The organism is Lysobacter sp. HA35 (assembly GCF_054061195.1).
The window spans coordinates 1,796,141-1,852,005 of the sequence record NZ_JBSSDY010000001.1; the positions used below are offsets into that span (position 1 = coordinate 1,796,141).

The 55,865-nt window shown below is 67.1% G+C and carries 59 protein-coding genes and 1 pseudogene (2 of these 60 running past the window's edge); 22 read left to right on the plus strand and 38 right to left on the minus strand.

What is annotated here, in order from left to right:
- The 5 genes in view from ACVWZN_RS08885 to ACVWZN_RS08905 are tightly spaced (at most 19 nt apart) and all read right to left on the minus strand, a layout consistent with a single transcriptional unit that may run on beyond the window.
- On the minus strand, positions 1-758 hold the 5' portion of the coding sequence (locus ACVWZN_RS08885) for a type IV pilus secretin PilQ (RefSeq protein WP_456953492.1). The gene continues 1,189 nt to the left of window position 1, outside the view; 758 of the gene's 1,947 nt are visible here — the first part of the coding sequence; the start codon lies at positions 756-758; its stop codon lies off the left edge, out of view.
- A 19-nt stretch (positions 759-777) separates the two neighbouring features.
- Complete coding sequence (locus ACVWZN_RS08890) at positions 778-1,305, minus strand: pilus assembly protein PilP (RefSeq protein ID WP_456954740.1); 528 nt, start codon at positions 1,303-1,305, stop codon at positions 778-780.
- A 10-nt stretch (positions 1,306-1,315) separates the two neighbouring features.
- Complete coding sequence (locus ACVWZN_RS08895) at positions 1,316-2,011, minus strand: type 4a pilus biogenesis protein PilO (RefSeq protein ID WP_456953493.1); 696 nt, start codon at positions 2,009-2,011, stop codon at positions 1,316-1,318.
- Positions 2,008-2,745 carry a PilN domain-containing protein gene (locus ACVWZN_RS08900; RefSeq protein WP_456953494.1) on the minus strand — a complete coding sequence of 246 codons (738 nt, stop codon included), beginning with the start codon at positions 2,743-2,745 and terminating at the stop codon, positions 2,008-2,010. Before ACVWZN_RS08900 ends, ACVWZN_RS08895 begins: the two co-directional genes overlap by 4 nt.
- A complete protein-coding gene (locus ACVWZN_RS08905; RefSeq protein WP_027082037.1) occupies positions 2,745-3,803 on the minus strand; it encodes a pilus assembly protein PilM in 1,059 nt (352 codons plus the stop codon). Before ACVWZN_RS08905 ends, ACVWZN_RS08900 begins: the two co-directional genes overlap by 1 nt.
- Before the next feature lie 241 nt (positions 3,804-4,044).
- On the opposite strand from ACVWZN_RS08905, the pseudogene ACVWZN_RS08910 reads away from it, so the two are divergent.
- Positions 4,045-6,568: pseudogene (locus ACVWZN_RS08910) on the plus strand (penicillin-binding protein 1A).
- Positions 6,569-6,685: 117 nt separating this feature from the next.
- On the plus strand, positions 6,686-7,345 hold the full coding sequence (locus tag ACVWZN_RS08915) for a hypothetical protein (RefSeq protein WP_456953495.1): 660 nt from the start codon (positions 6,686-6,688) through the stop codon (positions 7,343-7,345).
- 91 nt (positions 7,346-7,436) lie between these two features.
- Here the strand turns inward: ACVWZN_RS08915 and ACVWZN_RS08920 are convergent, their stop codons facing one another.
- The 11 genes from ACVWZN_RS08920 to ACVWZN_RS08970 all read right to left on the minus strand — a co-directional run bounded on the left by ACVWZN_RS08920 (position 7,437) and on the right by ACVWZN_RS08970 (position 17,721).
- The gene (locus tag ACVWZN_RS08920) at positions 7,437-8,738 is read right to left on the minus strand and encodes a citrate synthase (RefSeq protein WP_456953496.1); all 1,302 of its coding nucleotides are present in this window, start codon (positions 8,736-8,738) and stop codon (positions 7,437-7,439) included.
- A 247-nt stretch (positions 8,739-8,985) separates the two neighbouring features.
- Complete coding sequence (locus ACVWZN_RS08925; protein WP_027082033.1) at positions 8,986-9,231, minus strand: type B 50S ribosomal protein L31; 246 nt, start codon at positions 9,229-9,231, stop codon at positions 8,986-8,988.
- Positions 9,232-9,324: 93 nt separating this feature from the next.
- Positions 9,325-10,257: a nucleoside hydrolase gene (locus tag ACVWZN_RS08930; RefSeq protein WP_456953497.1), complete on the minus strand. Its 933-nt coding sequence runs from the start codon at positions 10,255-10,257 to the stop codon at positions 9,325-9,327.
- A 30-nt stretch (positions 10,258-10,287) separates the two neighbouring features.
- On the minus strand, positions 10,288-12,393 hold the full coding sequence (gene recG / locus ACVWZN_RS08935) for an ATP-dependent DNA helicase RecG (RefSeq protein WP_456953498.1): 2,106 nt from the start codon (positions 12,391-12,393) through the stop codon (positions 10,288-10,290).
- 3 nt (positions 12,394-12,396) lie between these two features.
- A complete protein-coding gene (locus ACVWZN_RS08940; protein WP_456953499.1) occupies positions 12,397-12,777 on the minus strand; it encodes a RidA family protein in 381 nt (126 codons plus the stop codon).
- A gap of 103 nt (positions 12,778-12,880) precedes the next feature.
- A complete protein-coding gene (locus ACVWZN_RS08945) occupies positions 12,881-13,084 on the minus strand; it encodes a hypothetical protein (RefSeq protein WP_456953500.1) in 204 nt (67 codons plus the stop codon).
- Positions 13,085-13,136: 52 nt separating this feature from the next.
- The gene (locus tag ACVWZN_RS08950; RefSeq protein ID WP_456953501.1) at positions 13,137-13,400 is read right to left on the minus strand and encodes a hypothetical protein; all 264 of its coding nucleotides are present in this window, start codon (positions 13,398-13,400) and stop codon (positions 13,137-13,139) included.
- Position 13,401: 1 nt separating this feature from the next.
- Positions 13,402-15,591, minus strand: a complete 2,190-nt coding sequence (locus ACVWZN_RS08955) for a RelA/SpoT family protein (RefSeq protein WP_456953502.1) — start codon at positions 15,589-15,591, stop codon at positions 13,402-13,404.
- A gap of 153 nt (positions 15,592-15,744) precedes the next feature.
- Positions 15,745-16,041, minus strand: coding sequence for a DNA-directed RNA polymerase subunit omega (gene rpoZ, locus ACVWZN_RS08960; RefSeq protein WP_027082026.1), 297 nt, complete (start codon positions 16,039-16,041; stop codon positions 15,745-15,747).
- A gap of 121 nt (positions 16,042-16,162) precedes the next feature.
- On the minus strand, positions 16,163-16,786 hold the full coding sequence (gmk, locus tag ACVWZN_RS08965) for a guanylate kinase (RefSeq protein ID WP_027082025.1): 624 nt from the start codon (positions 16,784-16,786) through the stop codon (positions 16,163-16,165).
- An 86-nt stretch (positions 16,787-16,872) separates the two neighbouring features.
- Positions 16,873-17,721, minus strand: coding sequence for a YicC/YloC family endoribonuclease (locus tag ACVWZN_RS08970; RefSeq protein WP_456954741.1), 849 nt, complete (start codon positions 17,719-17,721; stop codon positions 16,873-16,875).
- Positions 17,722-17,805: 84 nt separating this feature from the next.
- On the opposite strand from ACVWZN_RS08970, the gene rph reads away from it, so the two are divergent.
- The 6 genes from rph (at position 17,806) to ACVWZN_RS09000 (ending at position 23,570) form a co-directional block, all read left to right on the plus strand.
- Positions 17,806-18,543, plus strand: coding sequence for a ribonuclease PH (gene rph / locus ACVWZN_RS08975; RefSeq protein ID WP_456953503.1), 738 nt, complete (start codon positions 17,806-17,808; stop codon positions 18,541-18,543).
- A gap of 40 nt (positions 18,544-18,583) precedes the next feature.
- Positions 18,584-19,183: an RdgB/HAM1 family non-canonical purine NTP pyrophosphatase gene (gene rdgB / locus ACVWZN_RS08980; protein WP_456953504.1), complete on the plus strand. Its 600-nt coding sequence runs from the start codon at positions 18,584-18,586 to the stop codon at positions 19,181-19,183.
- Positions 19,180-19,683, plus strand: coding sequence for a hypothetical protein (locus tag ACVWZN_RS08985; protein ID WP_456953505.1), 504 nt, complete (start codon positions 19,180-19,182; stop codon positions 19,681-19,683). Before rdgB ends, ACVWZN_RS08985 begins: the two co-directional genes overlap by 4 nt.
- Positions 19,680-20,861 carry a radical SAM family heme chaperone HemW gene (gene hemW / locus ACVWZN_RS08990; RefSeq protein ID WP_456953506.1) on the plus strand — a complete coding sequence of 394 codons (1,182 nt, stop codon included), beginning with the start codon at positions 19,680-19,682 and terminating at the stop codon, positions 20,859-20,861. Before ACVWZN_RS08985 ends, hemW begins: the two co-directional genes overlap by 4 nt.
- Before the next feature lie 112 nt (positions 20,862-20,973).
- Entirely contained in the window at positions 20,974-23,214 is a 2,241-nt protein-coding gene (locus tag ACVWZN_RS08995) for a DUF1631 family protein (protein ID WP_456953507.1), read from the plus strand.
- Positions 23,211-23,570 (plus strand): PilZ domain-containing protein, encoded by a 360-nt coding sequence (locus ACVWZN_RS09000; protein WP_027082018.1) that lies wholly within the window; start codon positions 23,211-23,213, stop codon positions 23,568-23,570. Before ACVWZN_RS08995 ends, ACVWZN_RS09000 begins: the two co-directional genes overlap by 4 nt.
- On the opposite strand, the gene ACVWZN_RS09005 is transcribed toward ACVWZN_RS09000, so the two are convergent.
- Entirely contained in the window at positions 23,561-26,200 is a 2,640-nt protein-coding gene (locus ACVWZN_RS09005) for a bifunctional diguanylate cyclase/phosphodiesterase (RefSeq protein ID WP_456953508.1), read from the minus strand. The genes ACVWZN_RS09000 and ACVWZN_RS09005 overlap by 10 nt on opposite strands.
- Positions 26,201-26,225: 25 nt before the next feature.
- On the opposite strand from ACVWZN_RS09005, the gene pepQ reads away from it, so the two are divergent.
- Positions 26,226-27,554, plus strand: a complete 1,329-nt coding sequence (pepQ, locus tag ACVWZN_RS09010; protein ID WP_456953509.1) for a Xaa-Pro dipeptidase — start codon at positions 26,226-26,228, stop codon at positions 27,552-27,554.
- Here pepQ and crcB read toward each other — a convergent pair whose 3' ends face one another.
- Positions 27,555-27,935 (minus strand): fluoride efflux transporter CrcB, encoded by a 381-nt coding sequence (gene crcB / locus ACVWZN_RS09015; RefSeq protein ID WP_456953510.1) that lies wholly within the window; start codon positions 27,933-27,935, stop codon positions 27,555-27,557.
- 1 nt (position 27,936) lies between these two features.
- Positions 27,937-28,362 (minus strand): peptide-methionine (R)-S-oxide reductase MsrB, encoded by a 426-nt coding sequence (msrB, locus tag ACVWZN_RS09020; protein WP_027082014.1) that lies wholly within the window; start codon positions 28,360-28,362, stop codon positions 27,937-27,939.
- A gap of 109 nt (positions 28,363-28,471) precedes the next feature.
- Here msrB and lptD point away from each other — a divergent pair, with 109 nt between their 5' ends.
- Genes lptD through ACVWZN_RS09050 form a run of 6 tightly spaced genes read left to right on the plus strand, consistent with a single transcriptional unit; the run spans position 28,472 to position 35,551 of the window.
- Entirely contained in the window at positions 28,472-30,913 is a 2,442-nt protein-coding gene (gene lptD / locus ACVWZN_RS09025; protein WP_456953511.1) for an LPS assembly protein LptD, read from the plus strand.
- A complete protein-coding gene (locus tag ACVWZN_RS09030) occupies positions 30,910-32,310 on the plus strand; it encodes a peptidylprolyl isomerase (protein ID WP_036141029.1) in 1,401 nt (466 codons plus the stop codon). Before lptD ends, ACVWZN_RS09030 begins: the two co-directional genes overlap by 4 nt.
- Positions 32,311-33,297: a 4-hydroxythreonine-4-phosphate dehydrogenase PdxA gene (pdxA, locus tag ACVWZN_RS09035; RefSeq protein WP_456953512.1), complete on the plus strand. Its 987-nt coding sequence runs from the start codon at positions 32,311-32,313 to the stop codon at positions 33,295-33,297.
- Between the two features lie 57 nt (positions 33,298-33,354).
- The gene (rsmA, locus tag ACVWZN_RS09040) at positions 33,355-34,155 is read left to right on the plus strand and encodes a 16S rRNA (adenine(1518)-N(6)/adenine(1519)-N(6))-dimethyltransferase RsmA (RefSeq protein ID WP_456953513.1); all 801 of its coding nucleotides are present in this window, start codon (positions 33,355-33,357) and stop codon (positions 34,153-34,155) included.
- Between the two features lie 47 nt (positions 34,156-34,202).
- Entirely contained in the window at positions 34,203-34,586 is a 384-nt protein-coding gene (apaG, locus tag ACVWZN_RS09045; protein ID WP_456953514.1) for a Co2+/Mg2+ efflux protein ApaG, read from the plus strand.
- Between the two features lie 8 nt (positions 34,587-34,594).
- On the plus strand, positions 34,595-35,551 hold the full coding sequence (locus tag ACVWZN_RS09050; RefSeq protein ID WP_456953515.1) for a symmetrical bis(5'-nucleosyl)-tetraphosphatase: 957 nt from the start codon (positions 34,595-34,597) through the stop codon (positions 35,549-35,551).
- A 53-nt stretch (positions 35,552-35,604) separates the two neighbouring features.
- Here the strand turns inward: ACVWZN_RS09050 and ACVWZN_RS09055 are convergent, their stop codons facing one another.
- From ACVWZN_RS09055 to ACVWZN_RS09095, 9 genes are all read right to left on the minus strand, one after another.
- Complete coding sequence (locus tag ACVWZN_RS09055) at positions 35,605-36,099, minus strand: dihydrofolate reductase (protein WP_456953516.1); 495 nt, start codon at positions 36,097-36,099, stop codon at positions 35,605-35,607.
- Positions 36,099-36,893: a thymidylate synthase gene (locus tag ACVWZN_RS09060; RefSeq protein WP_456953517.1), complete on the minus strand. Its 795-nt coding sequence runs from the start codon at positions 36,891-36,893 to the stop codon at positions 36,099-36,101. The genes ACVWZN_RS09055 and ACVWZN_RS09060 overlap by 1 nt, the downstream gene beginning before the upstream one ends.
- Before the next feature lies 1 nt (position 36,894).
- Entirely contained in the window at positions 36,895-37,773 is an 879-nt protein-coding gene (gene lgt, locus ACVWZN_RS09065) for a prolipoprotein diacylglyceryl transferase (RefSeq protein WP_456953518.1), read from the minus strand.
- An 82-nt stretch (positions 37,774-37,855) separates the two neighbouring features.
- On the minus strand, positions 37,856-38,344 hold the full coding sequence (locus tag ACVWZN_RS09070) for a TPM domain-containing protein (RefSeq protein ID WP_456953519.1): 489 nt from the start codon (positions 38,342-38,344) through the stop codon (positions 37,856-37,858).
- The gene (locus ACVWZN_RS09075) at positions 38,344-39,249 is read right to left on the minus strand and encodes a TPM domain-containing protein (protein WP_456953520.1); all 906 of its coding nucleotides are present in this window, start codon (positions 39,247-39,249) and stop codon (positions 38,344-38,346) included. Before ACVWZN_RS09075 ends, ACVWZN_RS09070 begins: the two co-directional genes overlap by 1 nt.
- A gap of 10 nt (positions 39,250-39,259) precedes the next feature.
- Positions 39,260-39,940: a LemA family protein gene (locus ACVWZN_RS09080; protein ID WP_456953521.1), complete on the minus strand. Its 681-nt coding sequence runs from the start codon at positions 39,938-39,940 to the stop codon at positions 39,260-39,262.
- 82 nt (positions 39,941-40,022) lie between these two features.
- Positions 40,023-40,754 (minus strand): TerC family protein, encoded by a 732-nt coding sequence (locus ACVWZN_RS09085; RefSeq protein ID WP_456953522.1) that lies wholly within the window; start codon positions 40,752-40,754, stop codon positions 40,023-40,025.
- Positions 40,755-40,785: 31 nt separating this feature from the next.
- Positions 40,786-41,178, minus strand: coding sequence for a diacylglycerol kinase (locus ACVWZN_RS09090; RefSeq protein WP_456953523.1), 393 nt, complete (start codon positions 41,176-41,178; stop codon positions 40,786-40,788).
- Positions 41,179-41,325: 147 nt separating this feature from the next.
- Positions 41,326-42,345, minus strand: a complete 1,020-nt coding sequence (locus ACVWZN_RS09095; RefSeq protein WP_456953524.1) for an isoaspartyl peptidase/L-asparaginase family protein — start codon at positions 42,343-42,345, stop codon at positions 41,326-41,328.
- A gap of 371 nt (positions 42,346-42,716) precedes the next feature.
- Between ACVWZN_RS09095 and ACVWZN_RS09100 the strand changes: the two genes are divergently transcribed.
- Together ACVWZN_RS09100 and ACVWZN_RS09105 are read left to right on the plus strand one after the other, a co-directional pair.
- Entirely contained in the window at positions 42,717-42,881 is a 165-nt protein-coding gene (locus tag ACVWZN_RS09100) for a hypothetical protein (RefSeq protein WP_456953525.1), read from the plus strand.
- Between the two features lie 70 nt (positions 42,882-42,951).
- Positions 42,952-43,905, plus strand: coding sequence for a S8 family serine peptidase (locus ACVWZN_RS09105; protein WP_456953526.1), 954 nt, complete (start codon positions 42,952-42,954; stop codon positions 43,903-43,905).
- A 48-nt stretch (positions 43,906-43,953) separates the two neighbouring features.
- Here the strand turns inward: ACVWZN_RS09105 and ACVWZN_RS09110 are convergent, their stop codons facing one another.
- From ACVWZN_RS09110 to ACVWZN_RS09130, 5 genes are all read right to left on the minus strand, one after another.
- On the minus strand, positions 43,954-45,186 hold the full coding sequence (locus ACVWZN_RS09110; protein ID WP_456953527.1) for an ABC transporter permease: 1,233 nt from the start codon (positions 45,184-45,186) through the stop codon (positions 43,954-43,956).
- Positions 45,183-45,932 carry an ABC transporter ATP-binding protein gene (locus tag ACVWZN_RS09115; protein ID WP_456953528.1) on the minus strand — a complete coding sequence of 250 codons (750 nt, stop codon included), beginning with the start codon at positions 45,930-45,932 and terminating at the stop codon, positions 45,183-45,185. The genes ACVWZN_RS09110 and ACVWZN_RS09115 overlap by 4 nt, the downstream gene beginning before the upstream one ends.
- Complete coding sequence (locus tag ACVWZN_RS09120; protein WP_456953529.1) at positions 45,929-47,509, minus strand: efflux RND transporter periplasmic adaptor subunit; 1,581 nt, start codon at positions 47,507-47,509, stop codon at positions 45,929-45,931. Before ACVWZN_RS09120 ends, ACVWZN_RS09115 begins: the two co-directional genes overlap by 4 nt.
- Before the next feature lie 79 nt (positions 47,510-47,588).
- Positions 47,589-48,794, minus strand: a complete 1,206-nt coding sequence (locus ACVWZN_RS09125; RefSeq protein WP_456953530.1) for a sensor histidine kinase — start codon at positions 48,792-48,794, stop codon at positions 47,589-47,591.
- Between the two features lie 81 nt (positions 48,795-48,875).
- A complete protein-coding gene (locus ACVWZN_RS09130) occupies positions 48,876-49,586 on the minus strand; it encodes a response regulator transcription factor (RefSeq protein ID WP_027081995.1) in 711 nt (236 codons plus the stop codon).
- A 95-nt stretch (positions 49,587-49,681) separates the two neighbouring features.
- Between ACVWZN_RS09130 and ACVWZN_RS09135 the strand changes: the two genes are divergently transcribed.
- From ACVWZN_RS09135 to ACVWZN_RS09145, 3 genes are all read left to right on the plus strand, one after another.
- The gene (locus ACVWZN_RS09135; RefSeq protein WP_456953531.1) at positions 49,682-50,020 is read left to right on the plus strand and encodes a DMT family protein; all 339 of its coding nucleotides are present in this window, start codon (positions 49,682-49,684) and stop codon (positions 50,018-50,020) included.
- Positions 50,021-50,060: 40 nt separating this feature from the next.
- A complete protein-coding gene (locus ACVWZN_RS09140; protein ID WP_456953532.1) occupies positions 50,061-50,363 on the plus strand; it encodes an Mpo1-like protein in 303 nt (100 codons plus the stop codon).
- Positions 50,364-50,433: 70 nt separating this feature from the next.
- Positions 50,434-50,637 (plus strand): hypothetical protein, encoded by a 204-nt coding sequence (locus tag ACVWZN_RS09145; protein ID WP_456953533.1) that lies wholly within the window; start codon positions 50,434-50,436, stop codon positions 50,635-50,637.
- 4 nt (positions 50,638-50,641) lie between these two features.
- Here the strand turns inward: ACVWZN_RS09145 and mazG are convergent, their stop codons facing one another.
- Genes mazG through nudE form a run of 3 tightly spaced genes read right to left on the minus strand, consistent with a single transcriptional unit; the run spans position 50,642 to position 52,843 of the window.
- Positions 50,642-51,472, minus strand: coding sequence for a nucleoside triphosphate pyrophosphohydrolase (gene mazG / locus ACVWZN_RS09150; RefSeq protein ID WP_456953534.1), 831 nt, complete (start codon positions 51,470-51,472; stop codon positions 50,642-50,644).
- Entirely contained in the window at positions 51,469-52,302 is an 834-nt protein-coding gene (gene cysQ, locus ACVWZN_RS09155) for a 3'(2'),5'-bisphosphate nucleotidase CysQ (RefSeq protein WP_456953535.1), read from the minus strand. The genes mazG and cysQ overlap by 4 nt, the downstream gene beginning before the upstream one ends.
- The gene (gene nudE / locus ACVWZN_RS09160; protein WP_456953536.1) at positions 52,295-52,843 is read right to left on the minus strand and encodes an ADP compounds hydrolase NudE; all 549 of its coding nucleotides are present in this window, start codon (positions 52,841-52,843) and stop codon (positions 52,295-52,297) included. The genes cysQ and nudE overlap by 8 nt, the downstream gene beginning before the upstream one ends.
- 44 nt (positions 52,844-52,887) lie before the next feature.
- Between nudE and bioA the strand changes: the two genes are divergently transcribed.
- Positions 52,888-54,315: an adenosylmethionine--8-amino-7-oxononanoate transaminase gene (bioA, locus tag ACVWZN_RS09165; protein WP_456953537.1), complete on the plus strand. Its 1,428-nt coding sequence runs from the start codon at positions 52,888-52,890 to the stop codon at positions 54,313-54,315.
- A complete protein-coding gene (locus ACVWZN_RS09170) occupies positions 54,306-55,043 on the plus strand; it encodes a 16S rRNA (uracil(1498)-N(3))-methyltransferase (protein WP_456953538.1) in 738 nt (245 codons plus the stop codon). Before bioA ends, ACVWZN_RS09170 begins: the two co-directional genes overlap by 10 nt.
- A 63-nt stretch (positions 55,044-55,106) precedes the next feature.
- On the opposite strand, the gene ACVWZN_RS09175 is transcribed toward ACVWZN_RS09170, so the two are convergent.
- Positions 55,107-55,829 carry a chemotaxis protein CheW gene (locus ACVWZN_RS09175; RefSeq protein WP_456953539.1) on the minus strand — a complete coding sequence of 241 codons (723 nt, stop codon included), beginning with the start codon at positions 55,827-55,829 and terminating at the stop codon, positions 55,107-55,109.
- Between the two features lie 11 nt (positions 55,830-55,840).
- Positions 55,841-55,865, minus strand: partial view of a chemotaxis protein CheB gene (locus ACVWZN_RS09180; protein WP_456953540.1) — the final stretch only. Its footprint extends 1,499 nt past the window's final position; 25 of the gene's 1,524 nt are visible here — the last part of the coding sequence; the start codon falls outside the window, past its right edge — the gene reads right to left on this strand; the stop codon is at positions 55,841-55,843.

Consider the following 55,865-nt stretch of genomic DNA (forward strand, 5'->3'; position numbering starts at 1 on the left):
TTGGCCTGCAGGACGATGTCCAGCGCCTGGTCCCACGGCACGTTGACGAGGCGAAGCGTCACGTTGCCTTGGACGGTGTCGGAAGCGACGAGGTTCAGGCCCGACTCTTCCGCGATCAGCTGCAGGACCGTGCGAACCGGCACGTCCTGGAAGTTGAACGTGACTGGCTTGCCGGCGTAGCGCGCACTGGCGTTCGCGGCGGTCAGCTGGGCGGCCGCAGCGCGGACGTCCGACGTGCCACCGACAGCGCGCGAACTGGTGGCCGACTTCGGCGAGATCTCGACGATGTAGTCGCGACCCGTCTGGTAGGCCATCGAATCGAACGAGCCGCTGGTGTCGAGCACGAGCTGCGTGCCGGCGCCGCTACTGCGCGGGTCGATGCGCGTGACCGGCGTGGCGAAGTCGCTCACGTCCAGCGTCTTGCGCAGGTTGGCGGGCAGCTGCGCGTTGCCGATGTCGACGATGACGTTCGACGCGCTCTTGCGCAGGTCGGGCATGGCGCCGTCACCGCTGAAGTGCACGACGAGCCGACCAGCGCCATCTTCGCTGCGCTTGAAGTCGATGTCGGCGACCGAGACGGTGCCCGGCAGTTGCTTCGCCGGATCCAGGCTCGGCGCCGGAGCGACCGGTGCCACGGGTGCAGGCGGTGCGGCCTGGACGCTGCCGAGTGCCGCCAGCATGCCGAGGGCGAGTCCCGCCAACCGGGCCCCGATCAGGGGACGGGCCGTCCTTGCGGATTGGGCAGTATTCGAAATCATGATCCTCATCCCCTCAGCATCACTTGTTGTCGTCGAGTGCCAGCGTGGCTGGCCGTTCAAGCCAGCCACCGGCCCCGTCGGGCACCAGTTCCACCAGCTCGATGCGGTCCTCGAACACCGCGGTTACGCGGCCGTCGGACTGCCCCATGTAGTCCCCTGCCCGCACGCGATAGGTCACCTTGTCGGGTGCCATCACGAGTGCGGTAACGCCTGCGCCCTTCCCCAGCGTGCCGACCATGTCGAGGCTATCGAGCGGGAAGGCTTCGAGCGGTTGCTTGCGACGCGCCGAATCCGGGCGCGGCCCGTTGCCGCCGCCGTCGTCGGTAAAGGCGCGACTGAATGGATCGCGCAGAGACTGCGCGGAGTATTCGAATGTTTCGAACTGCTGCATCACCGGCAGCGGATCGAGCGGCGGCGCCGGACGTGCCTTGACGTCGGCCACCCACTTCTCGAGGTTCGGTGCGTCGCCCGGCCGGCTCGTGATGCCGCGCGCGCAACCCGCGAGGGCGGCGGCGAGCACGAAGCCCCGGACGATCGTGGATCGCATCGTCTGCATGTCAGCCTCCCTTCGCGCCGTTGGCCGGCTGACCGCTCGCAGGCGCCTGGCCATTGGCCGGCGTCGCCTGCTTCGCGACTTCTTCCTCGTCGAGGTAGCGGTACGTCTTGACCGTACCCGACAGCTCCAGCAGCCCGTCGTTCGCTCCGACGCCGTTGGCGGCAGGTGCGTTCTTCGGCTTCAGGGAGATGTCGTGCATGGTCATGATGACCACGCGAGGCAGAGACGCCACGCCGCTCATGAAGGCGCCGAACTGGTGGTACGTGCCGACCATGCGCAGCGCGATCGGCTTCTCCGCATAGAAGTCCTTCGGTTGCTCTTCGCCGGGCTGGAACAGCTCATTGGTGATGCCAGTCGCGAGTGCGGTCTGCGAAATGTCGACGATAAGGTCAGGCATCTCGTTCTTGCTCGGCAGCTGACGAAGCATCTGCTGCAGCTGTGCCTCCATTTGCACGAGCTGTTGCTTGAGCGCGCCCAGGTTCGCGGCTTCGCCCTGCTTCTTTTCGTAGGTCTGGCGCAGATCGGATTCGGTGTGCTCGAGGCCGGTCAATTCATCGCGCTTGTCGCTGATGAAAAGGAACCAGAACAAGAGAACGATAAGCGCACCGATGATCGCGCAGAACACGGCCTTGGCTTCGCGCGGCCATGAACCGATGTTGCTGAAATCCAGGCTCTTGATGTCGAATTTGCGGCTCACGACTTGGCTCCCGGAGTGGTCGACGCGGCGGGTGCCGGGGCGGGCGCAGCGGGGGTGGGGGCCGGCGTTGCAGCTGCCGGAGCCGGTGTCGCGGCAGGCGCCACCGTCGTCGCGGCGGGTGCGGAAGGAACCACCGCCGGAGCCGCCGGCACCGTATCCGGAATGCCGTCACCGTTGGTGTCTCGCGGCGCATTCGGGTCGGACAGCTTGACGCTCAGGCTGAACTGGTACGGCAAGCCCTTGTCTTCGCCCTTCGCCTCGATGACCGAGAGCTGCGGATCGCTCATCCAGCCCGAGCTTTCCAGGTTGCGCATGTAGGTACTCACGCGCGCGTTCGACTGCGAACGGCCTTCCAGCGTGAGCGACTGATCGTCCTGCTTGATCGACGTCAACACCACGCCGTCGGGAATCGTGCGGACCAACGAGTCGAACAGGTGGACCATCTGCGACCGACTGGCCTGCAGCTTCTCGATGACTTCCTTACGGGCGAGCAGGCGGTCCTTCGTCTTCTTGAGCTCGGCGATCTCGGCGATCTGCTTGTCGACTTCGTCGATCTGCGTCTGCACGTACGCGTTGCGCTCGTTCTGGCCGTCGATCTGCGCACCGAAGTACATGTTGATGCCCATCGCGAGCACCAGCGCGCCAATGGCGGTCGCGCCGAGCATCCAGCCGAACTCCTTCTGGCGCTGCTTTCGGCGCTCGACACGCCACGGGAGGAGATTGATGCGTGCCATCAGTCGAAGCTCCTCAGCGCGAGCCCGCAGGCGATCATCAGCGAGGGCGCGTCCTGCGCGAGGGCGTGCGGCTGCACGCGCGGCCCCAGCGTCATGTTCGCGAGCGGGTTGGCGACCATCGTCGGCACGCCGAGCTGGTCTTCGAGCATGCGGTCGATGCCGGTGATCGAAGCACCGCCGCCGGCGATGACGAGCTGGTCGACGCGGTTGAATTCGCTGCCGGCGTAGAAGAACTGAAGCAGGCGGCTGATCTGCTGGACCATCGCCTCCTTGAACGGCTCCAGCACTTCGGTCTGGTAGCCCTCGGGGAGGCCGCCCTGGCGCTTGGCCTGGCCGGCTTCCTCATAGGAAAGACCGTAGCGGCGCATCACCTCGTCGGTGAGCTGCTTGCCGCCGAAGACCTGTTCGCGGCTGTAGATGGTGCGGCCGTTGCGGAGGACGTAGAGCGTCGTCATCGTCGCGCCGGAGTCGACCATCGCGACCAGCCCGTCGCGCGGCGTCTTCAGCTGCTCGGACAGGAGCGCGAAGGCGTTCTCGATCGCGAAGCTCTCGACGTCCATCACCCGGGCCGTGAGGCCACCGAGCTCGAGCGCGGAGGCGCGGATCTCAACGTTCTCCGAGCGCGACGCCGCCAGCAGCACCTGCACGGTGTCCGGCGTGTTCGGCATCGGGCCGAGGACTTCGAAGTCGAGGTTCACTTCGTCGATCGGGTACGGCACGTAGTTCGCCGCTTCCAGTTCGACCTGCGCCTCGAGCTCGTCACCGTCGAGATCCGACGGCATCGGAATGACTTTGGTGATGACCGCCGACCCAGCGACCGCGGCAGCGGCCCCCTTGGCGCGAGTGCCCGACCGGGCCACGGCGCGCTTGATGGCTTCGCCCACCGCCTCGACCTCGACGATGTTCTTTTCCACCACGGCATTGGGCGGCAGCGGTTCCACCGCGTAATGCTCGACGCGGTAGCGGTTGCCGGCTCGGGTGAGCTGCAACAGCTTGACCGCGGTCGAACTGATATCCACGCCAACCAGGACCGGCTGGCTCTTCGTGATCACGCCCACTTCGAATCTCCCCTGCCGCAGGCGTTGGGACGCACTTCTTGCGGCACTGCCTAGATAACGGACTTTTCACCCCGTGGCAACCGGGCCATCACGATTCGTGATGCCTCCGACAAAAACCCGTCACCAAAAGGATGAACGGTTGAGCTGCCCGATCGCCGGAATTCCGACGTAGACGCCGACTTTGCCCCTCGGAGCCTCCTCTATACTCACTCTTATCGAATTCTTTACGCGACCGACCTCGATGCCCCGTTTCCGTCGTCTTCTCCGCTGGGCGCTGTTCGCGAGCGCCGGCCTGCTGGTCCTCGGCCTGATCGCGGCCGGTGCGCTCTACGCCGTCATCGCTCCCAAGCTCCCGGACGTCGAGACCCTTCGCGACGTCCAGCTTCAGGAACCGATGTACGTCTACGCCAAGGACGGCCGCTTGATGGCGCTGTTCGGCGAGACCCGCCGCTATCCGGTGGACATCGAGAAGGTCCCCGACCTCCAGAAGAAGGCGTTCATCGCCATCGAGGACTCGCGCTTCTACCAGCACCACGGCGTCGATTTCACCGGCGTCGCGGCGTGCCGTCTGGCTGCTGGCCACCACCAACGACAAGCGTGTTCCGGGCGGCTCGACCATCACCCAGCAGGTGGCGCGCCAGTTCTTCCTGAGCAACGAGTACAGCTACACGCGCAAGCTCGCCGAGATGATGCTGGCGATGCGCATGGAGCGCGAACTCAGCAAGGACGAGATCTTCGAGCTCTACCTCAACGTCAGCTTCTTCGGTAACCGCGCCTACGGCATCGCCGCGGCGGCCGAGTACTACTACGGCAAGCCGCTCGCGCAGCTTTCGCTGGACGAAATGGCGTCGCTCGCGGGCATTCCGAAGTTCCCGTCCAGCGCGAACCCGATCAGCAACCCCGAGCGCGCCAAGCTGCGCCGCGACTACATCCTCGATCGTATGGCGCAGCTGAAGTTCATCAGCGCGGCGCAGGCGGCCGAGTCGAAGGCCGTGCCGATGCACGCCACGCCGCACGAGCGCCCGGTCGAGGTGTATGCGCCGTACGTGTCGGAAATGGTCCGGCAGGAAATGCTCAACCGCTATGGCCCCGAGGCGCTGACCAAGGGCTACCACGTCTATACGACGATCGATCCGACGCTGCAGGTCGCGGCCGACGCCGCGGTGCGCGAGGGCCTGCATGTGTACGACGTACGCCACGGCTGGCGCGGTGCGGAACGTCATTTCGACCTGACCGACGCCGACGATGCGCGCGCGGCCGGGCGTCGCCTCGTGCCGTATCCGGCGCAGGGCGAGCTGATTCCGGCGGTCGTGATGTCGGCGCGTGCGGGCGAGGCCGAAGTCGCGTTGGTCGACGGCCGCACGCTCACGATCGACGGCGCCCATGCCTGGCCGGGCATGAGCCTGGCGACGTTGCATCGCGGCGACATGGTGCGCGTGCATCGCATCGTCCCCGCTGCGGATGCGAAGACGCCGGCGCCGGCCGATAGCGCCGCGACGTATCGCCTTGACCAGTTGCCGAAGGCGCAGGCCGCGCTGGTGTCGATCGACGCCATGAACGGCGCGCTGCGTGCGCTCACCGGCGGCTACAGCTTCGCCGGCAACAAGTTCAATCGCGCCGTGCAGGCCAAGCGCCAGCCGGGTTCGAGCTTCAAGCCCTTCGTGTATTCGTCGGCGTTCGAACGCGGATTCAACCCCGCGTCGATCGTTCTCGACGCACCGGTCGTGTTCAAGGATCGCGTCGGCCATCTGTGGCGTCCGCAGAACGATACCGGCGACTTCGCGGGCCCGATGCGCCTGCGCGAAGCGATGGTGCAGTCGCGCAACCTCGTATCGGTGCGTTTGCTTGATGCGATCGGCGTGGACTACGCCCGTAAGTACATCAGCCACTTCGGCTTCGATGAGAAAGAACTGCCGCCGAACCTGTCGATGTCGCTCGGCACCGCGTCGCTGACGCCGCTGTCCGTCGCGCGTGGCTATGCCGCGTTCTACAACGGTGGCTACCGCATCACGCCGTGGTTCATCGACACGGTGAAGGATCGCAACGGCGCGGTGATCTTCAAGGAAAAGCCGCTGGTGGGCTGCCACGGCTGCGCGGTCGTCGCGAACTCGGCCGGTGGCGCCATGCAGACGCAGACCGCTGTGGTCGACGGCTTCAACCTCGGCCCCGCACCTGCTGCAGGCGCGGCCGACAGCAGCGCGAAGCCGGGCGCGAACGCGACGGCGGATGCGTCCAAGTCGAAGAAGATCGACATGACGGGCATGGCGCTCGCGCCGCGCGCGATCGACGAACGCATCGGCTACCAGATCGTGTCGATCCTGCGCGACGTCGTGCAGCGCGGTACCGGCACCGCGGCGAAGGTGCTCGGCCGTGAGGACGTGGGCGGCAAGACCGGCTCGACTAACGACCACCGCGACGCCTGGTTCTCCGGCTTCGGCGGCCCGTACATCACCACCGTCTGGGTCGGCCGCGACGACTTCAAGTCGCTGGGCTACCGCGAGTACGGCGGCAAGGCGGCGTTGCCGATCTGGATCAACTACATGCGCGTCGCGCTGAAGGATCAGCCGATCCAGCCGAACGATCCACCGGATGGCATGGTCAAGGTCACCGTCGGTGCGGGCGGCCGATTGATTCCGGGCGGCACCGGCGGCATCACCGAATGGGTGAAGCAGGAAGACCTCGAGCGCATGCAGAGCGACATCGACTACGGTCCGTCGTCGCAGCAGCAGGACTCGGGTTCGGAAGAGTCGTTCGACATCTTCTGATCGGCTGAACGGATGTCGACGCCACCACACCGGGCGTCGACAACTGCGTGCTAGCGTGAAGGTGCCGGCGCGTGCCGGCGGCGGTTTCATCGCCTCAGCCTGCCACGGAGCCTCGCCATGCGCCCTGCCCGTCAGCACGCCCACCTGCACGCGCAGTCGCGACTCCGCGAACGTCGCGAACAACTCGCCGGCGAAGCGGCGCGATTGATGGCCGAGAGCGGCATCGCCGACTACCACCAGGCCAAGCTCAAGGCGGCCGAGCGCCTCGGCATTCGCGACGATGCGTCGTTGCCGCGCAATACCGAGATCGAGGCCGCGTTGCGGCAGTACCAGCGCCTGTTCGGTCGCGACAGTGCAGGCGAACTGCGGCGACGTCGCGATGCCGCACTGGAAGCGCTTCGATTCTTCCGTGTGTTCGATCCGCGCCTCGTCGGCCCCGTACTCGAAGGCACGGCCGATGCACGATCGCCGGTGACGCTGCATTTGCATGTCGACGATCCGGACGCGGTGCATCGCTTCCTCGACGATCACCACGTCCCTGCGCAATCGCGCAGCCGTCGCGTGCGCCTCGACCGTCATCGCGACGAGGAGTTTCCCGTCTGGGTGTTCAGTGCCGACGGCCTGCCGTTCGACCTGACCGTCCTGCCGCACGACGTGCTGCGTCAAGCGCCGCTCTCACCAGTCGACGAAAAGCCGATGCGGCGGGCGAACGTGGCGCTGTTGCAGCAGGTCATCGCCGAAACGGAAATCGACGATTTCGAGCGCGGACTAGGCTGACGAGTCTTTCGCTCGACAACCGCCGACGCCGGAAACGAAGAAGCCGCGGACATGCCGCGGCTTCTTTCGTGTAGCGCGTAATCGAGGCGGATCAGCGCTTCGATGCGTCCACATAGTCGCGCTGCACTGCGCCGGTGTAGATCTGGCGCGGACGACCAATCTTGTTGTCCGGATCTTCCTGCTGTTCCAGCCAGTGGCTGACCCAGCCCGCGGTGCGCGCGATCGCGAACATCACGGTGAACATCTCGACCGGAATTCCGAGCGCCTTGTAGATCAGCCCCGAGTAGAAATCGACGTTGGGGTAGAGCTTGCGCTGCACGAAGTACTCGTCCTTCAGCGCGGCTTCTTCCAGCTTCAGCGCGACTTCGAGCAGCGGATCATTGACGCCGAGTTCGCCGAGCACGTCGTGCGTCATCTTGCGCACTAGCGCCGCGCGCGGGTCGTAGTTCTTGTAGACGCGGTGGCCGAAGCCCATCAGGCGGAAGCCCGAGTTCTTGTCCTTCGCCTTCTCGACCGCGCTGCCCACGTTTTCCGGACGACCGATCTCGGCGAGCATCTTGAGCACCGCTTCGTTCGCACCGCCATGCGCCGGGCCCCACAGCGCCGCGACGCCGCCCGCGATGCACGCGTACGGATTCGCACCGGTGGAACCGATCAGGCGCACGGTCGACGTCGACGCGTTCTGCTCGTGGTCGGCGTGCAGGATGAAGAGCAGGTCCAGCGCCTTCGCGGCGACCGGATTGAGCTCCAGCGGCTCGGCCGGCACTTCCTTCATCATGTGCAGGAAGCGCGTGGTGTAGTCGAGCGAATTCTTCGGGTAACGGATCGGCCAGCCGATCGAATAGCGATGGCAAGCAGCGGCGATCGTCGGCACCTTCGCGATCAAACGGATCGCGGCGAGGCGGCGCTGCGCCGGATCCTCGAGATCGAGTTCGTTGTGATAGAAGCTCGCCATCGAGCCGAGCATGCCGACCAGCATCGCCATCGGATGCGCGTCGTGGCGGAAGCCGTAGAGGAAGGTGCGGAAGGCCTCATGCATCATCGTGTGATGCGTGACCTCGTGCTCGAAGCTGTCGAACTCCTGCTTGTTCGGCAGTTCGCCGTTCATGAGCAGGTAGGCGACTTCGAGGAAGCTCGACTTCTCGGCCAGTTGCTCGATCGGATAGCCGCGATAGAGCAGTACGCCAGCGTCGCCGTCGATGTATGTGATCGCCGACTTGCAGCTGGCGGTCGCGGTGAAACCGGGGTCGTAGGTGAAGCAGCCGGTTTCCTTCGGCAGCTTGGCGATGTCGATGCACGGCGCGCCCAGGGTCGGGTGCTGCACGGGCAGGGTTACGGTGGCATCGCCGGCGGTCAGGGTGACCTGCTGCAGGCCGGATTTGGTGTCGGACACGGAGCGCTCCTGTGGGGCATGCGCGGTGTCGCCGCGCGAAGGAGAAAGGTCGTTAGCGGTCGCTTTGCAAGCCGCGGATTATCGCACATACGCCTGCGTCGGCTGGCTGTGCCGAATGTCCAATGGCGGACACCTTAGAAGGTGTCGCGCGCCGCGCATGCAGGCGCACCATGGCGCCCAAACGCAAACGGCCGCCCTGAGGCGGCCGTCGTACTACGACATCGGTGCGGGCGAACCCGCGACCGAATTATTTCTGGGCGTAACGCTTGCGGAACTTGTCCACGCGACCGCTGGTGTCCACGATCTTGTGCTTGCCCGTATAGAACGGGTGCGAAGCCGAGGAGATATCGACTTTCACAAGCGGGTACTCGTTGCCGTCTTCCCACTTGATCGATTCCTTGGAGGGAATCGTCGAACGGGTCAGGAACGAGAAATCGGTGGTGACGTCCTGGAAGATGACGTCGCGGTACTCGGGATGGATGCCGGCTTTCATGGCATTCACCAATCTAGATTCGGGGAGCCCGGCAGTATACGGGCCGCCCCGGCGTCGTGCAAGCCATGTGATGGGCCGGGCGGCTGAACGTCGTCAGGCGCCCAGCGCTTCGCGCATGAGGCGCTCGAAACGCGCCTGGTCGTAGCGCATCAGGATGCGGCAGTTGTCGGCCGCCCCGCCCTCGCGGCGCCAGTCCACGATGGTCGCGCCCCGCGTGTGGCGCCCTTCCAGCTCGATCGCGACCGGCCGGTCCACCAGCTCCGTCGCACCGTCGGGTTCTAGCGCATACGCCATCGCCAGCGCATCGGCGGCGTGCCAGTGATCGCCGCGGCGGTCGCTCGACCACGTGCGGGTCTGCTTCGAGATCGAATCGTAGAAGCGCGCCTTCGGATGGTCGGCCTTGAGCCAGCGCTCGACTTCGTCGTGCGCGAAGCCGTGGGCGACGGTCGCCTCCCAGTCGGCGAGGTCGATGTGCGGGAACGCGTCGAACACGATCCGCGCGGCTTCCGGGTCGAACGCGATGTTGAACTCGGCCGCCGGGGTGATGTTGCCGTGCGCGGTGACTGCGCCGCCCATTACAACGAAACGGCCGATGCGCGACGGCAGTGTCGGATCGAGTTTCAGTGCGAGCGCGATATTGGTTAGTGGGCCAAGCGCGACGAGCAGCAATCGCCCCGAATATTCGTGCGACAGGCGAAGGATCGCGAGCGCCGCGTGTTCGGCTTCGGCCTGCTTCGCGGCCTTCGTGTAACCCGTGTCGCCGAAGCCGTCGCGGCCATGCACGTAGGCCGCGTCGCGTGCGGGATGCAGCAGCGGCGACGCGCAGCCGGCGAACACCGGCACGTCGACGTTCGCGACTTCGCACAGCTTGAGCGCGTTGGCGACCGTGTGGTCGAGCCCGACATTGCCGGCGGCGATCGTCAGGCCGACGACGTCGTGGCGCGTGTCGTTGAAGGCCATCAGCAGGGCCAGCGCGTCGTCCACGCCGGGGTCGGTATCGATGAGAAGCGGGATGCGTTCGTTCATCGACCGATTATGCGCAAAGCACGCGCTGTGTCACGCCGACGCGTAGCGCATGGCCCCGCCGACCCAGCGTGCGACCACCCGCGCCGCGAGTTCCGGCGAGTGTTCCGCTATGCGCTCGCCCAGTTCGTGCACGCGCGGCAGCAGGTCCGCATCGCGCGTGAGATCGGCGACGCGGAATTCGGCGAGACCGGTCTGTCGCGTACCGAGCAGTTCGCCGGGGCCGCGCAGTTCGAGATCGCGCTCGGCGATGACGAACCCGTCGTTGGTCTCGCGCATCGTCGACAGCCGCTCGCGCGCCATCTGCGACAGCGGCGGCTGGTACAGCAGCACGCAACTCGATGCGGCGCTGCCTCGCCCCACCCGCCCACGTAACTGGTGCAGCTGCGACAGGCCGAGACGCTCGGCGTTCTCGATGATCATCAGAGACGCATTCGGTACGTCGACGCCGACTTCGATTACGGTCGTCGCGACCAGTAGATCGGTCTCGCCGTTCTTGAACGCGAGCATCGCGGCCTGCTTCTCGGCGGGACGCATGCGGCCATGCACGATGCCAAGGTGTAACTCCGGCAGCTGCGCAGTGAGTTCGTCGAACGTCGTTTGTGCGGCCTTGGCGACAACCTCATCGCTTTCGTCGATCAGCGTACAGACCCAGTACGCCTGACGGCCTTCGGCACATGCACGACGGATGCGTTCGACGAGCTCGGGGCGTCGATCCGATCCGAGCACGACGGTGGTGACCGGCGTACGACCCGGCGGAAGTTCATCGATGGTCGATACATCGAGATCGGCATACGCGGCCATCGCGAGCGTTCGCGGGATCGGCGTCGCAGTCATGACGAGCTGATGCGGCACGGTGCCGTGCGCGAGCGAGCCCTTGTCGACGAGTGCGAGTCGCTGGTGCACGCCGAAGCGGTGTTGTTCGTCGACGATGGCGAGCGCGAGGTCATGGAACGCGACTCCCTCCTGCATCAGCGCATGCGTGCCGACGACGACCTGCGCTTCGCCCGATGCGACGTCCGCCAGCACCTTCGCGCGCGCCTTGCCCGTGACCTTGCCGGCCAGCCATGTCACACGCACGCCGAGCGGCTCCAGCCACCCGCGCAGATTGGTCAGGTGCTGCTCGGCGAGAAGTTCCGTTGGCGCCATCAACGCGGCCTGCTTGCGACTGCCAACTGCGAGCAGCGCTGCCATCGCGGCGACGACGGTCTTGCCGGAACCGACGTCGCCCTGCACGAGGCGCAGCATCGGCACGGGCTCGGCGAGGTCGACCGCGACTTCCGCGAACACCCGTGACTGTGCATTGGTAAGTGCGAACGGCAGCGCGTCGCGCAGGCGGTTGGCGAAGCGTGCGTCGGCAAGCGCGGGGGCACGATGGGCACGATGCGCCCGTCGCTGGCCACGCAGGCTGAGGTGGTGCGCGAGCAGTTCTTCCAGCGCGAGTCGACGCTGCGCAGGATGCCGGCCCGACAGCAGCGCGGCGATGTCGTCGTCGGCCGACGGACGATGCACGGTTACCAGCGCCTGGCGCAGCGATGGGAAGCCGAGATCGGCCCACCACGACGTCGGCAATAGTTCGAGTGCGTCGTCCGATGGAAGGCGTTCGATCGCCAGGCCGATCAGGCGACGCAGCGTCGCCGGCGCCACGCCTTCGATCTGCGGATACACCGGATCGAGCGCACTGCCGAGCACTTCGTCCGGTTCGACTACGCGATAGCTGGGATGCACGATCTCCAGCCCCTGCGAACCGAGCCTCGGCGTGCCGTAGCACCGCAGCCGCGTACCGGGCTGGAACTGCGCGACCTGCGCCGCGCGGAAGTGGAAGAACCGCAACACCAGCGTTGCATGCGATTCGTCGGAGATCGCGACGCGCAACATCGGTCGATAACGGAAGCCCTTCTCCACCGCTTCGACCACGCCTTCGACCTGCGCCGCGGCACCGGCCTGCAGGTCGCGGATCGGCACGATCTTGGTGCGATCCTCGTAACCGCGCGGCAGTTGCAGCCAGAGATCCTGCAGCGTGGCGAGGCCGCGCGATCCGAGCTTCTCGGCAAGCGCGGGCCCGCAGCCGCGCAGCGACGTCAGCGGCGCATCGCCGGCCGGCGCGAGGGCTGGCGTCGGTCGCGCCGCGCGGGGCATCGATCAGCCGAGGACGAGGATCGCGTCGACCTCGAAGTGCGCGCCCTTCGGAAGGCCCGACACCTGGATCGTGGATCGCGCCGGATACGGCGCCTGGAAGTAGTGGGCCATCACCGCGTTCACCGCGGCGAAGTCGCCGAGATCGGTGAGGTAGAGCCCGAGCCGCACCACGCCATCGAGCGAACCGCCCGCGGCCTCGCAGACCGCCCGCAGGTTGTCGAACGCGCGGCGCGCCTGCGTCGCGATGTCGCCTGTGACGAGCTCGCCGGTAGCAGGATCGAGCGGGATCTGGCCGGACAGGAACACGGTGTCGCCGGCGCGCACGGCCTGCGAGTACGGGCCGATGGCGGCGGGGGCACGGTCGGTATGGATCGGCTGGCGCATGGCGATGAGGTCCGGGGAACGTGCGCCGAATGGTACGCGGTGGCGCGGCGTCGATTGTCGTCCGCGGCGTCGCACTGCACGCGACGGCGCCGGGTTCGTCGCGCTAGACGCGCACCACCCACGGAATTGCCGTGAGCACCGCACCGACCAGCGCGAGCACAAGCGCGCTCGAAATGAAGTACGGCACGACCATCAGCGCGATGCCGCATATCAGCGGAATGCCGGCGCGCTGTTTGCGCCCGTACATGGCGTAGCCGACACCAATGGAGCTCAGCAGCACGCCCAGCAGGAGGATCGATGTGCTCATCGTTCGCGGTTTCGCAGCCGGCTGTGTCGATGCGTCGAACGTCGCGCCGCGCTCATGTGCCCTGGGCCCGCACGGCATCCATCAGTGCGACGAATGCCGGCGACACCGACACCCATGCCTCACGGTCGTCGCCGAACAGGCGCGCCAGCAGCTTCAACGACGCGATCGCGGTTTCGGGCGGCAACTGCGCGGCCTGCACCAGGCGGTCGGCGAGCTGCTCGAGTTCGTCGGTTTCCAGACTCACCAGCGACGCACTCGTCGCCCGTTGTCGCACTTCGAGCGCGGCGGCGGCCAGCAGTTGCGGAATGCTCGACACGTCAGATGCGCTGCACGCCGAGCGCGACGGTGAGTTTGCGCACCTTGCGCATCACATCGGCGAGATGCTTCCGGTCCGTCACTTCGATACCAAAACGCAGCACCGCGACATTCGCATCGCGCTCGATGTATTCGACGCGGTCGATGTTCGCCTTCGCATCCGCGATCGCTGCGGCGATTTGCGCGAGCGCGCCCGGACGGTTGTCGACCTCGATCTTGAGCGCGGCATGGAAATCGCCGCGCACTTCGCGATCCCAGCCGATCGGCACCCAGCGGTCGGGTGATTTGCGGTATTCAGCAACGTTCGGACAGTCGAGCCGATGCACGACGATGCCGCGGCCGGCCGTGTGGTAACCCATGATTTCGTCGCCCGGCACCGGCAGACAGCAGCTCGCGAACGAGATGACGCCCTTCTCGTGGCCAGTGATGAGGATGCGGTCCTGCACGCCGTCGATGAGGTCTTCGGCGCGCGGCTTCAGGTTCGCGCCACGTTCGCGCACGAGCGCCAAGGCGACCTGCGACGGCATGCGGTTGCCGAGCGCGATATCGGCCAGCAAGGCTTCGAGTCGCGGATAACGGTTCTCGCCGAGATACGCCTCGAGCCGGATCGCGGGCACGCGTTCGAGCGATGTCTCGAGTGATTCGAGCGCACGATCGAGCATGCGGTGGCCGATCTGCACCGCGTCCTCGTGCTCGAGCTGTTTGAGCTGCTGGCGGATCGCGGTGCGCGCCTTGCCGGTGACCACGAACTCGAGCCACTGCGGCTTCGGCGTCGCCGAGCGCGCGGTGATGATGTCGATGCGCTGGCCGCTCGCGAGCTTCGTGCGCAGCGGCACCAGCTTGCCGTCGACGCGCGCGGCCACCGCTGTCTTGCCGATGTCGGTGTGCACGGCGAACGCGAAATCGAGTGCGGTGGAATTGCGCGGCAGCGAGAGGATGTCGCCCTTCGGCGTGAATACGTAGACCTCGTCCGGAAACAGGTCGACCTTGACGTTCTCGAGGAACTCGAGCGACGAGCCGGCCGAACGCTGCGATTCGACGAGATTGGTAATCCAGTGGTGCGCACGGTTCTGAGCGCTGTTGTAACCGTCGCCGCCGAACTTGTACGACCAGTGCGCCGCGATGCCGCGCTCGGCGACGAGGTCCATTTCCTCGGTACGGATCTGCACTTCGACCGGCGAGCCGTACGGCCCGAACAGCACGGTGTGCAGCGACTGGTATCCGTTCGCCTTGGGAATGGCGATGAAGTCGCGGAAGCGCGAGTCCAGCGGTTTGTACACGCTGTGCGACACGCCGAGCGCGCGATAGCAGTCGCCCACGTTCCGCACGACGACGCGGAAGCCGAACACGTCCATCACCTGGCGGAAGCTCTTATGTTCGGTGCGCATCTTGGTGTAGATGCTCCACGGCGACTTCACCCGGCTCACGAGGCGGTGGATGACTTTGTCTTTCGCCAGCTTCTGCGCGAGGTTGGCTTCGATCTGCGCCAGCAGTTCGCGACGCATCACCGGCTGCGTGCGGATGCGCTTGGCGATGACCGCGTGCCGCCACGGATGCAACGCGCGGAAGCCGTGATCCTGCAGCTCGGCCTTGAACAGGTTCATGCCCAGGCGTTGCGCGATCGGCGCATAGATCTCGATCGTCTCGCGGGCGATGCGCTTGCTCGACTCCGGGCTCTGCGCGCCGAGCGTGCGCATGTTGTGCAGGCGGTCGGCGAGCTTGATCAGGATGACGCGCAGGTCGCGCGACATGGCCAGCAGCATCTTGCGGAAGCTCTCGGCCGCCGCTTCCTGGCGGTCGCGGAACTGCAGCTTGTCGAGCTTGGTGACGCCGTCGACCAGCTCGGCCACCGTCGGCCCGAACTCGCTGGTCAGCTGCTCGTGGCTCAGCTCGGTGTCTTCGAGCGTGTCGTGCAGGATGGCCGCGATCAGCGTTTCGGCGTCCAGCCCCTGCTCGGCCAGCACTTTAGCAACGGCGACCGGATGGGTGATGTAGGGCTCGCCCGACTTGCGGGTCTGGCCCGCATGGGCGGCCGCGCCGAGGCGCCATGCCTTGCGGAGCAGCGCGCGCTGGTCGTCGCCCAGGTAAGACGCCGCCTTCTCGAGTTCGAGAACGTACTCCGGCACCTCGTCGGTGGACACCGGCGGAGGCGCAACGGTCTTCGGGCTGGCGACGCGATCGAACGAACTCATTACGACCGACTATACGTCCGCGTCCCGACCACGCAACGTTTTAAGCGGCTGCGTTCGGCCGCCGGTTCACTGCGAGCAACGAAGCGTGACGAACCTCAGAAACGACAAGCCCCGCCGGAGCGGGGCCTGTTCGCAGCGGGACGATCGCGAGGATCAGTCGTCGCCCTTCGAGAGGTCGTCGTCGGCGACCACTTCCGCGGCGGCCCACTCCAGGGCCTCGCGCTCCTTGCGCTCGCGCTCGGCCTTCTCGACCGCGTCGATGTATTCGTTGTCGATGCGGCGCGCGGCGATTTCGCGCAGCGCCAGCACCGTCGGCTTGTCGTTGGCTTCGTTCTCGAGCTGGGCGTCGACGCCGGCGGCGAGCTGGCGGGCGCGCTTGGACGCCATCATGACGAGCTCGAAGCGGTTGTCGACGACCTGCAGGCAGTCTTCTACGGTGATGCGGGCCATGCGGGCTCCCGGCGGCCGGAAGGCGCGCCACGTGATTCAAAGGGGCTGGCAGTGTAGGGCCGGCCCGGCGTCGAGGCAAGCCTTTCCTTTGGAATCAGTCAGTTAGGCCGCGACCGACCGCTTACGACGGGTCGTCGACCAGCAATGCCGTGATGAGCCGCGAGTGCCGCGCGACCTGCGGGTCGCGGCGCAGGCGGCTGGCGGTGAAGATTGCGCACATCTCGGACACGGCGGTCTGGAAGTCCTCGTTGACCACGAGGTAGTCGAACTCGCCGTAGTGGCTCATCTCGTCACGGGCGGCGGCCAGGCGCTGCGCGATCACGTCCTCGCTGTCCTGCCCGCGCTTGCGCATGCGCTCGTCGAGCGCGGCGCGCGATGGCGGGAGGATGAATACGCTGATTGCGTCCGGCACCTTGGCGCGAACCTGGCGGGCGCCCTGCCAGTCGATCTCCAGCAGGACGTCGCGCCCTGAATTCAACTGAGGCTCGACCGACTGCCGCGCCGTGCCTTTCCAGTCGCCGTGCACGCGGGCGTGCTCGAAGAAGTCGCCGGCGGCGACCATCGCTTGGAAGTCGTCGGCGGTGACGAAGTGGTAGTGCTCGGCGTGTCGCTCACCCGGACGTGGCGCGCGAGAGGTGAACGAGATCGACAGCGAGATGTTCGGATCGCGGGCGAGCACCGCGTTGACGATGCTCGATTTGCCCGCGCCCGAGGGCGCCGCGACGATGAAAAGGGTTCCGCGCATGGGCCGTTCTGGTCTGCGGGTGTCGGCGGGGCCGGGCTGCCGAATCCTAACCGCTCCTGCGGCGCGGCGTTCCGGCCGGGCGGCCGTCACTCAATGTTCTGGACCTGCTCGCGGATCTGGTCGATCAGCACCTTGAGGTCGATCGCCGCCGACGAGGTGCGGCTGTCGACCGACTTGCTGCCCAGCGTGTTCGCCTCGCGGTTGAACTCCTGCAGCAGGAAGTCGAGGCGACGGCCCACCGCTTCGCGCAGCTTGAGCACGCGCCGCGCTTCGTCGAGGTGCGCGTCGAGCCGATCGAGCTCTTCGTCGACGTCGAGCTTCTGCAGCGCGAGAACGAGTTCCTGTTCGATGCGGCCGGGGTCGACCGGCGTCGGCAGGTCGGCCAAGCGCGTTTCGAGTCGCGTGCGCTGGCCTTCGCGGATCGCCGGGATGCATTCGCGCACCACGTCGCGGATCGCGGAAATGCCGTCGAGCCGCTCGGTGATCGCCTGCGCGAGCTTGGAGCCTTCGCGTTCGCGCGACGCGACGAACTCTTCCAGCACGCGATCGAGCAGCGCCAGCGCGTCGGAATGGAGCGCGGCCGGATCGATGCCCTCGCCTTTCACCACGCCGGGAATCTGCAGCAGCTGCGAGAAATCGGTGCGCAGGCCCGGGAAATCGGTTTCGAGTTCGCGCGACAGGCGGGCGAGCTCGGCGAGGCGCTCGCGATTGACCTGCAGTGCGCCGCCGCCGTCGGCCGCACGCAGGCGGAAGCTGACGTCGACCTTGCCGCGGCTGATGCGCGCGCCGATTCGCTCACGCAGGGCGGGTTCGAGCGCGCGCAGCTCGTCGGGCAGGCGCGTGGCGATCTCGAGGAAACGGTGGTTCACCGAGCGCAGTTCGCAGGCGAGCGTGCCCCAGGGCGTGATGGATTCGCCGCTCGCGAAGGCGGTCATGCTGCGGATGGACATGCGGTTCGCTGCCGGTGCTGCGGGGCGTGGATGGTACGCTCACGCGCCGTCGCCCGGATATCGCCGCCCATGAGCGCGACCGCCAGTTTCGCCCGTCCATCCGGGCGCGCGCCCGATGCATTGCGCCCCGTGCGCATCACCCGCGGCTTCACCAAACACGCGGAAGGCTCGGTGCTCATCGAATTCGGCGAGACGCGCGTGCTCTGCACCGCCACCGTCGAATCGAAGGTGCCCGGCTTCCTGCGCGGCAAGGGCGAAGGCTGGGTCACGGCCGAGTACGGAATGCTTCCGCGCTCGACCAATACCCGCAACGACCGTGAAGCCTCGCGCGGCAAGCAGGGCGGCCGCACGCTCGAAATCCAGCGACTGATCGGCCGTTCGCTGCGCGCCTGCGTCGACCGTCGTGCGCTCGGCGAACGCACGATCACGCTGGACTGCGACGTGCTGCAGGCCGATGGCGGCACGCGCACCGCGGCGATCACCGGCGCGTACGTCGCGCTGGTCGATGCGGCGCAGTGGCTGCTCGGTCGCGGCGACATCAAACGCGACTTCGTGCTCGGCGCGGTGGCGGCGGTATCCGTCGGCGTGTATCGCGGCGTGCCGGTGCTCGATCTCGATTACGCCGAAGACAGCGACTGCGATACCGACATGAACGTCGTCATGAACGACGGCGGCGGTTTCATCGAGCTGCAAGGCACAGCCGAGGGCCATGCGTTCCGGCGCGACGAATTGAACGCGCTGACCGACCTGGCGGAACGCGGAATCGCGCAGCTCGTCGCATTCCAGCGCGAGGCACTGGGTCGCTGATCCACCCGGCGTACACCCGCCGGGCGTCAGGATGATGCGCATGAAAGTCGTGGTCGCCAGCGGCAACCCGGGCAAGCTTGCCGAGTTCGAGCGCCTGCTCGCGCCGCTGGGTTTCGATTGCATCGCGCAGGGCGAGCTCGGCGTCGAGGACATCGAAGAGACTGGCCTGACGTTCGTGGAAAACGCGCTGTTCAAGGCGCGCAATGCGGCACGCGTCACCGGTCTTCCCGCATTGGCGGACGATTCGGGCCTGTGCGTCGACGCACTCGACGGTGCGCCCGGCCTGTACTCCGCGCGCTATGCCGGCGAGCCGGCGAACCCGGCCGCGAATATCGACAAGCTGCTCGGTGAGTTGCGCGGACGCGGCGACGCGGAACGCGGCGCGTATTTCCATGCAGCCATCGTGCTGCTGCGGCATGCGGCCGATCCACGACCGGTGGTCGCCGAAGGCAGCTGGCACGGGCGCATTCTCGAAGCACCGCGCGGCGCCGGCGGATTCGGTTACGACCCTGTGTTCCTCGACGTCGAGCGCGGCATGTCCGCGGCCGAGCTCGACGCGGACACCAAGGCGCGCATCAGCCATCGCGGTCGCGCGGTGGATGTATTGCGGTCGCGACTCGCGGAGTGGAGGTCGACATGAGCACGCTTCGGGAAGACCTCGACGTCGGTTGGCAGTCGCGGATCGCCGTGGCCGTGTCGGCAGGCGTGGCGACGGTTGTCGCGTCGATCGTGGCGGGTGTCGTGCTGGGTCCAATGGTCGCGGTTGTCGTCGTGCTGGCGATGACGCTGGCAGTGATGTCGCGCGTGCAGTGGGCGGCGGTCGATGGCCCGGCATTGCAATTGCGCGATGCGACCACCGGTTATGCGTACCGCTTGCTTCCCGCACGGCAAGTCGCGCGCCTGCGCTATCGACGCACGCGTCTGCCATGGTGCCGGCTGCGGGTCGAAGCCGATCGCTTCGGCGTCGTGCTGGTGCTTAGCGCGCCATCGTCGTCGCACGCAACGGCTCGCGCGATCACGATGTGGCTGATCGTGCACGGCCGTCGTCGCACGCGCATCGACGCCCCACTGCTCGACGCACTGGCCGGCATGCCCGAGCATGGGCCCGCCCGCCAGCCGCACGACGCCTCACCCGCATGAGCCTCACCACCCCGCCGCTCTCGCTCTACGTGCATGTGCCGTGGTGCGTAAAGAAGTGCCCGTACTGCGATTTCAATTCACACCAGGGGCGCGGCGAACTTCCGCTCGCGCAGTACGTCGATGCGCTGATCGCCGATCTCGACTTCGACCTTCCGCTGGTCTGGGGCCGCACGATCCGCACCGTGTTCTTCGGTGGCGGCACGCCGAGCCTGATGCCGGCCGATCTCATTGACCGCTTCCTGCAGACGGCGAGTTCGCGGCTGCGCTTCGCGCCGGACTGCGAGATCACGCTCGAGACCAACCCCGGTACCTCGGAGTTCGGCAAGCTCGCCGACTACCGCGCCGCGGGCGTCAACCGGCTCAGCTTCGGCGTGCAGAGCTTCGACGACGGCTGCCTCGAACGCCTCGGTCGCATACACGATTCCGCGCAGGCCGCGAACGCGATCCGCCAGGCGCAGGACGCCGGCTTCGAGGAACTCAACCTCGACCTCATGTATGCGCTGCCCGGCCAGAGCCTCGCGATGGCGGAACTCGACGTCGAACGTGCGATCGAACTCGCACCGACGCACATCTCGCACTACCAGCTCACGCTCGAGCCCAACACGGTCTTCGCCGCGCGCCCGCCGAAGAACATCCCCGACGACGATCTCGCCTGGGACATGCAGGAGCATTGCCAGGCGCTGCTCGCGCGGGCCGGCTATGAGCACTACGAGACCAGCGCCTACGCGCGGCCCGGGCATCGATCGGCGCATAACCTCAATTACTGGCGGTTCGGCGACTACGTCGGCATCGGTGCCGGTGCGCACGGCAAGATCACGATGGGCGCCGAGCAGACCATCCTGCGTCGCTGGAAGCACAAGCATCCGACCAAGTATCTGGAAACCGCCGGAACGGCCGCGGCTATCGGCGGCGACGAGCGCATCGAGCCGGCGCGTCGGCCCTTCGAATTCATGCTCAATGCGCTGCGCCTGCACGAAGGCTTCGCGTGGTCGCAGTTCGAATCGCGCACCGGCCTGCCTCGGGAAGCGATCGACGGCCCCATTGCGGAAGCCTTTGAACGGGGCTGGCTGGCGCAGGACGCGGAGCGCGTGTGGCCCACTGAGATGGGCCGTCGGTTCACCAACGACGTGCTGGAATTATTCCTCGATGCGCCGGTCGAAGCTGACATCGGCGCTTGACCGTGTTTAGATCGTCTCAGTTGGCGGGGAGAACCAGGTGTCTGTCCCATTTCCACCCCATAGGCGGATTCCGTCCGCGGACGCGATTGCGTCCGCGGCGTTACCGCGTCGGGTGCGGGACGCAGTGGACGCCGTGTACACCACGGCGTACGAGCTTGTCGTCGACCCGTTCGACCGCGCGCTCACGCAGATCGCCGGCCGCCTGACCAACCCGCGCGACACCGGTACGATCTTCGCGCTCGGCAGCGTTCAGGCCGAACAGTCGCAACTCCTGCTGCGGCGTCAGCGCGACCTTATCGACAGATTCGCGCGTGCGCTCGACACCGAGCTGGCGACGCTTCGCGCCACGCCGCAGCCGTCGCGCGCGAATTCTTCCGCAGCATTCGCGATGCCCTCGTTCGACGAACTACGCTTGGTCGATGACGACGAGCAGGACATCGAAACCGAATTGAAGACGGTAACCCTCCGCGTCGAAGCGCGCGCGCCGTTGCCCATCCACCTGTTGTGCCAGCGCTTCGGCGTGCTGGCCGAACGCCCCGCATTCGAGCCGCTGACGCTGCCTGTGGGGCCGCGTCGCCTGTGCGAAATGGTGGTGGCCGCCGCGGAGTCGTGCGGCCTGCACTTGCCGATGCGTGTGATGCTTCTTCGGGAATTCGACCGCTCGGTACTGGTGGACTATCCGGTCGCTGCCGAAGCGATCAACGAAGCACTGGTGCGCCAGCGCATCATGCCCGGGCTGTCATTCGTCCCGTTGCGTCCGCGCGCACGCGTGGCGAACGCGACGGTCGAGGGAAGCGCCGTCGCCGAACGCGAGCGTCCGCATACAGGCTGGACCGGCGCGGCGCCCAGCGAAGGTGACACCCCGACGTTCGAACTGCTGCAGGAATTGCTCGCCTCAAAACGTTCGATGGCTGACCGCTTCCGCGGCAGCTTCGGCGGCGCGAACGCGGGCGCGAGCTTCGGCGGAAGTTCTGGCTTTGGTGGCGAGCAAAACAACGGGGACGCGGGCCGCAGCACAGGCTCCATCAGCACGAGTGCGCTCGCGGCTGCGAGCGCGCGTCCCGAACTTCCGACCGCCGTCGCGCTGCAGTTGTTGGCGTCCGCGGGCGACGACGTCAACAGTCTCGACATCGACGGCATCCGTCAGTGGCTTCTCCTGCACGCGCGGCAGCGCCAGGGCGAGGCGGTCGCGTTGTCGCGCGAGGATGCCGACATCTTCGAGTTGCTGTCGCTGATGTACGCGCATCTCGAACGCGAGATCCGCAGCGATGCGCCGGCGAAAACGATGCTGGATCGCCTGCGGCTGCCGCTGCTGCGCCTCGCGCTCGCCGATCCCGGCTTCTTCCTGCGCGCCGCGCACCCCGCGCGCGAAGTGCTCAACGCGGTCGCCGAATCCGGCGCGCGCTGGTACGCAGCAGACGACATCGACCCGCAACTTCTGCTGCACCTCGAGCGCATCGTCGACGCGATCGCACGCGCGCCGGATGATCCGGCCGCGGCGTTCCGCACGGGCGTAACCGCGCTCGACCAGCAACTGCAAGCGGTCGCGCGTCGCTCCGAAATTTCGGAGCGACGCAACGTCGAAGCAGCGCGCGGCAAGGACAAGCTCGCCGTTGCGCGTCGGCGCGCCGCGGACGTCATCGATGCCGCACTGCAGTCGATCAAGCTGCCCGCATTCCACCGGGGCATGCTGCGCCACGCCTGGGCCGACGTGCTCACCCTCGCGCATCTGCGCCACGGCGAGGACAGCACGGAATGGGCGGGACTCGTCGAGGCGACCGACGAACTCGTCTGCGCCGCGGCGGGTCAGGCGAATGCGGGGTCGGATCTCGTGCTACTCGTCGACCAGTGGCTGTCGACGGTGGGCTACCACGCTGACGACGCATCGCGCATCGCACGCATCCTCACGGGCACCGAAGACGACAGCGGCGATGACACCTCGACGCGCACCGAACTTGCCATGCGCCTGAAGTCGCGTGCACGTCTTGGCGAGGACACCGATGCCGACAGCGATGGCGGCGAGCGGCTCGACGCTGAAGCGCAGCTGCAGGCCAATCGCATCCGCGAGCTGCCGCCCGGCACATGGTTCGACCTGCGCGACGAAGGCGGCGCAACGATGCGACGCCGCCTGTCGTGGTTCAGCACCGTGACGGGGCAGACGCTGTTCGTGAATCCTCGCGGCCAGCGCGTCGCGGACGGCACCGTCGACGGACTCGCCCGCGATCTCGCGGCGGGACGTGCGCAGGTCGTCACCGCAGGCGAAGGACGCATCGTCGATCGCGCATGGCGCGCTGCGCTGCAATCGCTCGGCGCCGGATCTACACCGGGCCGTCGACCGGAGCGGACCGCATGAACACGCTTGCCGACGAAGCGCGTCGCAGCCGGCGTCGCCGCGTCGATGACCGTGTGGAAGTCATCGACGAGATGACGGGCCAGGCGGTCGGCCAGCTCGGCAACATCTCCGAAAGCGGCATGCTCCTGCTCGCGAGTGGGCCGCTGCACGAGGACTGCCTCTACCAGCTCCGTTTCATGCTCGCCGACCGCGCCGGCAATCGCCATGCATTCGAAGTCGGCGCGCATCTGCTCTGGCAGAACGCGGCGGCAGCGCCCGGCCAGGCCTGGACGGGCTTTCGCTTCCTCTCGCTCGACGACGGCCAGATCGACCGCCTGCGCGACTGGATCGACGCGCCGGGCGCGACCTACGTCTGATCGCGACGGTGGATCTGCGCCGGCTCGGGCCGGTGCAATGCGAAACCCTGCGCATGGTCGACGCCGATTTCGGTGAGCGAGCGGATGATCGCGTCGCTGTCCACCCATTCGGCTACCACCTGCATGCCGCGCTGATGGCCGATGTCGGTGACGGCGCGCACGATGGCGTGGCTCATCGGATCACTGATCAGGTCCTGCACGAAGCTGCCGTCGATCTTGATCATGTCGACCGGCAGGTTCTTGAGATAACCGAACGACGACATGCCGACGCCGAAGTCGTCCAGCGAAATGCGGCAGCCGGCCTTGCGCAGCTGGTTCATGAAACGCGACACCTGCGCGAGATTGCGCACCGCGAGCGTCTCGGTGATCTCGAAGCACAGGCGTCGCGGATCGATGTCGTGCTGCGCGATGAGTTCGAGGATGCGCGCGACGAAGGATTCGTCCTCGATCGTCGCGCCTGAAAGATTGACCGCCACCATCGACAGGCCGCGCCCTTCCGGATGCAGGTTGTCGATGTTCGCGAGCGCGGTCTCGACCACCCAGCGATCGATCGCGGGCATCAGGCCGTAACGCTCGGCCGCCGGGATGAACGCGCCCGGCGGCACGATGCGGTCGTCCTCGTCGAGAAGCCGCAGCAGCAACTCGAGACGTGTGCCGCCGGCGAGGCTCTTCAGCGGATGCACTTCCTGGAAATACAGGCGGAAACGGTCGGCTTCCAGCGCCCATCGCAGGCGGTGCGCCCATTCCATCTCGGTGCGACGCTGCGCCATCGCGTTGTCGCCGACGGAGAAGAAGTGCACACGGTTTCGACCTGCTTCCTTCGCCATGTAACAGGCGCTGTCGGCCTGCGCGAAAAGCTCCTTCAACGAACTCGTCGCATCGAGCAGCACGCCACCGATGCTCGCGGTGATGCCGTAGCTCGACTGGTCCCACACGAACGTGTAGCCGTCGATGTGCTGCCGCAGGCGTTCCGCGACAAGGCGCGCCGCGGCTTCGTCCTGCACGTCGCAGGCGAGCACGCCGAACTCGTCGCCGCCGAGGCGCGCCAGCACGTCGCCGGATCGCAACTGTTCGCGCATCACCTGCGCGAGTTGCGACAACAGCTGGTCGCCCGCGGCATGGCCGGAGGTGTCGTTGATCAGCTTGAACTGATCCAGATCGACGTAGAGCAGTGCGTAATGCGTGAGGCTCTGCGCGGAGTGCGCGAGCGTGCGTTCGACGTGGCGCTCGAACTCACGACGGTTGTAGAGCTCCGTCAGCGCGTCGTGCGAGGCCTGGTAGCTCAGCAACTCGGTGAGCTGGCGCTGCTGCGAGATGTCGGACGCGACGACGAGCCGCTTCCACAGACCGTTGATGCGCACGCGCGACATCGACACGCTGGCCCAGAAGCGGTCGCCGTTCGTGCTGCGCAACATGGCCTCGACGCTTTCCCAGCCCGGATCCTCGGCCTGCATCACTTCGGCACGGCGATGCGCGTCTTCGAACAACGCATCGAGCGGCGTGCCGTCGACGTTCTCGCCCAAGCGGATGCGCGCGGCTTCGTTCGCGTACATCACGCGTCCGTCGTCCTCGCGCGCCAGCAGCACGAGCGCGGGCAGCAATTCGTTGACGACGCGGAAGCGCTCCTCACTCTCGCGATAGCGACGGCTCATCGCCTCGCCGACCGCCAGCGCACGGCGTCGCGCACCCGCCAGCGCCGCGATCCACAACGCGAACAGCACGCTTCCGGCGATGCCCGCGACAACGAGCGGCAGGCTCTGGCGCATGTCGATGCGGCCATCGAGCGCGTCGTGCATGTCGACGCGCCAGTGGCGGCCTGCGAACGCGATGATGTGCGTGGCCTTCCAGCCGTTCGCGCTGGCCGCGTGGCCGGGACTGGAATCGAATACGACCGCACCCGACGGCGCATCGAGGTCGACCACGCGGAGGTGCAGCGAGTGACGCCATTCGGGACGAAACGCATCCGCCGCGAGCCGTGAGATGCGGAACGACATCGCCACGGACCCGACGAAACGCGCGCGGCGATCGTCCAGCGTCACCGGCGGCTCGCCGGGGCTGTAGACGGGCAGCCGTAGCAGCAGGCCGTCGGGCGCGTGGTCGGCCGGATCCTGGATCAGTCGGAACGGCGCCGACAGCACCGCCCGGTTGGTGTCGCGCGACTGCTGCAGCGCGACGAGGTTCGCCGGCTGTGCGCGCACGTCGAGACCCAGCACGCGTTCGTTGCCCACGCGGGGCGCGACGTACAGCGTCGGATAGTGCAACCCGTCCGCGCGCGCCTGCGGCACCGAATAGACGACTGCCTGCAGGCCGGGCAGGCGTCGATGCAGGTCGAGCGCGCGATACAGGCGATCGAAGCTTTCGAAATCGATGTCGTGGCTGAGGAAGCCGGTCTGCAACGCACGCAGCGCCAGGTCGTAGTCACGCAGTTGTTCCTGCAGTGCGCCGATCTCGCCGTCGGCCAGCGCCCGCAGATGCTGCGCCCGCTCCAGGCGCGCGCGATGCAGCTGCTCACCCACTAGCGCCGCCGTCAGCAGCAGTCCCACGCCGAGCGCGACGAGGCTTGCAGCCCATGCGCGTCGCGGCCGCCGCCGCACGCCGGGCGACTTGCCTGCGGATCGGTCAGAATCCACGTCGTCGCCCTCCGATGCTGTCGACATGACCGATCCTTCGCTTTCGTCCCTGTACGCCCGCCACATCGAAGTGCTGCAGGCCCGCACCGCCATCGCGCTGGAGCGCGGCGGTTTCGACCACCTCGTCGTTCCCAGCGGCACCCTGCACTATCAGGCGTTCGACGACGATCGTGACTATCCGTATGCGGTGAACCCGCAATTCAAGGCGTGGTTGCCGCTCGTGCGCAACCCGGGAAGCTGGCTCGTCGCCACGCCGGGTCAGCGTCCCAAATTGATTTACCTGCAGCCGCGTGATTACTGGCACGTGGTCCCCGAGGCGCCGCGTGGTTGGTGGGTCGAGCATTTCGACGTCGTGGTGATACGCACGATCGAAGAAGCCGCCAGCCACCTGCCCCCTCCTGGCAGGTGCGCGATCGTCGGCGAACCGCAGAGCGCGCTTGGCGATTATGCGCCGAACAATCCGGCCGCGGTCATCGCATACCTTGAATACCACCGCGCTTTCAAGACGCCGTACGAGATCGCGATGATGCGCGCGGCCTCGCGTATCGGTACGCGTGCGCATCGTGCCGCCGAGGCCGCGTTCCGCGACGGCCGTTCCGAATTCGACATCCACCTCGCCTACTGCGCGGCTGCGCGGCAGGACGCCAACGACCTGCCCTACGGCAACATCGTCGCGCTCAACGAGCACGGCGCGGTGCTGCATTACACCGAACTCGATCGCGATGCGCCCGCCGACATCCGCAGTTTCCTGATCGACGCCGGCGCGTCCTACGGTGGCTACGCCTGCGACATCACGCGCACCTACGCGCGCGATGCGGACAGCGAATTCCAGTCGCTGATCAACGCCGTCGACGCCGCACAGCAGCGTATGTGCGCGCAGGTGCGTTCGGGCGTCGACTACCGTCAGTTGCACCTCGATGCGCACCTCGCACTCGCCGGCGTGCTGCGCGACCACGGCGTGCTGCGCGTGTCGCCGGAAGCCGCGGTGGCGACGGGCGTCAGCGCGACCTTCTTCCCGCACGGTCTCGGCCACGGCATCGGCCTGCAGGTGCACGACGTCGCAGGCTTCGCGTCGGACGACGCGGGCGGGCCGTCGCTGCCGAAACCCGAAGGCCATCCCTACCTGCGCCTGACGCGCACGCTGGCGCCGGGCATGGCGGTGACGATCGAGCCCGGCCTGTACTTCATCGACATGCTGCTCGAAGACCTGCGCGCGGGGCCGCATGCGGACAGCGTCGACTGGTCGCGCGTCGATGCGTTCCGCCCCTACGGCGGCATCCGCATCGAGGACGACGTGGTCTGCACGGACGGCGATCCGCTCAACCTCACGCGCGACGCGTTCGCCGCGACCTGATCAGCGCGCGAACGCCACGACCTTCATGCCGATCCACACGGCCACAAGGCCGAACAGCACGCTAGCGACGACGTAGCCCGTCGCGAGCAGCGCATCGCCGCGACGCAGCATCAGCATCGTCTCCAGGCCAAACGCCGAGAACGTGGTGTAGCCGCCGAGCACGCCGGTCACGAGCAACAGGCGCGCCGGGCCGTTGAGCCCCGGCATCTGCTCGGCGAGCGCCGCGAAGACACCGATCAGCAGACAGCCCGAGACGTTGACAGCGAGCGTGCCCACCGGGAACCGCCACGCGGTCGACGTAGCGAGCATCGCAGTACCGATCAGGTGACGCGCCATCGCGCCGAGCGCGCCGCCGGCGCCCACCAGCAACACGTCTCGCATGTCAGCCCGTGGGCTCGGATTCGAAGTCGAGCGCGGCGGAATTGATGCAGTAGCGCAGGCCGGTCGGCGGCGGGCCGTCGGGGAACACGTGGCCCAAGTGCGAATCGCAGTGCGCGCATTTGACCTCGACGCGCCGCATGCCGTGGCTTTCGTCCGCATGCTCGACCACCGCTTCCGGCGTGGCCGGCCGCACGAAGCTCGGCCATCCGCTGCCGGAGTCGTATTTATCCACCGAAAGAAACAGCCGGGAACCGCAGGCGACGCAGGTGTAGGTGCCCGCGACCTTGTGGTTCCAGTACTTGCCGGTGAACGCGCGCTCGGTGGCCGAGCACCGGCACACCGCGTACTGCTCCGGAGTGAGCTTCGCGCGCCATTCGTCGTCTGTCGGCGTCTGCGCGATGTCGTTCCGCGTGTCGTCTGAACTCATGCCGCCTCCACTTCGCTGGCCCGATCCTGCCGCGTTGCCGCCCCGTCGGGGATACGGCAAGCTACCCGCCCGATGGCCGGAACGCCATTCATATCCACGGATGCCCCGCGTGCGACCGACTCTCCGCCTGCTCCCGTTATCGCTGTGCATCGCCATCGCCCTACCCGCGATGGCAGCGGAGGAGCAGGAGGATTGGAGCCTGTGCCCGCTGCGTGACGCGGTCCCCGCGTTCGAGGGTGTCGGTACGCCGACCGCCGGCGACACCAGCACCCGCCTGAAGCAGCCCACCGACATCGAGGGCGACACGCTGCAGGGCTCGGAGTCGGCCGACACGCTGGTGCAGGGCAACGTGCAGCTGCGTCGCGGTGACCAGTTCCTCGGCACCGACCGCCTCACCTACAACCAGACCTCCGGCGACTACCGCGCGGACGGCAGCGTGCGGTACCAGGATTCGGGCATGCGCATCGTCGCCAAGAGCGCCGAAGGCAACCAGGAATCCGACACGCACACGATCAACGATCTGCAGTACCAGCTGATGCGCCGCCGCGGCAACGGCTCCGCGGAGAAGATCACGCTGAAGGACCAGGACGGCGCACTGTTCGGCGGCACCTATTCGACCTGCGACCCAGGCCAGCGCGCCTGGGAACTGCGTGCGCGCGAGATCGACATCGACCTCGCCAAGGGTCGCGGCGTCGCGCACAACGCCACGCTGCGCGTCGGCAAGGTGCCGATCCTGTACGTGCCGTGGTTCCAGTTCCCGACCGACGATCGTCGCCAGACCGGCCTGCTGTATCCGTCGATCTCGAGCTCGAACCGCAATGGCTTCGACTGGCGCCAGCCGATCTACCTGAACCTCGCGCCGAACTACGACGCCACGTTGTACCCGCGCTACATGAGCAAGCGCGGCGTCAATCTCGGCGCGGAGTTCCGCTGGCTGTACGAACAGGGCAGCGGCACGGTGTTCGGTTCGTGGATGCCAAAGGACGACCTGCCCAGCCGTCGCCCCGAGCGCTATCTCGAAGACCTCAACGGCAATCCGATTCCCGGGGCGACACTGCCCGACACCAATCGCGGCCAGTTCGGCCTGACCGCCATCCACAATCTGGACTCGACCTGGTACGCGAGCGCGAACCTGGGCTGGGTCAGCGACACGCATTACCTCGAAGACTTCAGCAACAGCCTTTACGGCGTCTCGAGCTACTTCGTGCACAGCGAGACCGGCGTGTTCGGTCGCGGCCGTTACTGGAACGCCGGCCTCACAGCCGACCACTACCAGCTCGCCGACTACACGCTGAGTGACGCCAACCTTCCGTACGACCGCCTGCCGCGCATGTACGGCCACTGGGCGCAGCCGTTCGGGCGCTGGCTCGAAGCCGGCGTCGATGGTGAACTCGTGCGCTTCCAGCACGCGACCTACGACAACCAGCTCGGTCAGTTCGACGGCTCGCGCCTGGACGTCAAACCATATGTCGCCGCGAACTTCGACGGCGCGAGCTGGTTCATCCATCCGAAGCTGGCATGGCGGTACACCGACTGGCAGCTCGACAACGACTGGCAGACGCGCTCGCCGGCGCACCTGACCGACCTGTCACCGTCGCGCAGCCTGCCGATCTCGTCGGTCGACGCCGGCATGTACTTCGACCGTGACACCACGGTGTTCGGCACGCGCTACCTGCAGACGTTCGAGCCGCGCCTGTTCTATCTCAATGTTCCGTACCGCGACCAGAACGGCATCCCGCTGTTCGACACCGCGCCGATGACCTTCAGCTGGGGCCAGCTGTTCCGCGACAACCGCTACACCGGTCCTGACCGCCAGACCGACGCGAACCAGCTCACGATCGCGGCGACCACGCGCTTCATCAGCGAGAACGACGGCCGCGAGCGCCTCTCCGTCAGCCTCGGCCAGATCCGCTACTTCGAAGACAGCCAGGTGTTCATCCCCGGCGCCGAGACGCCCGTGTCGCAGGGCAAGTCGGCATGGGTGGTCGAGTCCAGCTTCGCGCCGAGCGATCGCTGGCTGATCAACGGCGCCTACCAGTGGGATCCGAAGATCCGCGGCCAGGATCTCGCCAGTCTGCGCGCGCGCTACCTCGTCGGCGACCGCGGCATCATCAATTTCGGTTATCGCTATCGCCGCAATACGACCGTCGACCCGACCGCGCCCGGCGCCCAGCCGGACCTCGTACGCCAGGCGGACGTCTCGTTCCTGTATCCGATCACGGACAACTGGAGCGTGGTCGGCCGCTACTACTACTCGTTGCTGGACAAGAAGCCGCTCGAGGAAATCGCCGGCGTCCAGTGGGAAAGCTGCTGCCTCGCCGTCCGGGCGGTGGCGCGCCGCTACCTGCGCGACCGCACCGGCGACCTGAACAACTCAATCCAACTGGAAGTTGAACTGAAGGGTCTGGGCTCGGCCGGACAGAAGACGGAGCGCGTATTGCGCCGTGCTATTCTCGGTTACGACCGCGACGACCTGTACCTCGTCCCGCCGCAGACGGTGAGTCCGCCCGTCAACAACGGCACCTCCTCGACTTCCGACCCGACCCCATGAAGACATCCTCCCGCCCAGTGAAGACGCTGCTTGCGTGCCTGCTGTCGGCCACGCTGCTTGCACCCGCGTTCGCCCCGCTGACCGCCGCCGCGCAGCAGCAGGCGCAGACGCTCGATCGCATCGCCGCCGTCGTGAACGAGGACGTCGTCCTGCGTAGCGAGCTCGATCGCGCCATCGCGAACATCCGTTCGCAGTACGCCGGCAAGGAAAGCCAGCTGCCGCCGCAGGACGTGCTGGAGCGCCAGGTGCTCGAGCGCCTGATCCTGAGCAAGCTGCAGGTCGCGCGCGCCGAGGAAACCGGCATCCGCGTCAACGACGAGGAAGTCGACCAGGCCATCGCCGCGGTCGCGCAGCAGAACAACGTCAGCGTCGACCAGCTGCGCCAGCGCGTCACGGCGGACGGCTCGTCGGTCGCCGACTTCCGCGCATCGATCCGCGAAGAACTGATGATGCAGCGCCTGCGCCAGCGTTTCGCGCAGAGCCGCGTCAACGTCAGCGAGGCGGAGATCCAGTCGGCCATGGCCGCAAGCGCGCAGACCGGCAAGCAGTACCACCTCGCGCACATCCTCGTGTCGCTGCCCGAGGGCGCGACCCCGGAGCAGATCCAGACCGCGCAGAAGAAGGTCGAAGGCATCAAGGGCCTGCTCGATCGCCACGAGATCGATTTCCCGGCCGCGGCGGTGCGTTATTCCGACAGCCCGAACGCGCTGGAAGGCGGCGACCTCGGCTGGCGCTCGGCGGACGAGATCCCGACCGCGTTCGCGCAGATGGTCAACAACCTGCAGCCGGGCGGCATCACCGATCCGATCCGCGGCCCCAGCGGCTTCCAGCTGCTGCGCCTGGTGGAGGTGCGCGACGCTTCGCAGGCGCCGGCGCAGATGGTCACCCAGTACCACGGCCGCCACATCCTGATCCGCGTGGGTGACGGCAAGACCGACGACCAGGCGCGCGCCGAAGCCGAAACGCTGGCCGCACGTCTCGCCGGTGGTGCCGACTTCGCCGAACTGGCGAAGGCGAACTCGCAGGACCAGAACTCGGCCGGGCGCGGTGGCGACCTCGGCTGGTTCACGGCCGACGAGTTCGGCCCTGAATTCCGCAGCCAGGTGAACCTGCTGAGCGACAACCAGGTCTCCAAGCCGTTCCGCACCCAGGCCGGCTGGCACGTGCTGCAGCGCCTCGGCTCGCGCGAAGCGAACGTCGGCGATCAGAACCGCCGTGCGCAGGTCGCCGAGACGCTCGGTCGCCGCAAGCTCGAAGAGCAGTGGAACCAGTATCTGCGCGAACTGCGTGGCGAGGCGTTTGTCGACGTCCGCGGCGCTCAGGCCGCAGCGGCTCCGGCCGCGACTCCCGCGCCGGCAGCTGCACCCGTCACGCCTGCCCCGGCTTCCGGCGGCTGAGTGACCTCACCGCGGCTCGCGCTGGTCCCGGGTGAGCCGGCCGGCGTCGGGCCAGAGTTGTGCGTCGCCCTCGCCGGGCGACCGCGGGACCATGCACTGATCGCTTACGCCGACCCCGGCGTTCTCGAGGCCGCAGCGCGACGCGCCGGCCAATCGCTCCGACTGGTCGATCCCGACGACGCCGACGCCTCTCGTGCCGGCGCGCTCGGGATCGTTCCGTTTCCGGTCGCGCAAACGGTCGAAGCTGGCCATCTGGAAGTCGCTAACGCCCCTTCGGTGATCGACGCGATGACCGCGGCCGCGCAAGCCTGTCTCGACGGCAGGCTCGATGGCCTGGTCACCGGTCCGGTGCACAAGGCAGTCGTCAACGACGCCGGCATCCCCTACTCCGGCACCACCGAACTGCTCGCCATGCAGGCCGGTTGCGAGGTGGTGATGATGCTCGGCCACGACACGTTGCGCGTGGCGCTGGCGACCACGCATCTCCCGCTGCGCGACGTGCCCGACGCGATCACGCGTGATCGGTTGGAACGCACGCTGCGCATCATCGACGCCGCGCTGCGTCGCGACTTCGGTATTGCATCTCCGTGCATCGCGGTGCTCGGGCTCAACCCGCATGCGGGCGAGGACGGGCATCTCGGGCGCGAGGAGATCGACGTCATCGAGCCGGTGATCGAACGCCTGCGCGCGGACGGCCTCTGGCTCGCCGGCCCACTGCCTGCCGACACCGCCTTCCTGCCGCAGAAGCTCGCAGGCTTCGATGCGGTGCTGGCGATGTATCACGACCAAGGCCTGCCGGTGCTCAAGTTCAGCGGCTTCGAGCGCGCGGTGAACATCACGCTGGGGCTGCCTTATCCGCGCGTTGCCGTTGACCACGGCACGGCGCTCGACCTCGCGGGTCGCGGTCGTGCCGATCCATCGAGCCTGTTCGCGGCGGCGGATCTGTGCGCGCGACTGGCGAAGCAGCGGCGTTCGATCCGGGCCTGACCATCGCGCACCGATCCCAGCGCGCTTTGCTTACCCGCGCTACGGGATAATCCCCGCATGACGACGAGCCACTTCACCGAGCCGCCGAAGAAGCGCCTCGGCCAGCACTTCCTGCACGAGCGCGGGATCATTTCCAAGATCGTGCAGGCGGTGGATCCGCAGCCCGGCGACCGCCTCGTCGAGATCGGCCCCGGCCAGGGCGCGATCACCTTCCCGCTGCTCGAGCGCCATCACGAACTCACCGTCATCGAGTTCGATCGCGACCTCATCGCGCCGCTTACCGAAGCCGCGCAGAGCCTGGGCACGCTGCACATCATCCATTCCGACGTGCTGAAGGTCGACTTCACCGCGCTCGCCGACGGCGGCACGATCCGCCTGGTCGGCAACCTGCCGTACAACCTGTCGTCGCCGATCCTGTTCCATGCGCTGGACCACGCGCCGGTCGTGCGCGACATGCATTTCATGCTGCAGAAGGAAGTCGTCGACCGCATGGCCGCCGGCCCGGGCAGCAAGGTGTACGGACGTCTGGGCGTCATGCTGCAGGCCTATTGCCGCGTCACGCCGCTCTTCGACGTGCCACCGGATGCGTTCCGTCCGCCGCCGAAGGTCGACTCTGCAGTGGTGCGGCTCGTGCCTAAGCCTGCCAGCGAAGTCGCGGTGGCCGATCGCGAGCTCTATTCGCGCGTGGTGCGCGATGCGTTCAACCAGCGACGCAAGACGCTGCGCAATGCGCTGTCGAAGATATGCGATGCCGATGCGATCGTCGCCGCGGGCCTGGATCCGCAGCATCGCGCCGAACAGGTGCCGGTCGATGGCTTCATCGCGCTGGCCAATTCGCTTGCACGCGCGGGTGCGTGAAGCCCGCGCGGTTCCGTCGCCCTGCGCGTACACGTAAACTCGGGCGGATGAACGACGGTAATTCCCACGCGATCGGCGTCGAAGTGCAGGCGCATTACGTCGAAAGCGAATCCTCGCCCGATCACGATCGCTACGTGTTCGCCTACACCGTGCGTGTGCAGAACCAGGGCACCGTGGCCGCGCAGCTGCTCGGCCGGCACTGGGTCATCACCGATGCGCATGGCCAGGTTCGCGAGGTCGAGGGTGAAGGCGTGGTCGGCCATCAGCCCCATCTCGAGCCGGGCCAAGCGTTCGAATACACATCGGGCGCGGTGCTGGAAACGGACCTCGGCACGATGCGCGGCAGCTACCGCATGCAGGCCGAAGACGGGACGCGCTTCGAAGCGCCGATTCCCGCCTTCACCCTGACTGTGCCGCGCACGCTGCACTGAGCTCCGCCATGACGGTCTGGGCCATCGGCGATCTGCAGGGCTGCTACGACGCGACGCAGCGCCTGCTCGAACGCATCGCTTTCGATCCCGCGAAGGATCGCCTGTGGTTCTGCGGCGATCTCGTCAATCGTGGTGGGCAATCGCTCGAGACGTTGCGCCTCGTGCATTCGTTGCGCGAGCAGAGCGTCGTGGTGCTCGGCAATCACGATCTTTCGCTGCTCGCCATCGGCGAGCGTCGCGAGGAAGAACAGCGCAAGGTCAATCCGGACCTGCTGCGCATCGTTACCGCACCTGATCGCGACGAACTACTCGCGTGGCTCCGCAAGCAGAAGCTGATGCACGTCGACCGCGAACTCGGCTGGTCGATGCTGCATGCGGGCATCGCGCCGAAGTGGACGATTTCGATGGCGGAGCGCCATGCGCGCGAAGTCGAGAAGGTGCTGCACGGCGACCAGTACGGGCGCCTGCTCAAGCACATCTACGGCGACGCACCGGCGTGGAATCCGCGGCTCGCGGGCATCGACCGCTGGCGCGCGATCATCAACATCTTCACCCGCATGCGCTTCTGCAGCCCGCGCGGGCGCATCAGTTTCGACGACAAGGGCCCGCCCGGCACGCAGCCGGTCGGCCTGTACCCGTGGTACTCGGTGCCGGGCCACGCGCCGCGCGACATGAAGATCGTCTGCGGCCACTGGTCGGCACTGAATCTTTTTATCGGCCACGGCGTGCACATGATCGACACCGGGGCGGTCTGGGGCGGCAAGCTGACCGCGCTGCGTCTCGATACCGACGAGCCGCAGCTAACGCAGGTGGCGGGACGCGATGTTCCCGCGCAGCCGCCGAAGCCGCGCCCGCAGGGGCGCGATGGTCGACGCGATCGCAATGGCGGTCAGCGTGATCGCGGACAGCAGCAACAGCAGCAACAGCGTCCGCCGCGCAACGATCAGAAGCCGCAGAACGGCTGAGCGCGAATCAGTTCATCGAGGCGATGCGACCAACAACGTCGCCACGCGAACGATCAGGCGCGGTCGAGATCCACGAAATCGAACGCAAATGCATGTTTCGCGTCGGCCGGATGATGTTCGCGAGCGATCTCGCGCCACTGCGCAGAATCAAACTCCGGGAAGTACGCATCCGCGCGCGGCACTGCCGTGTCGACCAGCGTGAGGTGCAGCGTCGTCGCGATCGGCAGCGTCGCCCCGAACACGCCGCGTCCGCCAATCACCGCGAGTTCGGTTGCGCCGTCCGCACGCGCGAGCTCCAGTGCCGCGTCAATGCTCGCGACCGCGTGCATACCATCGAACGGCGCACGCCCGCTGCGCGTCAGCACGATGTTGCGGCGCCCCGGCAGCGCACGGCCGAGCGATTGGGCCGTCAGCCGCCCCATCAGGATGGGCTTGCCGATCGTCAGCGCCTTGAAGCGCTTCAGGTCATCCGGCAGGTGCCACGGCAACTGGTTGTCGACACCGATCGCGCGATTACGGTCATAGGCGACGACGAGCGAGATGCGCATCAGACGGCGACCGGCGCCTTGATCGCCGGATGCGGGTCGTAGCCTTCGATCGCGATGTCGTCGAACGTGAAGTCGAACAGGTCGGTGACGTCCGGATTCAGCACGAGTTTCGGCAACGCGCGTGGCGTGCGGGTGAGTTGCTCGCGTGCCTGGTCGACGTGGTTTGAATAGAGATGCGCATCACCAAGCGTGTGCACGAAATCACCGACGCCCAAGCCGCAGACCTGCGCGACCATGTGCGTGAGCAACGCATAGCTCGCGATGTTGAACGGCACGCCGAGGAAGATGTCGCCGCTGCGCTGGTAGAGCTGGCAGCTGAGCTTTCCGTCGGCCACGTAGAACTGGAACATCGTGTGGCAGGGCATCAGCGCCATGTGCGGCAGGTCGGCCACGTTCCATGCGCTGACGATCAGGCGGCGCGAATCGGGATTGCGGCGGATCTCGTCGACGACCCATTTGATCTGGTCGATCTCGCTGCCATCGCTACCGGTCCAGCGTCGCCACTGCTTGCCGTAGACCGGGCCGAGTTCGCCGTCGGCGTCGGCCCATTCGTCCCAGATGCTGACCTTGTTGTCGCGCAGGTAGGCGACATTGGTCTCGCCTTTCAGGAACCACAGCAGCTCGTGGATGATCGAGCGCAGGTGCAGCTTCTTAGTCGTGACGAGTGGAAAACCCTGCGCGAGATCGAAGCGCATCTGCCAGCCGAACACGCTGCGCGTGCCGGTGCCGGTGCGATCGCTCTTGACCGTGCCATGGTCCAGAACGTGGCGCAGCAGGTCGAGATAGGCCTGCACGTCAGCTCGCCTGCGGTGCGGGTTCCAGCGTCGGCTGGCGGCGCGACCACCACAGCCAGAACAGGCCGAGTGCGATCAGCGGCAGGCTCAGCACCTGACCCATCGTCAGCCAGCCCCATGCGAGGTAACCGATCTGCTCGTCGGGCATGCGTACGAACTCGACGAGGAAGCGGAACAGACCGTACAGCAGCGCGAACATGCCGCCGACGGCGTAGCGCGGACGCGGGCGGCTCGAATACCACCAGAGGATGGCCGCCATGACGATGCCCTCGAGCACCGCCTGGTAGAGCTGGGACGGATGACGCGCGAATGCGTCGAGCGCACCACTCGCATGCAGCCTGCGCAGCTGTTCCATCGACGCGTGTGCGTACGGAGTGTCCGTAAGGCTGCGCGGGAAGATCACGCCCCAGCCGCCGCCGGTGGGCTTGCCCCACAGCTCGCCGCCGATCCAGTTGCCGATACGCCCAAAGCCGAGGCCCAGCGGCACCAGCGGCGCGACGAAATCCATCGCGTCCATGAAATGCATGCGGCGACGGCGACACCAGAACCACACGCCGGCCATGACGCCGAGCAGGCCGCCGTGAAAGCTCATGCCGCCTTCCCAGATGCGGAAGATCAGCAGTGGGTTCTTGAGGAACTCGCCGAACGAGTAGAACAGAATGTAGCCGATGCGTCCGCCGAGCACGACGCCGAGCATCCCGTAGAACAGCAGGTCGCCGAAGGCCTGTTCGTCGACACCGGGCAGCCGGCCCTCGCGGATGCGGCGACGGCCGAGCATCCAGGCGGCGATGAACCCGAGCATGTACATCACCCCGTACCAGTGCACCTGCACCGGACCGAGGTGGAGGGCGATCGGGTTGATGTCGTGCAGATACGTCATCAGGTCGGGCCGACGTCGGAGAGGCCGCCATTGTCGCCGTTCGGCGGGCCCGCGTCACAGCCCGCGAGCGGCTCGTCGCGAATCAGAGCAGGTGCGGGCGGTCGGGCAACTCGTTGGTGTCGACGTAACCCGGCGGCCGCGCGAAATGCTGTTCGAGTAATGCGGAGATCGCCTCGATCGAACGCATGACGCCGCTTTCGGTATCGCCCGCGCCCATCGCGGTTTCCAGGCCGCTGCAGATCGCGGCCCATTCCGCATCGGACACGCGGCCGTTGAAACCGCGGTCCGCCACGATCTCGATGGCGCGGTCGGCGAGCAGGATGTAGACCAGCACGCCGTTGTTCGCTTCGGTGTCCCACACGCGCAGGCGGGTGAACACCTCGACGGCGCGGTCGCGAGGGCCGTGGTCGACCAATGCAAGGCGCATCGGCAGCGCGGCTTCGACCGCGAAGCAGATCTCGCCGGTGTGGCGCGCCTCGCTCGCGGCGATCGCGGTCGCGATGCGCTCGAGTGCGTCCGGCGGAAACACGCGTGCGGACGAGGGTGCGAACAGATGACGCAGGGCGCGCATCACCAGCTCCCCGAGGCGCCACCGCCTCCGCTCATGCCGCCGCCACCGCCCCAGCCGCCACCGCCGCCGAAGCCGCCTCCACCGAAACCGCCGCCTCCGAACCCACCACCGCCGCCCCACCAGCCACCGAAGCCGGCGTCACGCGCATAGCGGACGCGGCGTCCGCCCGACAGGCCCATGAAGAGGCCGATCAGCGCGCCGATACCGCCGATGAAGACGGTCGCGAGCAACCATGCGATCGCGCCCGCGGCAATGCCACCCGCGATGCCGCGGAAGAACGCGGGCGTGCCGCCGAAGATGCCGCGCACCATCTGTGCAACGAAGAACGCGGCGATCAGCGCGAACATCGGGTTGCCGTGCTTCGACATTCGCGCGCCGGTCGTGTCCTGCGCGGCCATCGGCGGCGGCAACGCTTCGCCGTCGATGATCTGCGTCAGCGTTTTGGTCGCTTCGACAAGGCCGCCCGCGTAGTCGTTCTGCTTGAAGTGCGGCGCCATGTATTCATTGATGACGCGGCTTGCGGTCGCGTCGGGAATTGCGCCTTCCAGCCCGTAACCGACTTCGATGCGCGCGCGGTGATCGTCCTTGGCGACGATGATCAGCACGCCGTCGTCAGTCTTCTCGCGCCCGAGCTTGTACTGGTCGTACGCGCGCGTGGCGTATTGCGCGATGTCTTCCGGCTGCGTGGTCGGAATCATCAGGATCTGCAGCTGCGCGCCCTTGCGCTTCTGCAGGTCGAGCGCCTGCTGTTCGAGTTGCTGCTTGGTCGCGACGTCGATCGTGCCGGTGGTGTCGACCACCGGCGATGTCATCGACGGGATCGTCGCGAGGTTCTGCGCGAGCGCGGTGAGCGTCGTCGCGAACAGGGCGATCGCGACGACGAAGCGGAGAAGACGCGCGCGCATCGGCGTTCGATCAGCCCTGCGGCTGCGTGGCCGGAGCGGTCGTCGTCGGCGCGGCCTGCGGTGCCGGCGCAGCGGCAGGCGCGGCGGGCGTCATGTTCACCGGCGGCGGCGTGCCGAAGTCGACCGTCGGTGCGTTCGAGATCTGCGCTTCGTTCTCGACGGTGAAGTTCGGCTTGGGCTTGTAGTGGAACATCATCGCCGTCAGGTTCGTCGGGAACTGGCGGATGTAGGTGTTGTAGTCCTGCACCGTCTGGATATAGCGCTGGCGCTCGACGGTGATGCGGTTCTCGGTGCCTTCCAGCTGCGCCTGCAGCTGCAGGAAGCTCTGGTCGGCCTTGAGCTGCGGATACTGCTCACTCACCACCAACAGGCGGCCGATCGCGCTCTGCAACTGGCCCTGCGCGGCCTGGAACTGCGCGAGCGAGTTCGGATCGTTCGCGTTGACGTTGATGCTGCCGACCTTCGCGCGCGCTTCGGTGACTTCCGTCAGCACGCGCTCTTCGTGGCTCGCATAGCCCTTCACCGTGTTGACGAGGTTCGGCACCAGGTCCGCGCGGCGCTTGTAGACGTTGAGCACCTGCGACCAGGCGGCGTTCACCGCCTCGTCCTTCTGCTGGATGGTGTTGTAGCCGCAACCGCTCAGCAGCGTGGTGAGCGTGAGCAGCAGAAGGATGTTGAGCAGCTTGCGCATTTCGGGCCTCGGTCGTCGGTCGGCGTCGCCGGCGGAACACCCTCCGGCAGCGGCAATAAATACGACGTGACGGCCGCCTGCGCTAGTGCTCCAGCTGCCTCGCCTGCGCGCGGCGACGCATGGTCAGGTTGAGGCCTTCGACCAGGCCCGAGAACGCCATCGAGCCGTAGATGTAGCCCTTCGGGATGTGCAGGCCGATGCCTTCGAGGATCAGGTACGCGCCGACCAGCACGATGAAGGCGAGCGCGAGCATCTTGATCGACGGGTTGGCGTCGATGAAACGACCGAACGGCTTCGACGCCAGCAGCATCACCGCGACCGCGAGCAGAATCGCCGCGACCATCACGATGCGCTGGTTGGCCATGCCGACTGCCGCGATCACGGAGTCGAGCGAGAACACGATGTCGATGACCGCGATCTGCGCGATGACCAGGCCGAACGATGCCGCCGGCTTGCTGTGTACGTCCGCCTCGTCGCCTTCGCCGACGATGAGGTCGCGGATTTCGCCCGAGCCTTTCACCAGCAGGAACACGCCGCCGACGATCAGCACGAGGTCGCGGATGGAAATGCCGCGGCCGAGAACTTCGAACAGAGGATCGGTGAGGCCGGCCAGCCATGCGAGCGTCAGCAGCAGCGCGATGCGCGTGATGCAGGCGACCGCGATGCCGATGCGGCGTGCGCGGTCACGCGCGACCGGCGGCAGGCGGCTCACCGCGATCGAAATGAAGACGAGATTGTCGATGCCGAGAACGATCTCGATCGTGCTGAGCGTGATCAGCGTGATCCAGGTCTGCGGGTCGAGCAGCATCTCCATCGCGGGCTTCCGTCGTCGTGGGTCGCGCAGTTTACGCGGCGTGCGCTGACAGGCGCGGCAGGAGGATCGCGCCCCACGTCACCAACGCGTTGACCATCATCACGAACACGGCGGCGGAGCCCATGTCTTTCGCGCGGCCGGCGAGCTCGTGGAATTCGGCGCCGTAGCGCTCGATCACCGCCTCGATCGCCGAGTTGAGCAGCTCCATCGCCATCACCGCGAGCATCGAGCCGATCAGCAGCGCGCGTTCGACGCCGGTGTGACCCAGCCAGACCGCTACCGGCGCGAGCGCGACGAACACCCAGACTTCGAGGCGGAACGAGGATTCGTATTTCCACGCAGCCCACAGCCCCTGCAGGGACCAGCGGGTGGCCTGGAGGACGCGCAGCGGATGGCGCGGCAGGTGTCCGACGGTGTCGGCCATGGCGATGCTCTCTTCGACGGCCGGGCCGGGGCACCGCCCGTCCGTTCGGCAGTCGAGACGGCGCGGATCCCCGGTCTGCGCCCGCAGCGATTGTGGCACGCGGCCGGCCGCGCGACCCGGTGCGCCGCCTGCGGGTTACGCGGGGCGTCAGTCTTCGTGGATGGCGACGCCGCGGCTGCCGTCCGGGCGGATCCAGCCGCGGAACATGCTGCCGCTGTTGAACGGCATCGCGATGTTGCCGTCGCGATCGAGCGCGATTGCGCCACCGTCGCCGCCCATCGCCGGGATGATCTTGTTGATGACCTCGTCCGCCGCCTGCTGCAGCGGCACGTTGCTGTACTCGACGCGCGCGCAGATGTCGTGCGCGGCATTGGCGCGGATGTAGAACTCGCCCCAGCCGGTGCCGGACACGCCGCAACGCTCGTCCGCCCAGGTGCCCGCGCCGATGATCGGCGAATCGCCGATGCGGCCGAACCGCTTGTTGGTCATGCCGCCGGTGCTGGTGCCCGCCGCGATGTGGCCCGCCTTGTCGAGCGCCACCGCGCCGACGGTGCCGAGATAGCGCCGCACGTTGCCGTCATCGCCGGGAATGATGACGGCCTTCGCGTCCGCCTTTTCCTTGCGCTGCGCTTCTTCGAGCTGCTGTCGACGCATGGGCGTGTCGAACCACGTGTTGGGCACGCGCTGGATGTCTTTCTGCGTATCGGCGAATGCCTCGGCGCCCGCGCCGGCGAGCATCACGTGCGGGCTGTGCTCCATCACCGCGCGCGCGAGCTTGATCGGATTGCGCACGGTCATGACGCCTGCGACCGCGCCTGCGCGTCGCGTATGGCCTTCCATGATCGCGGCGTCGAGCTCATGCCCACCCTTCGCGTTGAACACCGCGCCCTTGCCTGCGTTGAACCGCGGCGATTCCTCGAGCACGAGGATCACGGCTTCCACTGCATCGACCGCCGGGCCACCCTTCTGCAACACCGCATTGCCGGCATCCAGCGCGCGATTGAGCGTGTCGCGCAGATCCTTCTGGTCGGCTTCGCTCAATGTTTCCTTCGGCACGAAACCCGCGCCGCCGTGGATGACGAGTGCGGTGCGTGATGGCGTGGCAGCGGTCTGTGCGTTGGCGGTCATGGCGAGGGCGAGCAGCAGCAAAGGTGCGTAGCGACGCATGGGTCAGGCTCCGGTCGGATCGGTCGAGCATAACGGCCGCTAGCACGTCGTTGCGAGCGGCCATTCGACGCTGCAACGCAACACGAATCTTGACCGATCCATCACGACGCTGAAGCTCATAGCGTATCCATAGGAATTACAGCGAGCGCCGAAAACACCTCGTTTTCCAGTGTTTTCGTCGTGCTCCTCAACGGCTGCTGATTTCTCGTAACGCAGTTCTTCAGCTTCTTCGGCCATCGGTGGTTGACAGCATTCAACCCGCGTTTGGATTGTCACTTCCGCGCCGCCTGCCCGCATTCCTGCTTGCTCGGCGCGATGGTCGACGTCGGATGACGCGACCACCCTCCCCCGAAACTTCTGATGGAGCAGCAATGAACAGCAAGTGCGTCCTCGCGTTCGCCATTTCCGTGGCCCTGGCTTCCTCCGCCGCGCACGCCGGCACCCTCGTCCGTGCGCAGAAGAATCGCATCGACAATCAGTACATCGTCGTGTTCAACCCGTCGCGCCTGTCGGTGCCCCGCCGGCCTCGCCCGTGACAAGGGCCTCGCGACCGCGTCCGAGAACTCGGCTGTCGATCTCGCTGCGCGGTTCGGCGGTGACGTGCGCATGGTCTATCGCAATGCGGTGCAGGGCTTCGTCGTGCATGCGCCGGAAGCGGTCATCAGCCGCATGCTGAAGGATCCGCGCGTCGCCTTCATCGAAGAAGATGCGACGGTCAACGCGACCGCGACGCAGAGCGGCGCGACCTGGGGCATCGATCGCATCGACCAGCGTTCGCTGCCGCTCAACGGCACCTACACCTACGACTACACCGGCTCGGGCGTGCATGCCTACGTGATCGACACCGGCATCCTGTCGTCGCATTCGCAGTTCGGCGGACGCGTGGCGTCGGGCTACACCGCGATCAGCGACGGCCGCGGCACGACCGACTGCAACGGCCATGGCACGCACGTGTCGGGCACGATCGGCGGCTCGACCTACGGTGTCGCGAAGTCGGTGACGCTGGTTCCGGTGCGCGTGCTCGACTGCAGCGGGTCGGGCAGCAACTCGGGCGTGATCGCGGGCATCGACTGGGTGCGCACGCATGCGATCAAGCCGGCCGTAGCGAACATGAGCCTCGGTGGCGGCGCGTCGTCGGCGGTGGATACCGCGGTCAACAACCTGTCGAACGCGGGTGTCGCGGTCGTCGTGGCTGCCGGCAACGACGCCTCGAATGCGTGCAACTACTCGCCGGCGCGTGCCGCGGGTGCGATCACGATCGGTGCGACCACCTCCACCGATGCGCGCGCGTCGTACTCGAACTACGGCGGCTGCGTCGACCTGTTCGGGCCCGGCAGCTCGATCAAGTCTGCGTGGTACACGAGCACCACGGCGACGAACACGATCAGCGGCACGTCGATGGCATCGCCGCACGTGGCGGGCACCGCGGCGCTCTACCTGCAGCGTGTTCCGTCGGCGACGCCGTCGCAGGTGCGCAGCTGGCTCACCACGAACGGAACGACGGGCAAGGTCAGCAATCCCGGCAGCGGCTCGCCGAACATCCTGCTGTACTCGCGCTGATATCGATGCGCATGGAAGGCGGCTTTCGGGCCGCCTTCTTTTATTGCGTCACTGCGACCGCAACGCTTCGATCGGGTCGAGTCGCGACGCCTTGCGCGCAGGATAGAACCCGAAGAACAGGCCGGTCGCGATCGAGAAGCCGGCAGCGAGCAGGATGATGCTGCTGTCGAGTTTCACCGGCAGCGATCCGAACTTGCCGACCGCCATCGCACCGAGCACGCCGATGCCGATGCCGAGTGCACCGCCGATCAGCGAGATCAACATCGCTTCGGCGAGGAACTGGCGCTGGATGTCGCGCGGGCCCGCGCCAACCGCCATGCGCAGGCCGATCTCGCGGATTCGTTCGGTCACCGACACCAGCATGATGTTCATGATGCCGATGCCGCCGACGATCAGCGAAATGCTCGCGACCGCACCGAGCAGCAGCGACATCAGCTTCGTGGTCTGCGTACGCGTGGCCACGACTTCCGCGATGTTGCGTACGTTGAAGTCGTCCTCGTCGCCCGGCTGGATCTTGTGCCGCTGGCGCAGCAGCGCTTCGATCTCGCTCTGCGCGTAGTCGAGATCCTTCGCATCGCCGACGCCGACCGCGATCTGCATCACCGCGCCGGCAGGAAGCCCCATCGAGCCCATCAGTCGACGACGCGCCGTTTCCAGTGGCACCACAACGAGATCGTCCTGGTCCTGCCCGAACCCGCCCTGGCCTTTCGACTTCAGCACGCCGGCGACGGTGAACGGCACACGGCCGAGACGGATCGTCTGCCCGACCGCATCTTCGTCGCCGAACAGTTCGCGTCGCACCGTTTCGCCGATGATCACCGCCTTGCCGCCGGCGTAGTCGGGCTGCTGGAAGCCGGGGCCGCTCGCGATCACCCATTCGTTGATCGAGAACCAGTCGGGCTGCACGCCCTGCCACGACGTCGATGCATTGTTCTCGGCGAACACCACCTGCGTATTGCCGCGCAGCGTGCCTGCGACGTACTGCACTTCCGGAATCTCGTGGCGGATCGCTTCGACATCGCCGTCGGTGAGCGTAAAGAACGAACTGCCCGACATGCGCACGCCGCCCTGACCGCGACCCTGGCCGGGCGCGACGTCGAGACGATTGGACCCGAGGCCCGACACGAGCTTGTCGATCTCCGCCTGCGTGCCCTGCCCCACCGACACCATCACGATGACGGCGGCGATGCCGATGATCACGCCGAGCGAGGTTAGGGCGCTGCGCAACCAGTTGCCACGCAGCGAGAAGGTCGCAGTGCGAATGGTCTCGCTGAGTTTCATGTCGCGCCCTCGGTCCACGGGCCGGCATGCGCGGGCGGTGCGATGTCCGGCACGCGCGTTTCGTCGGTCTGCGGATGCAATTCGCCGTCGCGCATCACGAAGACGCGGTCGGCATGCGCGGCGACTTCCGGATCGTGCGTGATCAGCACCACGGTGTGGCCGTCGTCGCGAAGCTGCTTGAACAGCGCGAGGATTTCCTCGCCGGTCTTGGTGTCGAGCGCACCGGTGGGTTCGTCGGCGAGCAGTACCGGCGGACGATTGATCAACGCGCGCGCAATGGCGACGCGCTGCTGCTGACCGCCGGACAGTTCACTCGGGCGATGATGCACGCGCGCACCGAGGCCGACGGCTTCAAGCGCGGCCTGCGCGCGCTGCAAGCGTTCGGCGCGTGGCAGGTCGGCATACGTCAGCGGCATCGCGACGTTTTCGAGCGCATCAAGTCGGGTGAGCAGGTTGAAGCCCTGGAACACGAAACCGATCGTGCGCAGGCGAAGTTGCGCGCGCTGTTCGGCGTCGAGCGTCGCCACGTCGACGCCGTCGCAGAGGTAGACGCCCTCGCTCGGTGTATCCAGGCAGCCGAGCAGGTTCATGAGCGTCGACTTGCCCGAGCCCGAGGGCCCCATGATCGCGACGAACTCGCCGCGACCGATGTGCAGCTCGACGCCGCGCAGCGCGACGACTTCGGCCTCACTTCCCGGTGAATAGACCTTGCCGAGTCCGCGCGTCTCGATGACGGCGTCGGTCATTTCGTCTTGCGCTCCGCGCCGGTGATCACCGCATCGCCTTCCTTGATGCCGCCGCCCGACACTTCGGTGTACGAGCCATCGCTCGCGCCGAGTCGCGCCATCGTCATCTTGGGTGCACCGTTGACGAGCAGATAGAGCGGCGCACGACGCGCCGCGAGCAGCTGGTCGATGCCGCGATCCCATGCCTGCTGCTGGTTCGCATCGAGCGTGACGCGGAACGACGAGAACTGCTGCGTCATGCGTTCGGCCATGCGCTGACGCATCGCGGGATCGCCACCGCCCGACGCGCCGCCTGGCGCAGCACCGCCGGTGCGGCCGCCGCCACCGCCCGGCCCGCCGCCGAACAAACGACTGCCGCCGGCCGCGCCGCCTTGGGCTTGCGCCTGAGCCATCCGTGCCTGCTGACGCTGGCGCATCTGCTCGACGGCCGCATCGAACGCCGCCTTCTGCTGCGCATTGAGGTTGAGCGACGTCGCGAGCTTCTGAATGTCGTCGGTCATGCCCATGCGGCCACCGCCGGCACCCGCACCCTGCGCTGCGCCGCCCTGAGTACCGCCCTGCATCGCAGCGGCTTCCTCGTCGGTGGGCTTGTAGCGAAGTGCGGCGTTCGGCACGCGGAGCACGTTGTCGCGGCTGCTGACTTCGATCTCCGCATTCGCGGTCATGCCCGGCAGCAACTTGCCGTCGCGGTTGTCAACCTGGATGACGACGGGATACGTCACGACGTTGTTCGTCGTGGTCGCCGACAGCCGCACCTGCGACACCTCGCCGACGAAACGTCGATCGGGATACGCATCGACGGTGAACGTCGCGCGCATGCCTGGCGCGACCTGGCCGATGTCGGCCTCGTCGACGGCGAGTTCGATCTTCATCTTCGACAGGTCTTCCGCGAGCTTGAACAGCTCCGGCGCCTGCAGGCTGGCCGCGACCGTCTGGCCCGGTTCGATGCTGCGCGTCAGCACGACGCCATCGACGGGCGAATGGATTTCGGTGCGTCCGAGGTTGAGTCGTGCGGTGCGTGCACCCGCCTGCTGTTGCGCGATCTGCGCACGGTTCGCGGTGAGCGTGGCGCGTGCTCGCTGCAGCGTGGACAGCGCGAGGTCGACATCGGCCTGCGCGACCAGCTTCTGCTTGCCGAGTTCCGCCTTGCGCGTGTAGTCCACCTGCGCGTTGCGAAGCGCGGCCTCGGCTTCGGCGGCGGTGGCCTGCGCGGCGTTGATCTGCGCGCTGCCCTGCGCGATCTGCGCCTCGTACGTGCTCGGGTCGATGCGCGCGAGCACCTGGCCCTTGTGCACGTGGTCGTTGTAGTCGACCAGCACGTCGGTGACCTTGCCGGACACCTCGCTGCCGACGACGACCGTGGAGATCGCGCTCAGCTGGCCCGTCGACGAGATCACGACGCGAATGTCACCGCGGTCGACCTTCGCCGTGCGATAGCCGCTGTTGGCGTCGGTGGCTGCAGACTTGTGGTGCTTCCAGGCCCAGCCACCGGCTGCCGCCAGCACCACCAGCGCGATGAGGATCATCAGGCCGCGATGGCGCGCGGGACGGGGTACGGCGGAACCGGGTCGACTCATGCGGAAGGTTTCGAATGCGGATGCAAAGGGGCGTCAACGACTGGCAACGCACGAAAGCGTGCCGCGTTGACAGTGAAGATCAGTGACGGAGCCGGATGGTCGCGACTGTCCCTTCGCCCGGTGCACTCTCCAGTTCCACCGTCCAGCCGAAACGTTCGCCGAGGCGACGCACGATCGACAGGCCGATGCCCATGCCGTCGGCGGCGTCCCGGTCGTGCCGGTAGAAGGCGTCGAACGCCTGCGCCAGCGTTTCCCGGGTCATGCCGACGCCCGTATCGCGCACTTCGATGTGGTCCGGCCCCAGCACCACATCGATGCGGCCCGCCTCGGTGAAGCGGACCGCATTGCTCAACAGGTTGCCGACCATCAGCGACAGCACGCGGCGCGGCGCGTCGATGACGCCCCCGCCTTCATCACGGACCACGATCTCGACCGGTTTGTTCCCGAGGTGTCCGCGCGCGATCTCGACCTGGTCATCCACCACTTCATGGATGTCGAAGCGCTCGCTCTCGGCCTCGATCTCGGCATCGCGCGCGAGGATGAAGAACGCGTCGATCACCGACTGCATGTCGTGGCCCGCGCGCTGGATGCGGCCGACCGCGCGTCGCGAACGATCCGGCAGCTCGTTGTCTGCGGCCATGATGTCGGAGGCGACGCGGATCACCGTCAGCGGCGTGCGCAGCTCGTGGCTTGCGTCGCGCGTGAAGCGGCGCTCGCGATCGACGAACTCGGCGACACGACCGGCCATGCCGCGCAAGGCGTGCGCCAGTCGACGCACTTCCATCCCCGAATCGACCGGCAACTGCTGCGGCGACAGCAGGCCCGCATTCGGCGCGATCGGGTCCCAGCGCGACACCACGCTCGCGAGCCAACTTACCGGCGCGACCATGCGCTTGGACGTGCGGTACGTCAGCCACGCCGAGATGTAGGTGACCAGCAGCGCGAGCAGCAGGCTGAGCCCGCCGGTCCAGAAGATCGCCGAATCGCTGAGCGTCGGATCAAAGACCAGGTACAGCGTGCCGGCCTTGCGGCGCTCGACGAGGAAAGCCGGCGACCGCCAGATCGGTACGTGATAGCCCGGTCGCATGCCGCGCAAAGACATCGGCACCGCGGCGGTCGAACCGCCGACGGGCACGAAATACGTCGTCATCCGCGAGTTGTGCGGCAGCGGCGCGGCGCGCGAGGTTTCGATCGCCGTCCATGCCGATGCTGCTTCGTCACGCAGGCGCGCGGTCAGCAGCACATGGCGGACACCGAGTTCCGCGCACGCGATGCCAAGCGCCATCACCAGGCTCGCAAGGAGAGCCTGGACGATGAACGCAACTTTGATCTTTCGGGGAAGACCGTGCGCCATGCGGTCGCCGGATTACTCCGGCGGCTGCGAGATATCGGCGATGCGGTAGCCGGCCGACTGCACGGTGTGCAGCAGCTGCTTGTCGAACGGCTTGTCGATGGTCTTGCGCAGGTTGTACAGGTGGCTGCGCAGGGTGTCGGAATCCGGCAGGCCGTTGCCCCAGATCTCGCGCTCGATTTCCTGGCGGCTCACCACGCGGGGCGACTCGCGCATCAGGATGGTCAGCAGGCGCAGGCCGATCGGCGAGAGCTGCAGTTCGACGCCGCCGCGGGTCACGCGGAGCGAGGCCGGGTCGAGCACGAGGTCGGCCACCTTCAGCACTTCACCGCCGACCTGGCGGCGCTCGCGACGGATCAGGGCGCGCAGGCGGGCCTCGAGTTCCTGGATCGCGAAGGGCTTGGTCAGGTAGTCGTCGGCGCCGGCGGACAGGCCGGTCAGCTTCTCGTCCAAGGTGTCGCGCGAGGTCAGCATCAGTACCGGGGTCGACTTGCGCGCTTCCTCACGCAGCCGCTTGCACACTTCGACGCCGTCCAGGCGCGGCAGCATCAGGTCGAGCACCAGGACGTCGTAGCTGTTTTCCGCAGCAAGCCGGTAGCCGTCGAGGCCGTCGGCCGCATAGTCCACCTCGAAGCCGCGGCTTTCGAGGTATTCGCCCATCATCTCGGAGATATTGCGGTTGTCCTCGATGATGAGGACGAGGCCGCCGTCGCGATTGGTCTGCATGGTGAGGAGCCCTCCTTCAGTTTTGTGAAAGGTGCCCGCCGGCCAGTCTATGCGCCGTGAAGATGTCCGATTTCACTCAAAAGACCCTGATCTCGATGAACGCACGAATCCTCAGCCCGCTGCTGCTGCTTGGCTCGAATATTTTCATGACGGCCGCCTGGTACGGGCACCTCAAGTTCAAGAGCGCGCCGCTAAAGTGGGTGATCCTGATCAGCTGGGGCATCGCCCTGTTCGAGTACTGCCTGCAGGTGCCGGCCAACCGCATCGGCAGCAACGTCTACTCGGCGCCGCAGCTCAAGGGCATGCAGGAGATCATCACGCTGGTGGTATTCGCGGTCTTTTCGATCTACTACCTGGGCCAGCCGCTTCGCTGGAACCACTGGGCCGGTTTCGCGTTGATCGTCGTCGCGGGCTGGCTGATCTTTCTCGACTGAAGCCGGCGGCGCATCATCGATGCACGCCCGGAGTGCCGACATGCAGCGCTTTTCCAGCTTCCGCGAGTTCTATCCGTTCTATCTCAGCGAGCACGCGAACCCGGTCAGTCGACGCCTGCACTTCGTCGGCAGCTGCGGCGTGCTCGGTTTCATCATCACGGCCCTGCTGACGCACGACGCACGCTGGTTCATCGGCGCGCCGCTCTGCGGCTATGGTTTCGCATGGGCCGGTCATTTCATCTTCGAGAAGAACCGGCCCGCGACGTTCCGCCATCCGCTGTACTCGCTGATGGGCGACTGGGTGATGTTCAAGGACATCCTCACGGGCCGCGTGAAGCTCTGAGCGGCCGCCGAACGGCGATGACGCGAGGTTTTGCAGGACTACGCTGCAGGCATCCCCAAGGAGTCGCGCCATGAAGCGTTTCGCGCTCGTCGTCCTGCTTCCGTTCCTCGCCGCCTGTGCCAGTGGCGGGGCATGGAGTTCCAACTCCAACTCGCCGGATGCATCGATGGAAGCGCAATGTCGCGGCGAGACATCGGGTGTCGCCGATGCCAATGCACGCGCGACGGCATTCCAGGCCTGCATGTCACGCTCGGGCTGGAAGCACAGCCCGTAGCGAATCAGCCGCCGCGTTCCTCGGCCTTAGCGCGGTTCCAGTAGGCGTCCTGCGCGTCGAGATCGAGCGATGCGAGGTCGACGCCGTCGGCCGCGGCCATACGCTCCATCGCACGGAAGCGTCGTTCGAACTTCGCGTTCGCACGACGCAACGCAACGCCGGGGTCGACCTTCGCATGTCGCGCAAGGTTCGCTGCGACGAACAGCAGATCGCCGATCTCGTCCTCGAGCCGATCGCGCGCGCCGTCGTCGCCGTTGGCGAGCGATGCGAATTCCACGCGCACTTCGTCGATCTCTTCGTGCAGCTTGTCGATGACGGGCGCCGGTCCGGGCCAGTCGAAACCGATCGACGCCGCGCGCTTCTGCAGCTTCACCGCGCGTTGCCATTCGGGCAGACCGCGTGCGATGCCGGCAAGCACCGACGTATCGGCCTCGCCTTTCGCAGCGCGTTCGTCGCGCTTGATCGCTTCCCAGTTGACGAGCTGCGCATCGGCATCCGCGAACGACGACGCGTCGCCAAAGACATGCGGATGACGACGCACCATCTTGTCGTTGATCGATTCGACGACGTCGGCGAACGCGAACGTGCCCTGCTCTTCCGCCATGCGCGCATGGAAGACCACCTGCAGCAGCAGGTCGCCGAGTTCGCCCTGCAGGTCGTGCAGGTCGCCGCGCTCGATCGCATCGGCGACTTCGTAGGCTTCCTCGATCGTGTACGGCGCGATGGTCGCGAAGGTCTGCTGCACGTCCCACGGGCAACCGCCATCGGGACTGCGCAGCTTGGCCATGATCGCGATGAGCGTGGAAACGTCGCGCGCGTAGCCGGGCATCGTCATCGCTGCATGACCCGCTGCGCGGCGGCAGTCCACTCGCGCCACGGCAACTGCGGATCGCCGATCGCGATGAAGTCGCCGTTGAGCAGCGTGTCGCGCATGTTGTACCGCAGCGGCCGGCCGCGCGGATCGACAACCTGTCCGCCAGCGCCTTCAAGAATGGCCTGCCCCGCGGCCGTGTCCCACTCGCAGGTTGGGCCGAAGCGTGGATACAGATCCAATCCGCCTTCTGCGATGCGGCAGAACTTCAGCGAGGAACCGAGGTTGAGCTGTTCGACGTCGCCGCGCGCGCGCATCGCATCGATGAACGCTTCGCTGCGGCCGTCCTTGTGCGAGCGGCTCGCCGCGACATGCATCGGCGACGCCGCGGGCGTGCGGATGCGCACTGATTCGTCGTCGGCATCGAGACGCGTACGACGGAATGCACCGTACTCCGCGCCGCCGTGCCAGATCACACCCGTCACCGGCGCCTGGATGACGCCCCATGTCACGACGCCGTCCTCGACCAGCGCAATGTTCACGCTGAACTCGCCATTGCGCTTCACGAACTCGCGCGTGCCGTCGAGCGGGTCGACGATCCAGAGGCGTTTCCACTCGCGACGGACTTCCGCAGCGACCTTGTGCTCGGCTTCCTCCGACAGCACCGGGATGTCGGGCGTGAGTCGCGCAAGCCCTTCGGCGATGCAGCGATGCGATGCGAGGTCCGCTTCCGTGAGCGGCGAGGCATCGGTCTTGCGTTCCACGTCGAACGCGGTCTCGTAGACATCGAGGATCGAGCGCGCGGCGTCGACGGCGAGCGCGAGCAGCGACTCGCGCAGGGCGGCATCAATCACGGGACGTCCTCAACCATTCGCGGGTGATGAACAACGCCGCGATGGAGCGGCCTTCGGAAAAATCGTCGCGCAGGATCAGCTCGTCGAGCGAATCAAGCTTCCACGGCACGACGTCGAGTGGCTCGGGCTCGTCCCCGGGCAGGCGCTGCTCGTAGAGGTCGCGCGCGATGACGAGCTGCGTCGCATGGCTCATGTAGGTCGGCGCCAGCGAAAGTTCGCGCAGGCGCAGCAGCGAACGTGCTCCGTAGCCTGCTTCTTCCTTCAGCTCGCGATCCGCGGCTTCCTCGGGCGTTTCGCCGGCGTCGATACGCCCTTTCACCAACCCGAGTTCGTAGCGATGGAAGCCTGCGGCGTACTCGCGCACAAGCAGCACGGTCTCGTCGTCGATCATCGGGACGACAACCACCGCGCCATGCCCGCGCCCGTGCAGGCGCTCGAACTGGCGGCGCTCGCCGTTGCTGAACTCGAGGTCCAGCCGCTCCATGCGGTAGGGCCCGGCGTCGTGCTCGGTCACGCCGTGGATGGTCGGCAGCGTCTTCATGCGCGCCTCGACGAAGGCCCGGCGCGACGCGGGATAATGGCGGAATGAACAGGCTCGATCACGACACGATCCTAGCAGGGGCGGGCGAAAGCCCTGCCGATTCCTGGCGACGCCGCGACCTCGACGTCGTCTGGCACCCGTGCACGCAGATGCGCGAGCACCCGCACCTGCTGCCGCTGCTGCCGATCGCGCGGGGGGAGCGCGAATGGCTGGTCGGCATGGACGGGCGTCGCTACCTCGACGCGGTGTCCAGCTGGTGGACCTGCATTCACGGCCACGCCGAGCCGCGCATCGCCGAGGCGATCGCGACCCAGGCGCGCACGCTGGAGCACGTGATCCTCGCCGGCTGCACGCATGCGCCGGCGGTCGAACTTGCCGAGCGTCTTGTCGCGATCGCACCGAAGCAGACCGGGCGCGCGCCGCTGGCCAAGGTGTTCTTCGCCGACAACGGCTCGGCCGGCGTGGAAGTCGCCTTGAAGATGGCGTTCCACTGGTTCCGCAACGCGGGCGCGACGCGGCGCACGAAGTTCGTCGCGCTGGAGAATAGTTATCACGGCGAAACGCTCGGTGCGCTGGCGGTCGGCGACATTCCGCTGTATCGCCGCGTGTATGCGCCATTGCTAGCCGAAGCGATGTTCGCGCCGTCGCCTGATGCATTTCTTGCGGTCGATGGTGAAACTGCCGAACAGCGCGCACATCGTGCCGCGGATGCGCTGGATGCGCTGTTGGTCGAGCACGGCGACAGCGTGTGCGCGCTGATCCTGGAGCCGCTCGTGCAGTGCGCCGGGGGCATGCGGATGCACCACCCCGCGTACCTGCGACGCGCCCGCGAGATCTGCGACGCACACGGCGTGTTCCTGATCGCCGACGAGATCGCCGTCGGGTTCGGTCGCACCGGCACCATGTTCGCGTGTGAGCAGGCGGGCATCGCGCCGGACCTGCTCTGCCTGTCGAAGGGTCTGACCGGAGGCTCGCTTCCGTTGGCGGCAGTGCTGGCAACGCAACGCATCTACGACGGCTTCCTCGACGACTCGCGCGATCGTGCCTTCCTGCACTCGCACAGCTATACCGGCAATCCGCTGGGCTGCGCCGCTGCACTGGCATCGCTGTCGATCTTCGAGAGCGATGACGTGCTCGCACGAAATGTCGCTAACTCTCGCAAGATGGCCGAGCGCGCGGCGTCGTTCCGCACGTATCCGAACGTGGTGGATGTGCGGCAGACCGGCATGATCGTCGCGATCGAACTCGCGGCCGATCGCGAAGCCGCCGACGGCACGGCAGTGGAAATCGCCGGACGTCGCGGCCTGCGCGCTTACCGCGAGGCGATCGCACGCGGCGTCCTGCTTCGTCCGCTGGGCGACGTCCTGTACTGGTTCCCGCCCTATTGTGTGAGCGACGACGCGCTCGACCTGCTCGCCGACACCACGCGACACGCAATCGATGCGGCGTTCGGAGACCCGACATGCGCATGACCCGCGTCCACGTCGCGCAGCCGTTGTCGACGGGCGCCGAGATCACGTTGCCCGAAGGCCCGGCTGCGCACCTCACGCGCGTGCTGCGGCTCGGCGCAGGCGACGCCTGCATCGTGTTCAACGGCGACGGCAATGACTACGCGGCGACGCTGGTCGCGGTCGGCAAGCGCGATGCACGCCTGCTCGTCGGTGATACGACGCGCGTGGATCGCGAATCACCGCTTCGGATCACGCTGCTGCAGGGCGTGGCGAAGGGCGAAAAGATGGACCTGATCCTGCAGAAGGCGACGGAGCTCGGCGTCAATGCGATCGCGCCGGTGTGGTCGCAGCGCAGTGATGTGAAGTTGGACGGCGATCGCGCAGTCAAACGCCTCGATCATTGGCGTAGCGTGGTCGCGTCAGCCTGCGAACAGTGCGGGCGGGCGACGGTGCCGGATGTCGCGGCGCCCGTGACGCTGGCCGCGGCGCTCGCATCGCTTGAAACGCACACGATGCACTTGCTGCTCGATCCGGAAGGCGCGCATTCACTGCGCACGATGGCGCTCGACGATGCGTCGTCCATCTGCATCGCCGTCGGGCCGGAAGGCGGTTGGTCGCCACTGGATCGCGAGCAATTGCGTGCCGCGGGTTTCGACGGTCTGCGTCTCGGACCGCGCATTCTGCGCACCGAAACCGCAGGGCTCGCGGCGATCGCCGCGTTGCAGGCGCGCTTCGGGGATCTCGTCTGAGCTGATCGTCAGAACGAGAAAGGCCGCCCGAAGGCGGCCTTTCATCGCAGCAACGCGGCCGCGTTACGCCGCCTCGCGAACCTCGCGCAGGCGCTGCTCGATCTGCAGCAGGTCGGGCAGCAGCGCCGGCTCTTCGTTGAGGCGCACCAGCGCCTGCACGCCCGCCGGCAGGTCGCCATCCTGCGATTCGACGCTGAGCGCGCTGCGCGACACGGTGACCAGGCGCGGGAAGCCCTGCGTCACGATCGCGAAGAACGGGGTGCGCGCATCGCCGCCGAGTGCCTTCAGCACGATGACCTTCGTGCCGAGGCCCGGATTGTCGTCGCCGATGCCGGCCATGCGCGCGAACGCGACCAGCGGGATCTGCCAACCGCGCCAGCGAAAGCGCCCGAGCAGCCAGTCAGCGCCTGCGCCTTCTTCCGGCTCCGCGTACGACAGCACCTCGGCGATCGTGGCGTTCGGCAGCAGCAGTCGACCGCCGGCCACCTGGATGAGCACGCCGCGGATGTCGGCCGATTCCTGCATCCAGCTCGGCTGGGCCGGACCCACTGGCGTATAGACGGTGGGCACCGCATCGTCCGTGTCCGGCTCGACGCTGCCCATCGCGACCGCCTGCGACAGCGCGACGTCGACGGCCGCGTCGGCATCCGCTAAGGCGTCGATGTCATCCGCGTCTTCGATCTCGTCGTCCTGCGCGTCGGCTGCCGTCTGCTGCCCGATCGGGGCGACAGCGACCGGCCCGCGCGGCGGGTTCTGATGACGGTTGCGGTTCTTTTTCTTGGACACGACGGGACCTCTCAGCGGCTCCAACGGCCGGCGAGT

Coding starts and splice junctions, on each gene's coding strand:
- ACVWZN_RS08890 (WP_456954740.1), bottom strand. CDS start 1,305: ATGCGATCCACGATCGTCCGGGGCTTCGTGCTCGCCGCCGCCCTCGCG.
- ACVWZN_RS08900 (WP_456953494.1), bottom strand. CDS start 2,745: ATGGCACGCATCAATCTCCTCCCGTGGCGTGTCGAGCGCCGAAAGCAG.
- ACVWZN_RS08915 (WP_456953495.1), top strand. CDS start 6,686: ATGCGCCCTGCCCGTCAGCACGCCCACCTGCACGCGCAGTCGCGACTC.
- ACVWZN_RS08925 (WP_027082033.1), bottom strand. CDS start 9,231: ATGAAAGCCGGCATCCATCCCGAGTACCGCGACGTCATCTTCCAGGAC.
- ACVWZN_RS08930 (WP_456953497.1), bottom strand. CDS start 10,257: ATGAACGAACGCATCCCGCTTCTCATCGATACCGACCCCGGCGTGGAC.
- recG (WP_456953498.1), bottom strand. CDS start 12,393: ATGCCCCGCGCGGCGCGACCGACGCCAGCCCTCGCGCCGGCCGGCGAT.
- ACVWZN_RS08940 (WP_456953499.1), bottom strand. CDS start 12,777: ATGCGCCAGCCGATCCATACCGACCGTGCCCCCGCCGCCATCGGCCCG.
- ACVWZN_RS08945 (WP_456953500.1), bottom strand. CDS start 13,084: ATGAGCACATCGATCCTCCTGCTGGGCGTGCTGCTGAGCTCCATTGGT.
- ACVWZN_RS08955 (WP_456953502.1), bottom strand. CDS start 15,591: ATGAGTTCGTTCGATCGCGTCGCCAGCCCGAAGACCGTTGCGCCTCCG.
- rpoZ (WP_027082026.1), bottom strand. CDS start 16,041: ATGGCCCGCATCACCGTAGAAGACTGCCTGCAGGTCGTCGACAACCGC.
- gmk (WP_027082025.1), bottom strand. CDS start 16,786: ATGCGCGGAACCCTTTTCATCGTCGCGGCGCCCTCGGGCGCGGGCAAA.
- ACVWZN_RS08970 (WP_456954741.1), bottom strand. CDS start 17,721: ATGACCGCCTTCGCGAGCGGCGAATCCATCACGCCCTGGGGCACGCTC.
- rph (WP_456953503.1), top strand. CDS start 17,806: ATGAGCGCGACCGCCAGTTTCGCCCGTCCATCCGGGCGCGCGCCCGAT.
- rdgB (WP_456953504.1), top strand. CDS start 18,584: ATGAAAGTCGTGGTCGCCAGCGGCAACCCGGGCAAGCTTGCCGAGTTC.
- ACVWZN_RS08985 (WP_456953505.1), top strand. CDS start 19,180: ATGAGCACGCTTCGGGAAGACCTCGACGTCGGTTGGCAGTCGCGGATC.
- hemW (WP_456953506.1), top strand. CDS start 19,680: ATGAGCCTCACCACCCCGCCGCTCTCGCTCTACGTGCATGTGCCGTGG.
- ACVWZN_RS09000 (WP_027082018.1), top strand. CDS start 23,211: ATGAACACGCTTGCCGACGAAGCGCGTCGCAGCCGGCGTCGCCGCGTC.
- pepQ (WP_456953509.1), top strand. CDS start 26,226: ATGACCGATCCTTCGCTTTCGTCCCTGTACGCCCGCCACATCGAAGTG.
- crcB (WP_456953510.1), bottom strand. CDS start 27,935: ATGCGAGACGTGTTGCTGGTGGGCGCCGGCGGCGCGCTCGGCGCGATG.
- msrB (WP_027082014.1), bottom strand. CDS start 28,362: ATGAGTTCAGACGACACGCGGAACGACATCGCGCAGACGCCGACAGAC.
- ACVWZN_RS09030 (WP_036141029.1), top strand. CDS start 30,910: ATGAAGACATCCTCCCGCCCAGTGAAGACGCTGCTTGCGTGCCTGCTG.
- rsmA (WP_456953513.1), top strand. CDS start 33,355: ATGACGACGAGCCACTTCACCGAGCCGCCGAAGAAGCGCCTCGGCCAG.
- apaG (WP_456953514.1), top strand. CDS start 34,203: ATGAACGACGGTAATTCCCACGCGATCGGCGTCGAAGTGCAGGCGCAT.
- ACVWZN_RS09050 (WP_456953515.1), top strand. CDS start 34,595: ATGACGGTCTGGGCCATCGGCGATCTGCAGGGCTGCTACGACGCGACG.
- ACVWZN_RS09055 (WP_456953516.1), bottom strand. CDS start 36,099: ATGCGCATCTCGCTCGTCGTCGCCTATGACCGTAATCGCGCGATCGGT.
- lgt (WP_456953518.1), bottom strand. CDS start 37,773: ATGACGTATCTGCACGACATCAACCCGATCGCCCTCCACCTCGGTCCG.
- ACVWZN_RS09070 (WP_456953519.1), bottom strand. CDS start 38,344: ATGCGCGCCCTGCGTCATCTGTTCGCACCCTCGTCCGCACGCGTGTTT.
- ACVWZN_RS09075 (WP_456953520.1), bottom strand. CDS start 39,249: ATGCGCGCGCGTCTTCTCCGCTTCGTCGTCGCGATCGCCCTGTTCGCG.
- ACVWZN_RS09080 (WP_456953521.1), bottom strand. CDS start 39,940: ATGCGCAAGCTGCTCAACATCCTTCTGCTGCTCACGCTCACCACGCTG.
- ACVWZN_RS09085 (WP_456953522.1), bottom strand. CDS start 40,754: ATGGAGATGCTGCTCGACCCGCAGACCTGGATCACGCTGATCACGCTC.
- ACVWZN_RS09090 (WP_456953523.1), bottom strand. CDS start 41,178: ATGGCCGACACCGTCGGACACCTGCCGCGCCATCCGCTGCGCGTCCTC.
- ACVWZN_RS09095 (WP_456953524.1), bottom strand. CDS start 42,345: ATGCGTCGCTACGCACCTTTGCTGCTGCTCGCCCTCGCCATGACCGCC.
- ACVWZN_RS09100 (WP_456953525.1), top strand. CDS start 42,717: ATGAACAGCAAGTGCGTCCTCGCGTTCGCCATTTCCGTGGCCCTGGCT.
- ACVWZN_RS09105 (WP_456953526.1), top strand. CDS start 42,952: ATGGTCTATCGCAATGCGGTGCAGGGCTTCGTCGTGCATGCGCCGGAA.
- ACVWZN_RS09110 (WP_456953527.1), bottom strand. CDS start 45,186: ATGAAACTCAGCGAGACCATTCGCACTGCGACCTTCTCGCTGCGTGGC.
- ACVWZN_RS09115 (WP_456953528.1), bottom strand. CDS start 45,932: ATGACCGACGCCGTCATCGAGACGCGCGGACTCGGCAAGGTCTATTCA.
- ACVWZN_RS09120 (WP_456953529.1), bottom strand. CDS start 47,509: ATGAGTCGACCCGGTTCCGCCGTACCCCGTCCCGCGCGCCATCGCGGC.
- ACVWZN_RS09125 (WP_456953530.1), bottom strand. CDS start 48,794: ATGGCGCTTGGCATCGCGTGCGCGGAACTCGGTGTCCGCCATGTGCTG.
- ACVWZN_RS09130 (WP_027081995.1), bottom strand. CDS start 49,586: ATGCAGACCAATCGCGACGGCGGCCTCGTCCTCATCATCGAGGACAAC.
- ACVWZN_RS09135 (WP_456953531.1), top strand. CDS start 49,682: ATGAACGCACGAATCCTCAGCCCGCTGCTGCTGCTTGGCTCGAATATT.
- ACVWZN_RS09140 (WP_456953532.1), top strand. CDS start 50,061: ATGCAGCGCTTTTCCAGCTTCCGCGAGTTCTATCCGTTCTATCTCAGC.
- ACVWZN_RS09145 (WP_456953533.1), top strand. CDS start 50,434: ATGAAGCGTTTCGCGCTCGTCGTCCTGCTTCCGTTCCTCGCCGCCTGT.
- mazG (WP_456953534.1), bottom strand. CDS start 51,472: ATGACGATGCCCGGCTACGCGCGCGACGTTTCCACGCTCATCGCGATC.
- nudE (WP_456953536.1), bottom strand. CDS start 52,843: ATGAAGACGCTGCCGACCATCCACGGCGTGACCGAGCACGACGCCGGG.
- bioA (WP_456953537.1), top strand. CDS start 52,888: ATGAACAGGCTCGATCACGACACGATCCTAGCAGGGGCGGGCGAAAGC.
- ACVWZN_RS09170 (WP_456953538.1), top strand. CDS start 54,306: ATGCGCATGACCCGCGTCCACGTCGCGCAGCCGTTGTCGACGGGCGCC.